A 53,844-nucleotide genomic window follows, 5' to 3' on the forward strand; every position below is an offset into this window, starting at 1 on the left:
CCGTCGCTTCGCGCACGGAAAATCGCAGATGATCTAACCCGAACAGGCATCAACTCCGGTGCAGAAAACGGTCCGTACAGCCATCTTGTGGGCGAAAAACGAGGTCAGATACGGCTTGGTCTAGTCGCTCAGCTCATTGAACGGTTCACCCCGAGCTGGGCTGAGACCCGCCATGTCATGCAGGGCCTGGCTCACGCAGCGACTTCCGGGTCCACTGGCTACATTGCTCTGGGCCTGGGAACTCGGCCGAAAAGCGCCGCAGCCTGGCTCACTGCTGTCCTCCAGGGCATCTGCTGGGGTCAGGCCTCAGAATGGCCAACGTGGTCCGTGACTGCCCGCGCCTTCGGTGTCGGCTGGTGCGGAGATCGACACAAATGGCGCACCACCCCCCTGTATCCGCCGACTGCCACGACTGAGGCTGTGGGACTACCGGCCACCAGTGCTCGGCGCCAAGGCCACCTCGCCTCGATTCGTGAAATCCTCAGCCGTGCCTAGCAGCTGGACGTTGCCTGGTATTCGAGGGGGAGGCAGTCAAGAACCCATCCATTAGCCGTACGTGCATACGGCAGTGCGTACGTACACCTTGCGGTACGCACGTACGTACGGTATGTTTCGAGTTATGTACACACTCATGATTTATAGCGAGGCTGGCGGCGTCACGAAGACGACCACGGCCGTTTCCCTAGCAATGACTGCGGCAGTGAAAGGGCTGGATGTTGTTCTCATCGACCTAGATCCTCGATCCGCAGCCACGCACTGGATCGGATCTGTGCCTGCGGAGGATTGGCAGACAATCGATGCAATCATCGCAGACAAATCCCCAGTCGGCTGGGTGGAAGATCTCGCTATCCCCACCGCATGGAACAGCAAGCTGCGCATTGTCCCCTCCAGCCGACAGCTGAGCTCCAGGGAGAAGAGCACCGAAGATCAGGCCGAAATTCGTTTATCAATGGCGCTGCAGGGGGTTGTCGCTGATCTTGTCATCATTGACTGCCCTAACCGTCAAGGTGGCATCCTCACGCAGAACGCGCTGGCGGCTTCTGACGGTGTGATCTATGCAGCCAGGGCAAACCAGGATGGGATTGACGGGGTCAGTGGAGCGCGAGAGTCGGTGGAGCGATTCCTGGCGTCACGCCGCTGGATCGGTGGCGATGACAACCTTACCGAGCTTGGCATCGTGGTCGGAGACATGCCGGATACCGTCGTCCCCCGCGTGGCCACCGCCGCCCTCACTCAGTTTGAAGAATCAACGGCTCCCTTGCTCGGAACGGTGCCCCGGCGCACAGTGGTTGACCAGTCCCGGATGACCGGCGAATGGTATGGCGGATTTGAAAAAGGACTTGTTGTCGCAGAGGCCTACCGTGCCATCTTCGATCAGGTGATGGTCGGGCTGGATAACGCACGTCCGTAGGTACGTACGCACGCACGCACGTATAATCCTCATTTCGTCGTTAATATAATCAAGGAGAAATCATGGAGAAGGAACCGGACCTGTCAAGGGCCCGTCAGCAACCGCGTGAAACGAAAGTGCGTGGCCCTCGACCGCCTGCCCCCACCCCAGACTCTGCCGAGGTTGCCCCTGCGTCCCCCAAAGAGTCTCAGCCTGTCCTTGCGACCTGGCAGCCACGGCAAGTAGTGAAGGTGACGACTCAGATGACACTTGAGCATCGCCAGCTCATGGACCACCTGGAAAAGACCACAGGCCAGCGCATGTGGGAGCTGATCCGTGATGCCATCGAGGAAAAATATGGCAATGAAAAGTAAGTCCAAAATGTACGGCCGTGCGTACGGACTTGCTTACGTAAGTAAGGGTGAGTGCATGTCTCGTAGGTGACCCGTCGTTATCCGACAAGGGCACCCGCGCCTGCATGATCTGCCGTTTCTGGTATCCGCCTACCTACGCTCGGATGAAGCCGAGACATCTAGTAGGAGGTCCATATGGCACGGCGGAAGCGGGTTAAAAGTAACCCGGACCAGCTTGATCTTTTTGACGTATTAGCCCAGATGGAAGAACAGGAGCCCGAGAATGATTCTCAAGACAACCGTGAGAGCCGCCCGGCAGGAGCTGGGACTGCCGACAGACGAGCAGAGCATGACCGAAGCATGGGAGGAGATCCAGGAGGTCGTAGCCACTCGGATCGACCAGCTACACCAGATGATGCAGCAGGAGTGGCAGAACCAGCACCCCGGGGAGCAGATTCCGTATCTAATGAACGTGGAGCTGGGGGAGAAGTCTCGGCTCCGGGGCGAGGAGGAAATCCTCGAAGAGTGGATCAACGCACCGGTCCGCGAAGAGATCTCACTCCGGGAGCAGGCAGACGAGGCGACCGCCTAACCTTCCAGCTGCCCGAGGAAGTCCTCCCTCCCAGCGCTGGGAGAGATCGAGCCCGCGCAAATATCGCCGCACTACGGGTATTGGCTGAGGTTACCGATGACAATCGCTGGCCCACCGCCGCCGAGCAACAGACGCTTGCTCGATATTCTTCATGGGGTGCCTGCTCTGAGATTTTCGACCGGTCCCGGACCGACTGGGCCGAACTTCGTGACGAGCTGCAATCGATGGTGGACGAGGAGACCTACGCTAGCCTGCGTCGTACGACGCTGACGGCCTACTACACAGCCCCGGACGTCACCCGGGCAGTCTGGGACTCGCTGAACACCGCCGGACTCACCGATGGTCCGGTCCTGGAACCAGGTGCCGGAATCGGCTCTTTTATCGGACGAGCCGAAGACACCTCCCGGATGGTCGGTGTCGAACTCGATCCGGTCTCTGCCGGCATCGCCGCGAACCTGTACCCGGAGGCCACGGTGCACGCCGTTGGTTTCGAGAATGTGACCATCCCGGATAACAGCTTTGTCGCCGCAGTCGGCAACGTGCCCTTTGGCAACTTCCGGCTGCATGATCCCGCGCACAATCCGAACCGGCACTCGATTCACAATCACTTCATCGCCAAGTCGTTGAACCTGGTGCAGCCCGGCGGTTACGTCGCGGTGATCACTAGTGCTCTGACCGCTGACAGTAAGGGTGCGGATGCCCGTCAGGAGATGGCTGGACGCGCGGATCTGATCAGTGGGGTGCGTCTTCCCAGTCAGGCGTTTCGGCGCGTTGCTGGCACTGAGGTCACCACCGATCTATTGGTCTTCCGTGTCCGGGAATCGGGCCGGGAACCCACCGAGCAGACGACGCGCTTCCTGGAGACCGACGAGCTGGAGCTGGAGACCGGAGAGATCGCAGTCAATGGCTACTTTGTGGATCACCCCGATCATGTGCTGGGTGAGCCCGAGATCACCACCGGCCAGTTTGGGCAGCCGCTGCTCCGTGTCCGTGGCAGCGCTGAGGGTCTCGGTGCTCAGATCACCATGGTCATCTCTGCGGACATTGCCCGAGCCAGGGGTACTGATCATGGTCTGACGGCCACCGCAGCATCAGTCGCTGAGGTGGATCTGACCGCAGTTACCGCGGAGACCACTCCGCTGCCGGGCACGGTCTCCTACACCCGCTCCGCTCAGGGCGTGCCGACCTTCCAAGTTTTTTCCTCCGAGACCGGCAGGTGGGAACCCCGCAGTCGCTCCAGAGGGGCTGATGCTGAGGAATGGGCCAACCTAATTGATCTGCGTGAGACGACGGTCAGTCTGCGCCAGGCCTACACCGAGGGAGACGCGGCAGAGATCCGTGGACTCCAACAGCGCTTGAGTGCCCAGTATGACGGCTATGTTGCCCGGTACGGCTACATCAACCGATATCAGGAGCAAACGCCCCAGGCTCCGTCTAAGAGCGCACAGATGGCGGCCTATTCCCGTCTCGTCGCGGACTGGCGCGAAGTTAACCGCGAGGCGAAAACCGCGCATCCCCCGGCCGAGGTGGCTGCCCAGTTTAGAGAGCAAGCTGCGACCCCGATTGTGCCGGATACCCGTGCCCGGCCGCACATCGGTACTCTGCGCCGTGATCCACAGATCGCCCAGGTCATGGCCCTGGAAGTCTTCGATACCGAGACGCAGACCGCGACCAAGGCCTCGATTTTCACTGGCAACCCAGCTCGTCCAGTCCAGCCTCTCCAGCGTGCGGATTCCGTCGCGGATGCAGCAGCGATCAGCCTTGACCGCTACGGCGTGATCGACCCAGAGCTGGTGGCGACCCTCACCGACCGTCCAACAGAGGAGGTCTCTGCCGAGCTGGTGGAGTCTGGTCTGGCCTACCGCGATCCAGCGAATCCTGAGCAGTTTGTCCGAGCAGAGCGTTATTTGTCCGGCGTGGTGTCCGAGAAGCTGGAAACCGCTCGACAGGCCGTCCTGGATGACCCCCGGTTCCAGGCCAACGTCGCGGCCCTGGAGCACGTCCTCCCGGACCGCATCGAGCACGGCATTGAGGTCCGCCCCGGAGCTACTTGGCTACCCGAGCAGTATTACCAACAATTCGCCGCCGCGAAATTCGGTCTCCATGAAAGCCACATCAAGATCGGACGTCATAACGACACCTGGACTGTAGACGTTGACAAGAACTTCTGGGATTATGCCGGAGATGCTGATCAGCGCTACGGGGTTGTGGCCGCACAGAATGTCATGGGGGGTCGCTACAATTTCTCCGCGAGTGGGCAAGCTGCGTCGTACCGGAACCAGGGGGTGGCCACCACCCGCAACGACGGTGTGGTCGTTACCGCCCCGCAGATGTTGGAATCGGTCCTGAACCTTTCGGCACCTCCGATGAACTGGTCAAAGTCGTGGCGGGAAGAGCACCCGGATTCCCCGCAGCAGCACGCGGCCGCGTCCACGTTCGCCGGCCGTAAGGCCCGCCAGATGCGGGATGAATTCTCGGCCTGGATCATGTCCGATCCGCAGCGTCGTACGGAGGTCATCGACCGGTACAACCAGATTTTCAACAGCTATGTGGCCGCGAAATGGGATGGCTCGCAGCGCAGTATGCCCGGGCTGGGCACGAATTTCACGCCGTACTCCTATCAGCGCAATGCGGTCGAGCGAATGGTCAATGAGCCGGCCACCCTGCTCAATCATGTCGTCGGAGCGGGCAAGACCGGGACGTTTTTCATGGGCGCCGCCGAGCTGAAACGATTGGGAAAAATTTCGCAGCCCTGGATTGTTGTGCCCAACCATTTGGCCGAGCAGATCACCGCCGAGGCGCAGGAATGGTATCCGCAGGCCAAGGTGCTCTCTGCCGCCGGGATCACTAACGCGGAGGGGCGGCGTACATTTGTCGCTCAGACCACCGCCCAGGATTGGGATTACGTCATCGTCCCGCAGTCCGTCTTCGAGCTGGTGCCGATGAGCACGGACACCCAGATCGAGTACATGGACACTCAAATCGCACAGCTGCGAGGGGAGCTGGAGGGATTGCAGGATGCCGGCAACCGGTTGTCGGTGAAAAAGGTCGAGTCCGCGATCGCCAGCCTGGAAACGAGGACCAAAACTCTCCTCGAGGCAGACCGCGATGTGGGGATGGAATTTGAGAGTACTGCCTGCGATTATCTCATCGTCGATGAAGCGCACATGTACAAAAATCTCTCGCGTGCTTCCAAGGTCGATGATGTCAGTCATCCTGGTTCCAAACGCGCCAGTGATCTGGATATGAAGTTGTCTTTCCTGCGGGGCCAGGCCCGTGAACAGGGATTGGATCCGGAGACCGTTCCGATCGCGACGTTTGCGACCGGGACGCCACTGGCGAACAACCTGGCCGAGATCTGGGTCATGCAGCACTATCTGCGTCCTGATCTGCTGGAGCGCACCCACACTGAGACGATCAACGGCTTCGCTGCGCAGTTCACCGACCAGATTGATGATGTGGAGGTCAACGCCTCCGGTACCGGGCTTCGCAAGGTGACCCGCACCGCGCAGTTCCTCAACGTTGGCGATCTGGCTGGATTGTGTGAGCCGTTCATGGATGTGGTCACCAGTGATCAGATCACCGCCGCACTACCCACCAGGGGCAGCGGAGAGGGCAACCGCATCATTGAGTTTGACGTCGAGGATGAGACCCGCGACTTCATCGCTGATCTGGCCAATCGTTCAGCCAAACGGTGGGATCAGGAATTTCCGCAGGCCGCACCCCGGATCGACAATCCGCTCAAGGTCGCCTCTGATGGACGCAAAGCTACCCTTCACCCGCAGTTGGCGGGATTGGAAATCTCTGGCCGAGGGGCACGCATTGATGCTGTGTCCGAGCAGGTGTTGGATCAGTGGCGTCAGCACCGGGATACCCCGTATCTGACGCGCGAGGGAGAGCAGTCTCCGTATCCTGGTGGGCTTCAGATTGTCTTCTGTGACCAGGGGACACCGAAAAATGATGGCCGCTTTTCCGTTTATCAGGCGATGAAGGATTCCTTTGTATCCGGGGGTATGGATCCGGAGCGGATCGCGTTTATCCATGACTGGAATGATGACCGGGCAGAGCTGTTTCGCCGCTGTCGGGAGGGCCAAATAGATGTCATCATTGGTTCCACGGAAAAGCTGGGCACGGGCGCAAATATCCAGACCCGGGCGACTGCGCTGCATCATGTGGACGTTCCGTGGCGGCCAGCTGACCTGGAACAGCGTGAGGGACGTGTCATCCGTCAGGGCAACCAGAATAAGAACGTCGAGGTGTTCAACTACGTCGCGCGGGGCACGTTTGACGCGGTGCAATGGCAGACGCTGTACCGCAAATCCCGATTCATTGCGCAGTTCCATACCGCTGATCGCTCGTTGCGCCAGATGGATGCAATCGAGGACAGCGCTGCTGACGCCGCCGCGCACAACAAGGCGGTGGCCACCGGTGACCACCGCTATGTCGAGCTGATGGACCTGGACAAACAGGTTACGGACCTGGAAAGTCAGCGCATGGAGTGGGCAGCATCCAAGGAATCGACCAAGTACGCTCGGCAGGTCGAGCAGTTGGCGATCCGCAATCTACGCGGGTTCATCGATAACTCCGAGGGGTTGCTGGCCCCTGCCGAGCAGTGGAGGAACACCCCTGCCGAGCAGCGCACCTGGCAGACACCCAATGGTGCCCAGATCCACGACCGAGCCCGCGCAGCCAGGGTCACCTCCTCCACGCTCAAAGCGGTGTTTGATTCTCGGAGCAGGGGAGAGGAACTGCCAGTGGTCTCTATTGGCGGGGTTGACTTCACCGCCCAGTATTCGGCGGTGAAATCCGCGGTGGTAGTCCAGCCGGCAAATGTACCGGGCGCACGCGGCACCACGTTTGACTTCGAGGACTTCGATCACCCTACGGAGATCCCGGCTGAGGCCGATAAAGCCACCGCGAAGCAGTACGGCGTGTTGACCCGGCTGGAGAACCGGGTCCGCGACTTGCCCAAGGATGTCGACATGGCGCGAAGCGACTTATCCAGCGCGGAGATCCGGTTGGCCCGGTTGAGTGAGAATACTGGTGAGACCTTTGAACACGATGGCCTCCTCGATTCCACGATTATCCGACGTGATGAGCTGCGAGCGACCTTGGCTAAAGTCGATCAAAGTGCCCAGGCGCTACAGCAACGTCGTGAGCGTCAGGAACGTATGGATCAACACGGTAGGGAGCCTTTATGGACGCTGCGACTGAATCCAACCGAGGCCTACGCGGAGCTAGTTGAGAGCAGGACCATCGAGGACACGGTTGCACAAGCACACCGTGACGACCTGGCTGCCCAGTTCCGGTCAGGGCTGATCGACGGTGAGGACTTTGCCACGCAGATGTCCCGGTGGACCCCTGCCGATAAATACCAAAAATCCCCGGAGACACAGATTGACAGGTCGTTGATCGAGGATTTCCAGACCCACGCGGCGGGAGCACGTAGCGCGGTGGCCACCGCGACTAGGGCTGAAGATCTCGCAGACCCCGCCGTATATCAGTGGGAGACTAGTAACGACCAGGGGGACAGCCTGGAATAACAACCGCGCACACAAGAACGACCCTGCTGGTTGGCAGGGTCTTCTTTTTGCCTCGGTGAGGTCAGGGGCTACGGGAATTTCGGCTGCCGCGCCACCGCTTCGCGCTGGCTTGCCTTCTAGTTTTTGTGAATTCGGTGGGGTTTCTTCCGGAGGACATGTCCAGTGCGGGGTGCGGTCTAGTGAGAACGTGACGGTGGAGTGTAATCCAGGCCTCATCGAGACCGGCCCGGAAAAGAACAATCCCCACACCCACCCACACCCACGGAACACCCCCGTATTGCATAATAATATGCAATACGTCTAGGGTGGTGAGTAGTTCGAGGGGCAAGCCCTTCGGGATTCTCCGGCCCGTGAGGGCGCTGGAGGCAGGCCACGATTTATAGACAAGGATCCTGACGATGCATATCTACCACGTTGTCGCCCAGAGACCATCCGGGCTGAGACGATCGCAATGGGTGGGAGGTGGAGCTCGATGATGATCTCCGGAAATATTGTTCACATCTCAGACCTCGGACGGATCGGGGGAGGGGCTGGCGTTCCGATTATCACGGTCACGGTGGTGCAGCAGAAAAAACGCGGTGCCACGTTCTACGACCTCAAATGCAGGGGGGATCTGGCGACCCATGTTGACCGCGACCTGGCGGTCGGGGACCTAGTGATGGCCGAGGTGGACTCACAGAGTCTGACTCCGCATGTCAATGCCTCCCGAGCTGGATCGCAGGTATCGATCGTGGCCCACGCCCGCATGATTGGGACCCCGCTGGGGGCTACTGAGCGAGAAAAGGAAGAATCATGAGCAGTGGCCAGGTAATAGAACCAGACTGGGTCACCGAGATGCCCCGACCGGTCCGCCGGATGGTGGAGCAGATCCCCAGCCGGGACCCCCTGACTGGTGCTGGTCTGCGGGCTGCGAGGGACAGTCTGGGATTGTCTGCCAAAGACCTTGCGCATGCATTAGGCGCATCCCTGCGCATGGTGCAGATCTGGGAAACACAGGACCATATTCCCTCCTGGGTACACGGCGAGGTCGTCTTCCTGGTCGAGACCACCGACCTGTGGATCAAGACATTGGCCGGAACGACCGGTCCGGTCAGTATTCACCGGGAGGGGTGGCGGCTCGTCGAGGATGACCGCATCATGCCCGAGAGCTGGTGGCGGACCGTCGTCGGACGCGCCCTTGACGGAAATATCGCCCTTGATGTGCGCTGGGGCATGCCAACCAAATAGCCAGGAACAACACGGAGCAGGAGTGGACAGGATGCATCGAGACACTGAAGTGAAGCAGGACGTCGAGCAGGCCGAGATTGAATCAGTGACCAGCGACATGCTCCTGGACGCCGAGGCGCTGTTGCTCTGTGGCCTGATGTGGGCGCCGGTCGGCAGTGTCGGCGCCGTGCAGATCGTGGAGGTTCTGACCGCTGACGACTTCTATAATCCGCCCTACGGCACGATCTACCGGATCATCGCTGACCGGGTGGTCATGAACCAGCCTGCGGATGCTGCCAGCCTGCGTTCCTGGGTGATTGAGCAGGGCAGCGACTCTCCGATCCAGCCACGGCAGGCCACCTCCCTGCTGCTGAGCCTGGCAACCCTCGGCACCGCTCCAGAGCGACTGATCAATTACGCCGATCAGGTCTTGGGAGCCTCCTATCGCCGCGGTTACTTTGCCATGACGCAGGCGCTGACTCAAGCTGCGGAGACCGCTCCTGAAAATAAGCTCTTCGAGATCATGGTGGAGCATGGAAGGGCACAGCGCAGCGCCTGGAGCCGTCGACATGCGCTTCGCGAGCTTCGTGCAGCCGCTGCGAGCGCATAACCCCAGCTACCGTGTGATGTCCGTGCTGCCCGCTATGCTGTCGACCAAATGACGGCGAGGAGAAAAAGATGACAGGCATGACTGATGTTTTGATCCTGGCAGACTCTGACAGCAGCGCTCTGGGGAGCCTGCAATTCTGGGACGGAGTGCTGCTGGTGGGCTGCGCCCTGGCGGTGGTGCTCGGCATGCGGGCTCGTGGCAGTTTTTTTGGCGGCGTGGCACGGTCTGCTGTCATTCTTGCGGTGTGGGTCTTTGTCCTATTCATCCCGCTGATGGCCATCGGATCCTTGATTGGCGCTGCGGCGGATAACTACGATGCCAGCACTGCCGTTGATGTCGATAGCTTGAATGAGCGTAAATAAAAAAAGAAGGCCTCACATAGTGGGGCCTTCTTCTTGAAAGGTCCTCATCATGGGGTCATCACGCCCACGCGAGTATCTGACTGCCTGATCCGGGGACCACGCCGACCGACAATGTTTAGCATAGCAGAGAGTATTATTTTTTCGATAGCTACAGGATGTAACCTGCAACGGTCGTTCCTACCTTGTGTTATGTGAAAATTCCCCCTTTCTCTTTGGTGGATAAATAGTTCTTCCAATGTTTTAAGGTAAACGTTGTGGAATAATATGAAATCCACCGTGGCGTAATCTTTGCCCCGTTAGCGATTTCCTGGCACCCCTTGCCAGCTAAAGGATGAGAAGGAACTCATGAGCGATACCGCAACGATTCTCTTGGCCGATAAGTTAATCGCCCTGCTTATCGGCACTAGTAACTGCCGGGGCTGCACGACGATTGCCCCCGGGCGCTACATTCTCAGCGAAGCTGCCGATGACGACGGGCAGACCATTACTGCCGCGAATGTGGTGTGTGCCGTGTTTACCTGGGCCACCGAGGCTCTGGAGAACATGGACTCTGGACGCTCTGAGGTGGAAGCTGCCAGTGCGATCCTCCACAGCCGTTTTGATGATGCTCTCGCACATATTGGATGCGCCAATGACCAGGTCAGTCGAGGAATCTGGGACCGTGTCATTCTCTTTGCCTCCAGATCGGGGTACGTATCGGCACTGCACCTTCCCGCAAATAGGTCAGTCGAGGAAGTCCGTGGGGAATATGCGAATCTGGCCCAGTAGGAAATGCCCATTTATCCGGGGCGGTCAGGCAATGTCATTTTAAGCACAGAAAGATGGGGGTGTAGTGGGCGCGGGCGGGCGTTTGGCGATCCACTCTTTTGGTAAGAACAATGAGGTAGCTAGTTCCCTACGAATAAAAAGGAATCATATGCAGAACCTCACCGTGCTCGGCACTGGTGTTTTGGGATCACAGATTGCCTTCCAGGCGGCGTATCACGGCAAGAATGTTGTCGCCTATGACGTCAGTGGCGATGTTCTTGATGCCCTGGAGGAGCGTTGGGAATACCTCAAACCCCTTTACCTGCGGGACATGCCCGATGCGACACCGGACAAGCTCGACGCCGCAGCTCTACGCATTCGTCGCTCCAGTGATCTGGCCGATGCCCTGCAGGATGCCGAGATTGTCATTGAAGCCGTTCCTGAAATCTTGGAAATTAAACGAGATACCTGGGCACGAGCAGGGGAACTTGCTCCCGAAAATGCCGTGTTTGCCACCAACTCGTCGACATTGCTCCCCAGCGCTCTCGCTGAGGCGACCGGCCGGCCAGAGAAGTTTCTGGCCTTCCATTTCGCCAATGAGGTCTGGAAACAGAACACCGGCGAAGTGATGGGGCATGCCGGCACCGATCCTCACCAGCTGGAAGCTGTAGCAACGTTCGCAGAGGAAATCGGCATGGTCCCCATCCGCCTGAGGAAGGAACAGCCTGGCTACATCCTAAATTCACTGCTGGTGCCGTTCATGGCGGCAGCCGCCAAGCTCTACGTCCGCGATGTTGCGGACATAGAGGACATTGACGACACCTGGCGCAGGGCTACAGGCGCGCCTTTCGGACCATTTCAGATCTACGATTTTGTCGGTATGCAGACCCCTTACTACATGAATGCTCGCAGTAAGGATCCGGAGATGCGGCAATTTGCCGAGATCCTCAAGCGCGATTTCATCGACAAGGGGCGGCTGGGTCGAGGATCTGGGCAGGGATTCTACACCTACGACTAAGCTTCTTCATTGAAATCCGGCGGACCTGATCGTGGCCGGATTTCGACATGATGGGGATGGTGAATTTTCCCGCAGGTGGCGCACCACCAGGTGCGATGCCCCATCCCGGTCAGGGAATCCCATCCCGGATACATTGCCTTCGGTGTGCGCCAGTCTGCTCCACAGGCAGGGCAGCGACTGGGGGACACCTCTACAACTTCACTCATGTGTTCGATTGTGGACGAGTGTGGCGCGGTGCGTTCCGACCGCCGAGGCCTTACATGCCGAGCATGGCGAGACGATCGGTGACGTGACGGCTTTTGAGCTGGTAGCCGACTGGGCGGGGGAAATTGAGTCCCGGGCGCAGAAACTCATCGGTGAGGGCATCGACATGACCGAGGAGGAAATTGCGCGGCTCCCGTTTATCACGGCCCTGATACATCCGCAGTGGGAAGAGTTTCACCGAAAAATCGCGGCAGCTGTGGACGCACAATTTCTTCGCCAGCCACTGTCTCGTACCCCGGAAGATTTTGATCTACGCCTGATCCAGCTGGGCGACCACACACGGCATCTGGAAAGAATGGCTACCGTTGCCCGAGTGCAGCGTGACACCGCAGTCCGAGAGGCCAGTGCGCACTATATTCCTCAAGCGCAAATCGCTCGGTGGGTACAGCTGAACCCCACTCGGATTCACCGCATCGTCCATTCAGAGGAGCGGTGAGCTAGATCGCGGCTCATACCTCAAAGAGAGGCTGCTGATCGGGATTGGTGATCGACTCCCATTCGGAGGTCAGTCGATCCTGGGCTTGGGCATTGTAACTATCCTCCACATCGACGCCGATGTAGCGACGGTCCAGACCGAGTGCTGCGAGACCGGTAGTAGCCAGGCCGGAAAAAGGGTCAAGCACAGTATCTCCACGGACCGTGGACGCAGAGATACAGCGCTCAGGAAGTTCCCGAGGGTACATCGCGAAGTGATCCGCTTTGGAGGGCCGGGTAGATAGCTTCCATACGTCTCCGGGCGAGGATCCCCGCTCATCTCGGATGGGGTCGAGGTCAAAGCGGTAGCTCTGGGACTGTGTGAACATCAGCAGATTCTCATGCCGGCGAGTCAAGCGATCCTTGACGGATTCCGGTGTGCCGTTGGGCTTGTGCCAGATGATGGAATTACGGATAATCCACCCATCTTCTTGCATGGCCAGGGCAAAGCGCCACGGGATGCCCAGGAGCGATTTCCGCGGTGCTGCCGAGGTCGTGTTGACGCGGCCGGGCAGAATGCCGGTGGCGTGGCCACGCCCACCGTGGGTGACGTTCCGATTGTCGGCATGCCCGGCATAGGTGTCAGCGAGGTTAACCCACAGCACCCCATCATCGCGCAGCGGGCGCTTGACTGCTCGAAATACGTGCACAAGCTCAGAGACATAGGCGTCGGGGGTTTCCTCGTTGCCCAACTGCTCGGGGTGACCATAGTCCCTTAAATTGTAGTAGGGCGGTGAGGTGACCACCGACTGGACCGAATCCGCGGGGATACGCCGCAGCACCGCGCGTGCGGTGCCCGTATGAAGTGCCCACCGCTCACCCTCCCTGACGATGGCCGCACGCTTCCGGTCACGGTAGGCCTTTTGTCGACACGACGCGGAGCAGAATGTAGCCGGCCTCCCGGTCTCACGCTTTGGCAGTTCCCTTCCACAGCTTTCACACTTACGTAACGGTGAAACGTGAGAAGCGAGTTTCATAACGATCCTATTGTTCGCCATTTTTCCCTCCTGTGCCACCGTCTGAGCTGCCAGGCAACGCTCCTTCGGAGCGGAACTTCTTGGCCATGCGGCTGATCGTTGAGGGGTGCACACTCATGAGTTCGGCAATTTCGGCCTGGGTGTAGTCGTCAGACCTCAGCCAAGCCAGGATCTCCTGCTGCTGGCGTTTCGTGAATTGGCTTTGCCGGCCCTTGAGTCGCCCGGCCGCCCGGGCGATTTCCATGCCCTCGATGGTGCGCTGGCTGATCAAATTGGCCTCAAACTCGGCCACCATCGCCAAAACGGTGAACAGCATTTTTCCGTAAGGGCTGTGGGGGTCAAAGGTCTCGGCCCCGATCCTGATGGTCACGTCGCCCTCGTGGAGTTCTCGGGAGATGGTGGTGGCGTCTTCGACGGAGCGGGCCAGGCGGTCAAGTTTGGTGACCACGAAGGTATCTCCCGGGCGGGTGGCGGACATTGCTTCGCGGAGTCCCGGCCGATTCCTGTTTCGACCGGTATAGCCGAAGTCGGTATAAATTCGCCGCTCTTCCACTCCCAGATCGAGCAGTTGATTTTTCTGCGCTCGCAGATCCTGCCGATTGGTGGAACATCGTGCATAGCCAATGAGCATGGGCATCGCCCTTCAGGTTGTGAACTGATAGTAAATATTGCCTATATGGTACCTATGTGCAATATATTTACGCAATGCCTCAATGCACGAAATATGGTGTCACCAACCTGGCTTTTTCACAGTCCGTCGCCACCACCGGGAAACGTGCGTTAGACGATCGTCAAACGCACGATGTGGGACGACTGCCCGAGGGGCTATTTCTATAGGTCAGTTGATGTCAAGATCCTCTAATCTCAGCACCGCGTAAGGAGTTCACTATCCAGCAATGCGGACAAGGAAGTGAAGATTCGCCCCTATGGAGATGCGGTGACACCGACAGTCAGGACGAGTAGGGGTCCCCGGGAATCCGCATCATTCAAGAATGGGTGAAGTTACCTGATAATCGGCTGGGGCCAAGGGGGGAATATAACGGTGCCGTGATCATTAATGCGGGGTTGTCCCAGGTCGCTATCTAAAAGAAACGAAAGGTGCCCCCTGAACAGGGGGCACCACTTTGGGGACATGGCCCACATCCTACATGCATGAAGATTATTGGCTATGTTCAGCTAGTCCACAGTTTTCTTATGGAAGAGTTCAGGTGAAAGTGCATCGGAAATCAATAACCGCAGCATCAGCGGTGTTCATAAGCGTGGGATTAGTGCCCCCGGTGGCCACCGCGCAGACGGAGCGGGTGGTGGCTCCGGAAGAACAGGATGACTGCTCATAGGCGACAGGATTGCCAAGAAAACAATTGATTTACAGGTTACAGTTAAGAATTTCCCATTTTTCGACTAAGGATTTACATTGCACTCCTCGCGCGTACATCAAAATAGAACTGGCTTGCAAAAGTTAATAAGAAGAACTCTTGCCCTAACTGCCTGCGCATTAACAACATTGTCAATCGCGGCAGTCCCAGCCTCAGCATCGGAGGTGACCAACTCAGAGCAAACGGTATGGGAAGCTGTACCTTTCACTGATGACCACCCCGTCAGCGATGCCATTAGTGAAGGCTATCAAGTCGAAGAGGTCGGCCTACCCCCTGTCCCAGAAGGGGATGCAGACTGGTCAGAAACAGTATCTCCTAAAGCTCAATTGATCCCTGGGGAAATGCGCTCTGACAGGGAAGAAATTCCCGCTGGATTCACCAAAGAAGAAGCAGATCGCGCTGAAATTTTGGAAGCCCAGACAGAAGGTGCTCAAAAGACGGGTGTGCGTTCCTTGGCACGGACAACTGCCATGACAGCAAACAGCTGCCAGATCTTTTGGCCGTCTCCTTACCAGGTGTGTGGCGCAATTCGCGATAAGTATCTCGCTATCGGCGGTCCAGGAAGCTTTCTTTCCTATCCCCGTTCCGGGGAGCTAGGAGTTCCCGATGGACAGGGACGTCGTACTGAATTCATTAATGGATATATTTATTGGCATCCTAGTACTGGTGCCCACAGCATCACCACGCATTTCTCATTTGAGTGGGGACGGTTGGGATGGGAAACAAGCCCCCTCGGGTACCCCATAAGTGAAGAGTTTGACGGGGAAGTTCCCCTGAGTCGAGTTCAACGTTTTGAAAATGGAGAACTCTACGGGTCACTTTCTGGACTTGCCGCCATTTATGGGTCCATCAGGGACAGGTGGCTTGAGCTTGGTGGGGCGACCGGAGAACTAGGATTGCCCGTGATCAGCGAACAGCTAGCTCCCGACGGGGTCGGACGATTCACTGTGTTTGAGCGAGGGCTAATCTACTGGTCACCCACTACAGGTGCTGTCGAGATCACTGGAAGCATGTTGGCACAGTGGGCAGACGATCCGGAATGGTGGTTTGGCGAGCTAGGTTTCCCCACATCTTCAATGCGTGAAGAAGATAAAGGATGGGTCCAGGATTTCCAACACGGAGCCATGTATGCTGCCACCGCTCGGCCGCCATGGAAATCGTGTGGACTGCTCACTGATCCAGGAAAAGTTGTACGAAGCTGGACTGCTCTTAGCGGAACGCATGAAGGCCAACGAATACAGCTAAGGTGTGGATCAGGAGACTCCCACGGTGTGAATCACATCAAGAAAAGTCATCTAAGAGAATGGCAAACAGCCGCAGCTCCTACATGGGGAAGTTGGATGGATGTAGCGGATCTAGCAATTACCAAGTCGCTTCTGGATGCCGACACTGTGGTCAATAATGTAGGTAAGACGTGCTACAGCGGAGAAATCTACCTTCATGAAAGGGTGAGAGACGTTTTGGTCCAGGTGATGAATCCGAGCATAATTGTAGGTAATGTCACTAACGATATTGTCACAGCCATTCCAGGCAACCAGTGTGAGAATCACCGAAAGCAATGAAGCACACCGACCAATCAGACAAGGAATGGTTCCGGGCTCTACTGGATCAGCACTTAGTCCCCATCGTGGTTGCCCGCTGTGCACGATACTCAATTTCTGGCGCGGATAATGCGCAGAATCCACTCCGTGCCGGAGAGTTCCTCCTCTTCGATGAGCTCCTCCAAAAGTCATGGAAAAAATACTATTGGAGGGGAAATGAATTTGATCATTTCCCGCTACGCCTCCTAATCCAGAAGAAAGCACTCATTGATGAGATCCTGGAACGCTTCACCCCGGGAGAGCCCACGTCAGCTACTGACTATGTCGGTACTGCATACCCGAGCTGGCGGGAAATGGGAGAACAGCAGAGCCTGGAATGGTTTGACCAGCAACTGAACTTTTGGCTCTACGAAGTGTTTGGAAGTACCTCATCACTAGCTGATGCGGAAATTGAGTTTAGGCACGTAGATCCAGCCCTGGTGGGGTACGACGTTGTCTTTACTGCGCTCACTGAAAATCAAGTCTATTCATGGAGCGAGGGGAAGAAAGGTGTGCTAGAAGAGCTGTGGGCTAAAGCAGCGCACTGAATCTCAGCCAAGAAAACCGGTGCTGTTGCCATTCCTGACCGCGAGGGTGCTGTTCATGGTGTGGTTCGTGTGCCACGAAACCCGCACTGAGCAACCGCCCGTCTCACTGCATCAAGCCATGACCCTATGCCCAGATGATGGCTCACCCTGGGGACTGTGGTGCCGTAACCCTCCTTCTCCTGGATACCGAGGGGGGCACCTCACCCCCGAGAATTTCTATTTAAGCGAAGGCCTTAAGAAACGGCTCGATTCTTGGCTTGTTTTGTGGCGAGAGAACTATGCCGATGCGGGTGAAGAGGAATCACAGACCTGGAAACGCGGCTTTGACAAGTACTTATGGGTGCAGGAAGGGGATGCTATTTCTACCTCCATAGAGGAAGAAGTGCCCGGATACGTGGTTGACCGACGCTATCGCACCTATTTGACAAGTCCGACTAGGTAATTCCCCCAGGGTGCCCGGCCGTACAAGATGATGTCAGCTAAGGTGCGCCTGGCGATAGCCTCGATGAGCCAGCTGAAAATCAGTGTCGCAGCGCTGCGATCACCTTGAAATAGCTCACCAGGACGCGTAAAGTAGACCGCGTAAGGACATAGACAGGATCTATGCGCCACTAGAGAGAAAACCCCACATCATGTGGGGTTTTCTCATTGGGTACCCTGGGACAGGTGCCCAAAGGTCTTATTGCTGCGCTTAACCCCACTCGCCTCTCCTCGTATGAGGAAGAGTGGAAACGCTTGTCTGCATCTCCGACATCGACAGTGAGCCCATCGGCAGTCGCCGCCCTCTATGTCTGGCAGGTCTCGCTACACTCTGCATGGTTTGAGACCCTCTCCTATACAGAAGCGATTATCCGTAACGCCATCGACTTGTCCCTGCGAGACTGGAACAGCACGCAGTGGAACAAAAAGGACCAGCGACACCATTCGGATGACTGGCTTGACGATCCTGCTCAGCCGTTGACGGGACTCGTGAAGTTTGCTGCCAGTCAAGCTCGTGACCGGGCAACAACCGCAGCGAAGAGACGGCCCGGTGACCATCCCCGCCACGGAGAGGAAGTCACCTTTGACGATCGAGTGTCCCAACTCGATTTCGGCAACATCGGGCATCTTCTTCCTATGACCCCTCCCGAGAAGCGTGGGTCAATCGGTACCGGTTTCAATAAGCGGGAAAATCTGTGGATCCACGGAATCCGGGCAGCGTTTCCGGAGCTATCACCGGAGTTGATGCAGCGGTGGCGTGGGCAGTACCCGGATAACCTGCCCGATGCGGTCGTCGACGCGTACGCAGTCGGTCATGCCCTGGATCGGTTACGGCGTCTGCGAAACCGCGTCAGCCATCACGAACAAACATTTATGGTCCAGCATTCGAGCAGGCTGGCAGATGTTGATCTTCTCGTGCGCAGCATTTCGCCGTCTGCAGCAGATGATCTCCAACAACTCGATAGGGTCCGCCGGACCCTTGCCATGAGACCCCACCCCTAGGAGTACCGCTTCATCGCCTCATGACGTGCCTACTATCCGGAGGTTCTATACAGCCGATGACCTCCCAGGAGAGTAGGACGTTACTACGCATAACGTCTAATGGTGTTCCCCGCGCCTGCGGGTGTGGTTCGTCCCAGCCTGGATCACGGGGCGTCCTCGGCCTGGAGGGCCGGCTGCCGGTGTCCAGAGTGCCGCGAATCCCACAACGCGTCCCGAAAAGAATCGCGACTGCCATGAGTAGACCCCTGGGCGGTGCCGTAGGCAGCATCCCAGGGGTGCCGGAGGTAAGCGATTAGCCCTGATGTCCACGCAGCTGGCGTCGTGCCAGCTGCGCCATCTGCTCCCACTGCTCGACGCATCCCTCCAGCTCCAGGTGCACAGTTTCGCGACGCATCGACGCCCGGGACAGATCCACGTCCAAGAGCTGGTCAAGCCCACGACTCACCGACTCCAGCACCTCACCCCACACCCGCCGATCCGCAGGATCCACAACCCCGAGCGGAGCATGCTTCGCCGCCAGACGACGGGTCACCCTGATCCAGCCAACCCAGTTCTCGAGCGCCTGGGGGGTCTCTGCCCAAATGTGGCGCTGCATGCGCTGATCGCCAGTGAGGAGGTCTTGGTTGGGATCGGCATCGACGTCACCATAGAGCGTGACCTGGTGCTTGAGCTGATCGTGGACCTGGTCGACGGTGATGCTGCCAGCGTCACTATCGGAAAGCTCCTGGTCGATGATCCGACGCAGCTCAACATGGAAAATCTTGGAGAGTCGGTTCAGGGAATATGACATGAAAAACCTTTCTTTGCGGGTGGAGAACTGCTTACACAAACATCGAATTACTCATCACGATCATCCACCGACATCATTGGGTGCTCTGACGGCACGCGATTGAATTTCGGCTCAAAAATCCTGATTCCCAAACGAGCGCCCACATCCGCTGCAGTCCACCCCGCAGCACGCACCGCCGGCAACACCTCACGCAACTCAAAACCCTCGGACACCGCCTGTTCGAGCGCCGCATCCTCCGCCAACTGACGAGACGTAAACAGCCCGTCCAGGCGGCGGAAACGCCGCTCATGAATATCCTCAAACTCCACCATCCACAGCGCGAGGCTTCCCTCCAGTGCCTGCCGAGTCCACTCCGACCGCGACACCCCACCCCGAGCAGCATCCACCTTCTCCATCAGATCCACAGGCACCAGCACCCGCAGCTCCTCCGTCTTTCCCAGCGACGGACGGCCCGGACGACGACGCTCCAGCTCATCAACAGGCCGAGACTCGACAGGTCGATCCTGAGGAACAATCAGCGCAGTCTCACTCTCCGAATATCCATGAGACCGCAGCCAACTCGCGGCGCCAGGTGGCGAGACCACCACGCCCTGCGGCGTCGCACAATCCTGGACCACCCACACTCCATCGCGCAGCAACCGGAGGACATAATCCTCACCCGGCCGCCGCGAGACCCACTCAGCCAGCACTCCAGCGAGATCATACTGACCGGAAATAACCTCCCGACCAGCATCATCGAACGAAATCAAATCAAACGTCATGGCAACTCCCATCATCTACGTCAGTGTGCTTCTCAGTATATGTGCTATGAAAATAATTTAAAAGGGGTAAAACTAAATAAACTCCGATAAAACAAAAAACAATGGAGTGTGTCAAGATAATTGGCGAGTGGGACGCTGCCTAAAAACTCAAGAAACACACACAGAACACCTGCCTGACCAGCATTAACTCAACCGTGCGTAGCTCCCGCGGAAACGGCCCCCCACGGTTCCCGGCCAGGCCGGCTTCCGCCGGCAAAGACCCGGCATCGCTGGCGCGATGCCGGGTCCCTCGATCTTTGGCCAATTAGCCTTTGGCAGCTTACGGTCCGCCGGCTTCCGCGCAAGCCCTTTCGCGGCATATCCTCACTCCCTCCGCTGCGCTCCGGTCCCTCCGGTATTCCACGGTGGCTTGCACTCCGGCCGGCAGACCTGACGCAGGCACTTCGTGCCTAATTGGCAAAAGAACGAGGGGTGGTGGGGTGTGCCCGGGCTGCGGTTTGGCGACCCCAAAAGGTAAGGCGGAAGCGGCCGGAAAACCCAAAAAGAAATGTCCACAAAACTGGACAACATGCAGGTAGTGGGCTATAATAATAAGTACAGGCAAGGCAGAGACCACGCCTGAACCCCAGTCAATAGGCCCGGGAACATTCCCGGCCAGCGAGGTCACGAAAGGGCCCCACATCATGATTGCAGCAACCACCATCGCCCTGGCAGACTCCCTGATCGCCGGAATCGTCGGCACCGATACCCGCCACTATGAAACCACCGCCCCCGGCCACTACGTCCTCGGAGACATCACCGTCGAAGACACCCAGGAAGCCACCGCCGTGGACATTCTCATGGCGTTTTCCACCTGGGCAGCCGAAACCCTCGATGACATGGGGGCAGCAGCGGAAGAGGTGGACATCGCCACGGCGATTTGCACCTGCCAATTCTCCGAAGCCATTGATCTGATCGGGCGACCCGGCACCCAGTCGGGCCTGCAGATCTGGGACACTATCGGCCTGCGGTCCTCCCGCTAAGCCAGTCCCCACACTAAGCCCGGGCCACTGGCCCGGGCTTTTCCATTCCACTAAAAAACCCAAAAAGAAATGTCCACAAAATTGGACACCATGCAGGTAGTGGGCTATAATAATAAGTACAGGCAAGGCAGAGACCACGCCTGCAACCCAGTCAATAGGCCCGGGACCACTCCCGGCCAGCGAGGTCACGAAAGGACCCCACACCATGACCATCATCCAGACCCCCGTAGCACTGTTCGCCAACATCCCCGGCATCCTCGGTTTCTACCCCACCGAGTCCATCATCCTCATGACCTTTGGGACTGTCGCGGAGACCGGGAGCTACGCCCTCGGCCCGGTCTGGCGTCTCGACGTGAGCGACCGCCCGGCACTGTCCGACCTGTGCGGCACCCTGAACGCAGAGAACATCGACCGCGTGGAGATCCTGATTGTCAGCACCAACGACCAAGACCGGGCGAGCGCCCTGCACACCCTACGTGCCCAGGACTGTCCCATCGCCAACTGCTGGCTCACCACTGAAATCAGCACCGGAGCGCCCTATGAGCTGGCCTTTTCCCGCATTCAGGGCGTGCCTGCACAGATCACCGGCCAGATCGCGCAGATCTCCCAGTCCATCACCATGCGGAAAATGGTCAGCGCGGGACACCGGCCCGAACCCACCCGGGCAGAAGCTTTCGCGGCATTTGACCGACAGGACACCTGGCTGCCCGAGGGAGCGTCCGAGGCCCTCGAAGCTCGCGCCCAGGAGCGCGCAGCCGCGCTCTGGCACGACGAAACCGCCGAAGCTGCCGATAAGGGCGCGGTCGCAGCGCTGCTTGCGGAGTTCGATCAGATGATCCGCACGGCCGAGGAGACCACCACCACCGCGGATAGCTACATGGTCGATCAGGAGTGCCTGACCCTAGCCGCCACCGTGCTGGCGCACTCCATGTCTCGCGACGCCATCATGGTCGAGGCAATCCACCGCCCCGCCCCGGTCATGTCGATCATGCTTGCCACCGCCCGGACCTGCACCGGCATTATCCGCGCAAACGCCCTGTCGGTCTATGCCGTGGCCGCCGCGACCACGGACCTTGCCATTCAGCCGCAGGCCGCACTGACCGCAGCCCAAGATGAAATTCCCGGACACACCCTCTCCAGCCTGATCATGGAGGGCTACAATGCCGGAGCTTTCCGGATGACAGCAGAAGCAATCAAGCGAGGGAGTGAGCTAACCCGAGCAAAATTCACCAACTAAACCGCAGGTCCGCCCCGAAAATGGGGCGGGCCCGCTGGCCCGCCCAGGGGCGTTCCAGCGGGCGACCGTGGCACCGGTTCCACGACAGAATTACCGCCGGAAATATAGGGATATAGGGCAAGACAGTGAGCCAGCTTGCCCTATATCCGTATATTCCCAGACGATCAGGAATGTACGAAACTCCCCATCCATCCATCCAAGAGAAAGAACCAGGCGATGACCAGTCAACTACCCAGCATGACCGGAGCTGAGCTGTATGCAGCTCGCTCCTCCTACGGCATGAGCCTCAAAGATTTTGCCCGACTCGTCCAAGTCAACGAACGCACCCTCCGCCGGTGGGAAATGGGGGCACCGATACCCGAAGAGAAGGCAGCAATGCTCTGGACGATTGACCAGAAGCTGGACGAGTGTGTCAAGGGGATCCTTGAGCACTCCCGCCTGCCGGATGGAACGCTGCCGCAGACGATGAAACTTCCTAGCGCAGTGCAGGAGATGCCGGCATGGTCCCGCCACATCCCGTTGACCTTTTATGTCGCCGCCTGCTGGCGCGTCGCACAGGGACACGGAATCCGACTCATCGGCCAGCACGACACCTGGGCACCCGATCCGCACACATAATCGAACCTAGCCCAATCCACGCTCCCACAAGCACCTATATCGAACGAGGGCCCACAGGTTACTCCCTTCTAGGGAAAATATGACAGCACGAGACCATGAAAATGCCCCACTACCATCAAGGTAGTGGGGCATTTCCCCTTGCTGTCATCTCCGTAGAGAAACGACCTAGAACAGTCCCAGGATCGGGTCCAGGAAGCCACCGACCCGATCAGTGACATCCATCGCCTTGTAGACCAGATCCAGAATGCCAGCAGCCTGAGATGAGCCGAGGGTATCGAGCACGCCAGCTGAAGAACCCACGACCTCCTTCGTTGAAGAGCCGACAAAAGAGGAGCCAGTCTCGACAACAGAGGAGCCTACAGACGAGATCAAAACAGAAGACATGAGCATTTTCCTTACGTGATATGGGTGGCTGTTGGCTACGGATGCGCTCGTAACTCAAATAAATTTATACCACAAAGTTTACTAAAACAAATACCAAAACTAATTTCACCTATCTAACCCCTGTCTGTTGGCGGCTGGAGAGGGGGCTTGAGCTGTTGAGGGTGAGGGTCCGTCAAGGCGTGAAAAAGTCAGGAAAGATGAAGGGAATTTTTTCCTTACCTCACAGTGGTTGCGCGTGCGTAGCTCCCGCGGAAACGGCCCCCGAGGAGAAAGTTGCCTGCCAGCGGGGGTCTCTGGAGTGGAGGGCTTGCGGTGGGATTCTTCCGCCCCTCACGTCCGAATTTTAGCGGCTGCGCCCTCCGCGCAAATCCTGCTCCCTCCGGTCGCCGGCCTCCCTCGAAAACTTTTTCCAAACGCTCCGCAGAAAAACTTTTCTCCTCCAGCCGGTCCCAGGATGTGCACTCCGAGCTTCCCCAGCCGCCGACATTCGTCTTGTGAGGGGCGGAAGAAAAAACGGTCGCCCCCGGGGAGTTGCCGTGCTTACGGTTCGATGATCGTGCCGGTATTTCCCCAACAAGGCCTACCCCCATTATTTACCCCTGAATTGCGCAAAACTACGTAATGCATTAAAATTAGCAGTAGATCGCAAGGGAGAGAGAAACCCGAGATCGCAGCCGAAACCCTGAAAGGGAAAACCATGACCACCACTGATCGCTACATCGAGACACTTGTCCAGAAGAGCATCCTGAGCCCCGCAGCGCGGAGCATGCACCCACAGGACGCCCTGGACCAATACAACGAGGCCCATGGCCTCACGGTCAACGATGAAGACTTCCTGATCCATCCCGACGTGGTTGAAACCACCATCGAGATAAACGGGGAGACCCGCAGAGGATGGGCCTACCGGAGCAACCGTCAAGTCAGCTCAGACACCCCAGACCTGAAGATGCTCCAGGGCTGTGACCGTCTCTCCCGCGAGCTCGGTGCCCGCATCCTTCGTTTCTAGCCCGACCACCGGGGGAGGGGCATCCCGACACCACACCCCACCCAGCACCCAGCCGAAACCCTGAAAGGGAAAACCATGACCACCAGTACCAGCGCACAGGACCTCATGATCGAGCGTCTGATCGCCACTGCAAGCACTACCGCCCGCGAGACAGGAACTGCCCTGACGCTGCGAGCGGAAGGCCAGGATGTATTCATCATCTCCAGCACCGAGAACCACCACTCGACCGATCTTTTTACCGCGACCAGTACCCAGCTCCTGGAGGCCATCGAGCAGTGGTCAGAAGAGACCATCAAGCACTGGGAAAACGATTTCCCAGTTGAGCACCTCAACTCGGCAAAAGCAGCACGAGATGAGCGCTGGGAGCAGGTAAACTACGACAGCCAGACAGCAGAGGTTGTCCTTGACTTCACCGGAGAGCTCATCGCCATTGCCCCCTCACCACTCGGGGACACCATCGACCAGTATCTCCACACAGTTCGAGTAACCACTGACGTCGCCACCCTCATCAGCCTGACCCGAAGCATGTTCAAGGACAGTCAGCCAGACAATCCACAGCATGCCTTCTTTCCAGGCAGTGGCGGAGATGAGCAGCTGATCGAAGCACTCAGCGATGCCAAATGGACAGTCACTCACATCGACGGCGACCTCCATTACATAGCTACGGCCCCAAATGGTACCCAGCTGGCCTACATCGAGGGTGACATCGAAGCGAATCCTGTTGAAAACCGCCCTACATCCATCACCTTACCCACCAACTTAGACCTCTGGCGCATGATGGATGCCTTCATTGCAAACCGAGACGCATTGAGTGAAGCTGATGCCACCGGCAGCGACACCGAGCCGCTCTCGGAAGCCATGGATGATATGGCTATTGGAATCGCCACCGCAGTAATCAACGCAGCAGTCCCTGCCGAGTAGTCAAGACGCCAGAGAAAACACCCACGCCACAAAACTCAACACAAACATGACGAGGGGCACCCCGACCATTAAGGTCGGGGTGCCCCTCGTCTCAAAAGCCACCACTACTCAAACTCAACACAAGCTACCAGATCCGCAACTGATCCTCATCCAGCACGACTAGATCACGCGCTGCATGCAAGGATTCCTCATCCCACCCAGAGGACACCGCGTCTCGAACCAACTGCGAGCGAAGAGCACGCTGGGCACTCCCTGCACCAGGAGAACTCCCTACATGTCGCCCCTGATGCACAGCCCAGCTAATGTTCTCGGACTGTGTGGCCTCACGAAGATGGTGAGCATCCACACGCACACATAATGGCTCACAGCAGTAATGCTCACCAATAACCCCTTCAGGAATCTCACCATCTAGCGCGAGCATGAGCGCGAACCGGTGCGCGGATACCGTGCGCCGCTTTCCCTCTCTCTGCCAGGTAAATCGGCCATATCCATCTGGGGTAGAAATCGGGCCAACCCAGATCCAACACCTCTCCCCACTACCGCGAACCACGCGCCGCCAAAACCGATCGATAGCACTGGCAGTAGGGGAGAGCAGGGGATCGCTGATCACCGACCTAGAACGCCCCACAGGCCCATTATCTGTACGAACAGAGTCCGCAAGCCCTAGGGGGAGATCTAGCGAGTCAGTCACGGACTAACAAGCCCTGCACGGGCATCGTCTGTTGTGCTCAATGATTGATCAGTCTTAGACGAATCACTGATGGTATCTTCCTGGTCAACCTTGGACTCAGAATCAGCAGAGTCGCTGACCGCAACTTCTAAGGCTTCCCCATCTTCGTTCTCTTCATTACGACCCCGTGCCTGGCGAGTGAAGGCACTCAGCCGATAGGAAGAAATTCCAGTCGCCTCCTCCACCTCTGAAAGAGTCATGCCAAGCGCCTTGAGCTCTTCAATTTCTTGTGCTGCATCCGAGGTCGCCATCGCAATCTTCTCAACATTGTTGACGAGTCCAGCTAAGTGGCTCGCCTGTTGATCCAATTTTCCAAGGAGGCGGTCGCGCATTTCTTTTTGAGTGATCCGCTTATTGCGTGTTCCGGTAGCCATGACGGTCATCCTACAGAGCTGCCTCAAATAGCGCCATCCTCTCCCACTTGACCACAGAACATTCTCTCCCTTAAGACCTCACCATGTCCCACCCTAATGACCGCCTCACCGCCGACACCAAACCTCACATGAACCTAGCAACCTCGATGACACTCACCTCACACACAGAACCACACACCTATTGCAGATAATCTGACTTTCGGTTTTCGCTGGTCACAGACCCGCGTTCGGGGCACGCTTTCCCGCACAGACTTTCCCCCCTAGACTGGTGGCCATGATGTCGATCAGGGCGGTGCACGCGGGAGATGGCTACGCCTATCTCCTGAACTCCGTGGCCTCCCACGACGACACCACAAGGCCAAATACCCGGCTCGGTGACTACTATGACGCCACCGGAACCCCGCCCGGGCGATGGTTCGGACAAGGCATCCAGGGACTCGGGGAAACCACCGTTTCGGTGGATGGAATCGTCGAGGAAGACCAGATGGCTGCGCTCTACGGTGAAGGCTTTCACCCGGATGCCGACGCCAAAATTGATGCCGGTGCCAGCCTGAAAGACGTGCAGCTTGGCCGCGCCTACCCCAGCTATTCCAAGGGAAATGCGGTCTTGGAAGCGGTCAAGGACGCTGAGAAGTCCTTCCGCGAGGAGCACGGTCGACGCCCCAATCAGAGCGAGCGAAACCTTATCGGTCTGGAGGTCGCCCGCCCCTTCTACGAGGCCGAACAAGGCGTGTCGGCCAGTTCCCCACGGGAGGTTCTCGCGTGGCTGAACGAGGAAAAGAACAACGTAAAGCAGGCCGTTTCTGCCGCCGACCTGACCTTTTCACCGACCAAATCAGTCTCCGTTCTCTGGGCCCTCGGAGATGATGACACCCGCAAAGCGATCGAGAGAATTCACCAGGACAGTGTCCAGGAGTCCCTGACCTGGATTGAAGATAATCTTCTCTACACCCGCACGGGATCTCGCGGCGAACGGCAGATCAAAGCCAAGGGAATGATCGCAGCAACCTTCGTTCATTACGACACCAGGGCTGGTGATCCTGATCTTCACACTCACTGTTTGATCTCGAATAAGGTCCAAGCGGACCCAGAAACCAGCGGTCTGACACCCGAGGACGCCGCTAAGTGGCGCTCCCTGGATGCCTCCGTGTTGTTCAAGAATTCCGCCCGCATCGGCCAGCGTTACCAGCGGATGATGGTCCAACGCCTGGGCGAAGAACTGGGCCTAGACTTCTATGATCGCAGCACTCAGGCGGACAAGCAGCCGGTCTGGGAGATCGCCGGAATCGATGAAAGCCTCATCGAAAAGTTCTCCCACCGGCGCACCACTGCGCGTCCGGTCTACGAGCAGTACGCCGCCGAGTACGCGAAAACGCACGGTCATGCTCCCTCTGATCGAGCACAGTATGCACTGTGGCAGCAGGCGATTTTGGATACCCGAGATGCCAAGAAACCCGCCCAATCCCTGGCCGATCACCGGGTTCAGTGGGCGCAGATGCATGATGGTCAGCCCCTGTCGGTAGAGGCGCTACAGGGGTTTGCTCAGCGTGAGTTCTTCCCCGACAAGGACGCCACGACCTACCGGCAAGCAGTCATGTCCCTGGCGGTGCAGGCCGTCGAGGACACCCGCAGCAGGCGGGCCGAGTTCCAGGTCCGCCACCTTGACACCTCCCTATCTACCCGGCTCAACCAGTGGCGTTTTACCTCCGAGCAGGACGCTGAACATGCCCGCACCGCGGCGTTTGACCACGCCATGACTCACCTCATTGTCGGCCTGGGGGCTACCCATAACGAGACTCTTCCGGAGGCATTACTGCACGAGGATGGGCGCGTGATCGACCAGGATGCCGAGTCGAAGACACTCACCGCACACGCCACCTTGAGAGAAGAAAACACCGTCCTTGATGCGCTCAATGAGCCCACCGCGTGGACTGTCAGCCATGCTTCTGTGGTCACAGTAATTACGAACAACGCCACGGATAAGGGCTTTGCGCTTAACACCGGACAGCAGCTTCTTGCTTCTCACTTAACCGAGTCCGGGGCGCAGGTCACCGCTGGAGTCGGTCCTGCTGGTACCGGAAAAACGGCGTCGATGGCCGTGGTGGCCGACATCTGGCGCGCCCATGACCGCAACGTTGTGGCCCTGGCCCCCTCGGCCACCGCCGCCCAGCAATTGGGTGAAGACATCAACGCCGAGGGCGCGACCCTGGCGTCGTTGACCTACCGCTGGCGTGGCATCGTGGGGAAGAATCCGCGCAGTGTCGAGCACCTGGGTGTAGACATTAAGCCCGGCGATATGTTGCTGTTGGATGAGGCCGGCATGGCCACCACGGCAGACCTCGCTTCCCTTGTCGAGATCGCTGACGCAACCGGTGCGGTGGTGCGTATGGTCGGTGATCCACACCAGTTGGATGCGGTGGAAACCGGCGGACTCTTCCGCACCATCGTCAAACGCGACCAGTCTGTTGAACTCGATCAGGTCATGCGCATGGGTGCTGACACCGCGCAGGCTGACGCCGGTCTGGCACTTCGTCACGGTGACGTAAGAGGTCTGGATCTCTACCACGAGCGCGGCTGGGTTCACCACGGTTCTCGGGCCGAAATGGTCGCCAAGGCCGCTGGGCAGCACCTCGACGATGAGGCGGCTGGACGCTCTGCGATCCTGATTGCCTCGACCCGAGACGATGTGAATACGGCCAACCACATCATCCGTGACACCCGAATCCAGAGCGGTCTGGTTGAGACAGACGGCCCCCAGGTCACCCTGGGAACCGGGCATCAGGCAAGTGTCGGGGACGTGATTCTGACACGAAAGAACCAGACCATTAACGGCCACCGGGTACTTAACGGCCACCGTTTTACCGTCACCGGCGTGCGTGAGGATGGCGGTCTGGTGGTCGTGGATGAGCAGCGTCAGCGTCCACACATCCTGCCTGGTTCTTATGTCTCCGAACATGTTCAGCTCGGTTACGCCGCGACTGTGCACCGCGCCCAGGGTGTCACCGTGGACGTCACCCGAGCGGTCGTGGGCGCAGAGACTGATCGCCGTGGACTCTACGTGGCCATGACTCGTGGCAAGAAACAAAACCATGTTTATGTGGCCGAAGATACCCGGATTGATCTGGATTCCGAGGACGCTCACTGGCACATGTCCGGCGAACATCAGGCCCCGGACTATCGCCAGATTCTGTCTGCGATCGTGGAAAAAGATGACGGTCAGCGTAGCGCGACCGACCTGCACCGAGCGCTGATCGCCCAGGAGACGAGCGACCAACGCAAGGGCGAACTCCTGATGACCGCCACCGACATGCTGACCACTAAGTGGCGTCGCAGTGTGGTGGAACCGGACGTGCGCACCCGACTGGATCGTCTCCCGGTCGCAGACCTAGAGGCCCTTGATGAGGACCAGGCGGTGGAGCGCATCAGCACGGCAATCGTGCGCCTGTCCCAGCACGGCATCGACTACCGCGAGCTGATGGAGGAGGCCACTGCGAACCTGGAGGGCTCGCGTGATGTCGGTGCGGTTATCGCTGCGCGGCTGGTCCAGGAGATCCCTGATGAGTCACCGGTGATCAACCACCTTCCGCTGGTTCACGCCGGTACGGACACTGAGCTGCACGACTGGGCCGAGAGTATCCGGGAAGAGCTGGATCAGGTCAGTGGGCGTGAGCTCCGTTCGCTGGAGTACCCGCTGCCGGCCAAGGGAGAGGTCACCGGCCGGGACTTCACGAATGCCGACTTGCGCGGCATGGAGCTGACCGGGTTGCAGTTCATCGACTGTGATTTTGACGGTGCCGCGTTCGATGACGCCCAGATCCACCGTGTGACGTTCAAGGACTGCTCCATGACGAACACGACGTTTACCGGCACCGATTTCGGGTCCGGCGACAGTGCGTTCACACTCAGCCCGCTGATCCGATGCAACCTGGATGGGGCGGACTTTACCGGCGCCAAGCTGGTCCGCAGTCGCTTCACGGGCTGTTCCATGCAGGAGACAAACTTCACCAGAGCCGAGATCAGCGGACGGTTCCAGCATGTCGACCTCACAGGCGCAGAGTTTGCTCAGTCTGAGATCACTAACGCCGTGTCCGTGGCGGATTCCACGCTGGACGATGATGCACCGGAGTCGCTGCACCGGGCCCAGGGAACGACCGTCGATGATCGTGAACAGCGCCGGCAGGAGCGTATGGCACAAAAAGATGCCGCTCAAGATAATTCCTACACGGCTGTATCTGGCCAGCAAGTAGCCGGTCACCAAATTAAGACCAGTGGACTCGATCTCTAGATTTAGTTCCTTCCGAGGAAGTACATCTAATGGCCACGAATATTTGACATGAAATTCACAGCAAAGGGGAAATGACTGCGATACAGTAGGCGAGTACACAGTTTCAAATCAGGAGTTTCTATGCGTATTCGCAATATTATCGTGGCCCTACTTGCAACGATGCTCATATTTCCGGCTTCTGCCCACGCCTCTGAAAGTTTCGACCCCCTTACTCTGCCGGATACAGAGGTTACTACGGTATCCCTGTCTGATTTGAGCCAGGGAACAGAAGGGGAATGGTCAGCGACCGCTGGGATTAATGGGAGCGGTCTTCCTAAAAGTGGTGGTCCGGAGATATCCCCAATGGGCGGTGTCGCTGATACCTGGGCACCTGGAGGGGCGGGCGCTCGTGTATCTATGACTGTTCAAGGAACAGGCAATATTGTAAACGGTGTCAACTTGGGATATTGGGCAGGATTTGTCACTCAAGGTTCGAATGCTTGCGTAAGTGATTTTGAAGTCTCGTTCTATGGAGCTTTCAACGATCGCCAGGTGCAGAATAAGAGTCACTACGCTTGTGTGGCCCCCTGGTCAGCAACTAATCAATGGTTCACAATTAATCAGTACCTTTATTCCAACACCCCGATCTGTGGGCGTGTCAAGGTAAATAACCAATGGTCGCCTCACGCCTGCCTTCAAATCATCCCGTAAAATAAAAAGATGATCTCCTATCTTTTTGCACTTCTCCCCTTCTTGGTACTTCTTTGGATCGGCTCTAGGCTCCATGCAATTCTGCACGAGATTAGAGAGATGAGAAGGTTACTCGAAGAGAAATCATAGAGGGAAGAAGCCCCTGCCGGTGGCATACGGCTGAGCACCTTACATGAGTGGACTTGTATCACTTCGCGCCCCGTACATAGTGCGGGGCGCGTTCTGCATTCTCCGCATTTAGTCACACTGACTGATGAGCTCCTAGAGAATTACTTCTTGAGCTGATATCCAAGAAGGTTCCCCAGCTAAAAGGTAAATAGCCCATAAGGTGTCTCAATCTTCCGCGATGTCGTGAAGGGATGGCACATTGTCTGACAATAGGAAATTCGACGTTTCAGGTGTACTCCCTATGCCGTCGGGGATTCCAGATTGGATGACGCGGCACCGGGCCCAGGGAACGACCGTCGATGATCGTGAGCAGCGCCGTCACTAGCGTATGGCACAAAAAGATGCCGCTCAAGATAATCCCTAAGCGGCACCAATCAGCCATCACACAGACGATCGTATTTACTCTGGTCCAGAGTTATAGTTCGGCAGACTCTGAGGACTCCTTTTCTACCTGGATTGGAGGAAATTCCAGCGTCTCAGGGTGAGAATCCACCCCAGCCTGAATGCCCGACTGGGGGTCATTTCCGACGACCTGGCTGGCGAAGTCGTGGGCAAAGAGAGCGTCTTCCGAGGCACCGACTTCTGTGAGATCTGCTGCCACTTCCTCACCTGTCAGCGCTGTGGTCTCGCGCTCACTTTCTATGGGCAACTCCTGGAGGTCCTGGCCTGCCAGCTCCTCGATCCGATCATCCACGGCCATTTCAAGGTGCTCCCCCTCTCGGTCTTCGGTCATGCGCCCATCGTCTGTGGACGCCATCGCCGCAGACGCAGCCGTGCCCATCGCTGTCGTGGCCACGACAGGACCAACTGCACTGTCCGGACCCCGACGCACCTGCTCCGCAGACTCTGTGAGTCCGCGGCGTTCCAGTTCTGCGGACAGTGCTTCCGAGGACTCATACTCGAGTCCACGATCCCGCCGGTCGGTGACATCCCGGCGGTGCTCGCGCACCAGTCGACCGGTCCGCATCCGCCGCAGGTGATGGCTGCCCGGGCGCATCGATCGCCCCATCCCTCGACGGGCACCTCGGGGGAGATTCTGGGCAAGTCGCAGCACGTCAGCGACCTCTCGATCAATATCCTGCATTGGCTCACTCATGATGATTTCTCACTTTCTATTGTGTTTAGGCTGCGCGTTCGATCACGGGCAGTGGGACTGAGGGGGTGTCGGTGGAACTGCAACGCGAGAACACGGATGCATCGGCCATGAGATAGCGCATGTGATAATCAGCGTGGACTCGTAGGAACCCTTCCAGGAAGTTCTCTGGGTCGCGGCCGCGCTGGACTTCATAGATCCGCCACAGTGCTGAGAGTCGCGCCACAGCTTCCGGATGGGTGTACCATTGCCTCGACCAATTTGCGGTGTCTTGATCGCTCAGCGTGGTCGCCCACATCTGTCGGACAAACCCGTCGACAAACTCGATCACCGACTTGTATTTTGGCTCGATTTCTTCCGCAGGGGTCACCGCCTGCTCGAACTTTTCGTTCGTGATCCTCTCGATCTTTTCGGTGAAGGCCTCATCCCCGAGCAGTTCACTCATCCGAGATGCGACTTCCTCCGCAACCGCATCCTTTAGTGCTTCCCGGACGGCATCGTTGGCCAGTTGCTCAATAATCTTGTCCATTACGCTTTTTCCTCCTGCTTGTTTTCGAGCATCAGCATCGTTTCCTTGTCCCAGTCGCGCTCCCAGAACGGTTCGGTGGCAGCGAGCATCGTCCGCCGTCCCACCGAGCGCACAATCCAGCGGCCCTTGGGCAACTCCGAGATCTCCGATGCCGTCAGCGTCGTTTTCTCACGCACAGAGCGCGAGACCGATGTCGGGCTCCCTGCCGCAGATGAGGCCGATCGTTGGTACTCCTCGTGCTGTCCGATCTGTTCAGACAGCTTGTGCAGGAGCTCAGCATCTCGAATACCACCACCGACGCATAAGATCGTGGCCGCTGACCACAGCGCTTCCATCTTTTCCTTGCCCCAGACGCCGATTCCCTGGCTGTACGACTGGAGATAGGTCATCAGGATGATCCCGCGCGATCCGTAGTGCGAATACATGGACGGCAGATCTTTCCAAAGGACGGTGTTGGCCGCTTCATCCAGGGGGCAGACCATCGGAACGGGTAGTCGGCCACCGCATTCGATGCCATAGTCCTCTGCGGCTTCCATGACCGCCACCGTCAGAATCGTCGTCAACATTCCCACGGAACGCGGACCCTCCTTGCTCAGCAGGTACAGTGTCGGCCGCCCCTGGCGCACGAAATCATGGGGGTTGAACTCCACTGCGCCTGGCCGGGGGTCCACCCAGCGGCGTACCTCCGAGCGGGAGAGCATGGCGACCATGTTCTGCGCCTGCCCAAACACCCCTGAGCGTGTCTTTTCCGTCAGTTGGTACTGGGACTGCAAGGTTTTGCGCCAGAAGTCCCACTGGGGATAGTTCGCCAGGATATTTTGCGGGGCCGGATCTTTTTCGTTGTTGGCCCACAGCAGCACGTCGGAAATTGGGCGCCGCTCCAGAGCAGCAGCAAGAAGCATCCCGGTCAGGAGATTTTTGGCCGCGTTGGGAAAGTAGTTATCGCCACTTTCGTCACGCAGGTACGGGGAGGCAAATAGTGAGGCTAGAGCTCCGGCAGCCGCATCCATATTCTCGACATCGGCCCGGATATATGACAGCGGATCATAAAACCACGGGTCTTGATCCACGTTCGCCGCAATACCCTGGGGGTCAAAAATGTAGACACTGCCACGCCTGTGGGTGAGCTCGTAGGTGTCATAGACAATATCGGACTTATTGGAGGTGGTGACCACGGCACCCGGTGCCTCCACAATCGCGGGGATGACTGAGGCTGTGGTTTTACCAATCCTCGGACCAGCCAGAATGAGGTGGAGGTCTTCCCACCCGGCATACAAGCCCTGCTTTGTGGACACCTCATGTCCTATCCTCAGGCCTGGATATTCCTTCGCCATCTCTGGTCCGACCAGGCGCTCTGCTGCCTTGGTGACGGTTTTCCGCCCCAGGGTGTCGATGTCCTTTTTGCTGGCTAGGTGCTTGGTCACGAAATCGCCGCGCTTTGCATCCTTTGTCTTCCGGCTCCGGCCTCTGAGCACCAGGCAGACCACCAGCACTACAACAGCAAGGAGAGCCGCGGCGATACCGCTTTCCAGAAGTCCCCAGGACATCTTCCCGGTGGCGAGATTCAGAAGAATCAGGATCGGGTTGATTGAGGTTTCCACCTCTCGCCCGTCAACCGCGCCCGCGATTAGCGCGGAGACCTGGACAATGACCGCAGCGCCGACACCAGTGCCAAATAGTGCGGCCAGCGCGTAAATACCACGATCACCACCAGGTTGGTGCAGTTCCCGGGCTTGATCTTTGCCGGCCATTTAGTTTTCCTCCTCAGTCTCGATCAGCTGGGACAGGTCGTATTCCTGCCACTTCTGAAATCCCGGGGTCTGGGCCATATCGACCGCCGCGTTGTCCTCGTCAAAGCGCACGGTCACGTCAACGCTGTGGCGCACACCTGCTCTGACCAGTGCGTCAGTATCCAACTCGGGGTGGGTCACCGACAGCACCAGTCGGCCAGCTGACGCACCGTGTTCCTTCAGCGCCTTCCCAGCAATCCAGATCGCCTTATCCGCAGCGGACTGCTCGGCGGAGACGGGGTCTCCCGAGGTCCAGATCCGATCATCTTCGAAGAAACGCCCGTACCAGACTGCCTGCTTTTCGCCGTCCACGACTGCGAAGCTGGCCTGCCCTTCGTGCTCTACTGCGGCACTGGACAGGACCATCTGCGGTCCCTGAGCGGCGTCGTCTGAAAGGGTCTCAGCGCGGTCATCGAGTTCCTGCTCGCGCTGCTGGGACGCCTGCTCACGCAGTTCCTCGTAGTTGATGCCCTTCGTCTTCAAGACGGTTTTCAGCTTCGGAAAGCTGCTCTTGGTCATCAGTCCGTGCTCGGTAGCGAAATCTTTGATCTGGATGTGGTCCATCCCCTTGAGGTCGGACAGGTGTTCTGCCACGAGGTTCTTGACTTCTTGCCACTGTTCCTGCTGCGTTGCCATGATTTCTGTGTCCTTTTCTGTTCGTGTTCGGTGGTTTAGTAATCGATTGAGAGATACGTGTACTCGCTGGTTTTCCAGTCGCCGTCGATCAGCTCGACCGAGACGTCGACAACGCCCCGCGTCAGTGGCGTCATCCCTCCGGACGGGTGCTGCACTCGCTGCTCCACGTCGACGGTGATCGTGGCGACCTCGGCAGTATCCGGGATCTCCCGAGAATCGGGAGAGACCGTAGCCAGTCCACGGACTCGGTCACCGCCGGTAGCCCAGACCTCCCACTTCTCCGGGAGCGGTTCGCCACCTCCGTCTGATGCCGCGTACTCGGCCAGTGAGCCGGTCAGCCGGTCCGAGATGGCTGCTGCCGCATCCCACGGGCCGTCTTGGGTGGCGGGATCCCAGGTCAGCAGTCCAGTCATCGTGCCGGTAGCGGCAGTCGTCGGGTCCGCGGTGCGTGGGTCATCAAGGTGGACGTGTGAGTCGGTCGCTTGCTCCTCAGTGGTGGTGGTCCGCCAGAGGGTCACCCCCACCGCAGCGATCACCACCACCACCGCCACCGCCAGGGCCACAATCATTGTGTTGCGTGTCATTATGAACTCCTCGTGTATCCGTGTTTTTCCGCGGTCTGCGGCACAATCTGGACGTATTTCTGGGTTTCGGCATAGGGTGGGACGCCGCCGTACTGCTGGACTGCCCCGGGGCCGGCGTTGTAGCCAGCCAGCATCAGTTCTGTCGGATCACCGCTGATCACTCCAGAGTCGATCAGCGGTCGTTGATCCGCCGCGATCGAGCACAGATAACGGGCGGCAGCCATCGAGGCATCAGCAGGGTCACTCGGTGATCCCGACCCCGGTGGACCAGAAATCTCACCGTTTTCATCCACCTTGGCTCCCACTCCCGCCCAGGTATCGGGCATAAACTGGCCGTATCCTTGGGCTCCGGCCGAGCTCACGGCCTGTGCCTGGAAGCCCGCGGATTCGTGCTCGATCAGCCCGGCCAGCAGCGGCGAGCTCACCTCACGGCAGACCTGTCCGCCGCGTTCAATCCACGGCACTAGCTCGTCTGGGATCGACCCGGATTCAAGCTGGTCATCGACCCCCAGATCCGGCAGGCAGTCATCATTGACGCTGTTCCCGGCCGATCCCGGCACCGAGGACCCGCCGGACGGAGCTGACCCAAAGTTCTGACCTGGTTCCGGGAAGCCGCTCTCAAAGGTGGTCACATGAACGTGGTCATAGTGGTTTGCTGTCGGAGATCCTCGATCCTCCATCGTGTTCGACGGACCATCTGCGGGGATGTACTCCTGCCGCCAGATGAAATATTCAATGCCGAACGACGCGGCATTGCCGTAAAGGTAGGCCAGAATGTCATCACCCAACTGCTTGCCGGCGTCGGTGTCATAGTCCGGGATCATGATGTCCACCGCCCGACCACTCGGGTGATCCGGGAAATCATCGACTGGTCGCCACCCGCCGATGGTCTCGACCTGCGGGAAGTTCGCGGCCACCGCCCGGGCCACCCGAATCGAGTCAATCTGGAGCTTGTCCTCGCTGGCGATCTTGTCCGAAGGTGGTAGGTCGCCACCCTCCGGCTGCGGCTGGTCCTTAGGAACCGGCGTTGCCGACGTATCCTGCACAGCGCCGTCACCTGTTCCTGGCGCAACCGCCCTTTCCAACCAGGGGCGGGGGTCCACATCGGTACCACCTGTGAAGTAGCCACCCTCGTGCACCTCGAAGTGAAGGTGCGAACCACCAGGTCCGGGAGGGGACACGGCTCCGTTATACCCCTCGTCCGCGATGTGCTGACCGGCTTTGACCTGATCACCGACAGCGACGTGCACGCCCTCCGGGAACATGTGACCGTAGAGGGTGGAGAAGATCTGACCGTTTTCCTCATGGTCGACGATGATCCACTGCCCGAAACCACTGGCGTCGCCAGCGGCAGAGACCACGCCATCGGCAAACGCGAAGATCGGGGTGCCCTCACCCTGGGCGATGTCAAGGCCCTTGTGATCTGGTCGGCCCGGACCCCGCCACTCCGAGGTGATGTGGTCCATCGCATTTTCCTCCGGGAGGGAGAACTCGCCGGCAGGGACTCCCCCTCGGGTTGATCCACCGCTGGAGCGACCGCCGGATGGGGTGCACAGCTCCTCGTCCTCGCTCGGGCTCATCACGACGACCAGGAGGACGACCATCAGGAGCACAGCGAGGATCAGCGCGAGGATCTTTTTCATGGTTGTCCACCGAGTTCCCGGACCATGTCACGAAGCCGCATGACCTCCCTCTGGAGGGAGGCAGCCCGCTGAGTGGGCCACCGGTCAGCGGCCCGGAGCCAGTCCACGAGGGTGGTTTTTCCCACGTCAAACCGTCGCGCGACATCGACGGCTGCGGCAGTCGGTGAGGTGTAGTCCAACCAGGTGTCCTCAAATTCCTTCATAGCCCGCTCTTTGACAGACTCATTGACCTGGTATGGACCAAAATCCGGCCGGCTCATTCCTGCTCACCCTCTAGGAAGAAATCTTCGAAACGATGGTTCGTGTCATGCAGTTTTTCCCTGATCTCGGTGGGAAAAAGCATAGTTTGCACTGGAATGCCGGGCGATCCGTCTTTCGCCGGTTTGATCATGAATCGGCCACGCCCCGGCGGTGTCGCCTTAGAACCTCGCGTGCGAGAGCGCTTTGGAGGTGCGCCCGCAGACCAGGAGGTGATCATCTCCGCCTCTGCCGACGAGAACGCGAGGATGCCGGTGAGCCGGTCCAGCTCATCGACGGGGAGGCCACCGGTGATTACCATCCCGGCTCGCTCGATAAAGCCCATCGCTGTTTTTCTATCCTCCTCGGTGGGTAGTGCCTCCAAGTCCTTGCACGTATGGGTGATCAGGTACTGACACAGGCCTGAGCTGCGGTTCAACCGAGAAAGTCCGTCAATCTGCTCCACAAGTCCAGGAGCCGCCGAGAGAATCTGCCACAGCTCATCGAGCGCCGCCGCGAAATATTTCTGCTCTCCCAGACCAGCGTCGGCCAAAAGGTGACAAGCTTCGATGCTGCCGAATGAGGCTGACCAGCATGCCATCATCACTGCCGCCTTCACGGCTTTGTCTCCACGATCAATGGCTGAGACGTCGATGCATACTGCCGTGGCATTGACGTCAATCGGTGTGGTGGTCGGACCAGAGAAAATGCGTCCGACCGCCCCGTCCATCAAGGCGTTCAGTGACAATGCCAGGTTGTCAATCCGTTGATTCCACTGCTCATGGTCGCGAGCGCGGCCCTTGCGCTTGAGCTCCTCCGACCCGGTTTCCAGCTGGTCAATGAGATCTTGAAGCACTGGTGGGTTTCCCCACCCAAATTTTTCGCTCGCATAGAGCTCACGCAATGCCACCGAGATCAGCATCGACTCCCAGTCCTCCACCGATGACTGCCGGCCCAGGGCGACAAGGGCAGTGACCATTGTGACCTGGCGGCCATGGACCTGCTCCTCGGTGCGTGCGATCAGCTCATCCAGCTTGTCGAGATCTGAGATCACCGCCGTCCCCCGGGTTGCCTCTTCTGGTTGATCCACGACGTTCTTCTCCGCCGAGACGGGCGGGTTCATGGCCGCCTCTTCGAGCTTTTTGCGGTGGGCCTCCAGGGTCGGGATCACTGATCCCAGCGCCCCGGCATCCAACGGGTTCATCGTGCCGTGTCCGTGCCCCAGAGTGATCACCTGACCACCGACCTGGCGGGTAAAGCCGACGTATTCGGCCTTGATGTCGCCAGCAATGATTGGGACATGGCCCTGAGCTACATGCCCCATGAGCATTTTTCGGATCAGCGTGCTTTTACCCAAGCCTGGGAGGGACAAAATGAATGCGCTCGGGTTGGAGATAATCCCCTCGCGCCACCAGGACAGTGCATCGCAGGCAACATCCGTGCCGGTCAGCAGGTGACGACCCAGTGGCGTCCCGATCACCGGTGAGGGTGCCCCGACGACGTTCGGGTTGAACCCACAACTCAAGTTGGTCGTGGTCTGCCACTCCTGAGGTCCGCTGACGACACGGGAATGGCCGGACGCTAGTCCGGTGAACCCGCGATCTCGGGGTGCTCCATACGGGTTTTCATAGACCACGGGAGCCTCACCACCAGCCTGTCGACGCATCCGAGCAATGCGCTGCGCCTGCCGGTCATGGTCTTTTTTCCACCTGCGGTAGCGTCGCCCTAACCGGGAGAACGCCGGTGGGGCTTCTCGTTCCCCGCCGATGATCTGACCGTGCAGCTCCTCAAGGTCGCGGGTCTCGCTACCGCGCTTCATACCGTTGTTTTTCGTCATCGTTGTCATCGCTGAATCTCCAAGTTCTGCCACCCGAGGACACCCAGTCCCAGTCCGGCGGTAGTCATAATTTGCTGTCGTCCAATGGCCCTGCGAACCCGCAACCGAGTGCGGGCCGACAGGACATTGAGTACCCGACGAGCCAGTGCCTCTGTGATCTGGTCCGCAGATTCCGCGGTGAGCTCTTGATCAGTGTCATCGACCACCAACGTCAGGATTCCGGAGTGCCGCCCCTCTCCGGTGGCGGCTGATCCTTCTGCCTCCGCCACGGCGACTGGGCGAAAAACGCGAGCCCACCGCAGGATGGTGGGTCCCATCTGAATTGCGTGCAGGGCTTCGCTGATCTCTGCTGAGGTCGCGGGGTCCGACAGCTCCACCTCCCAGGTGATGCTGTGTCGTCCCGCGACCTCCAGGAGGGAGGTGGTTTCCATGACCAGTCCGGAACCCAGGGCCGGCCACTGGTCAACGCGGGGCACCGGGTCTGGGGTCCAGGCTGTCGCCGTGATCGTGGCAATATCTTCTGCCGACAGCAGGGTGGCGTCGATACCGCTGACGGAAGCTGCGGTGTGCAGATCACTGGCCCGCTGTGCCAGTGAGGTCATCATCTCGCTGACGTCCTTGCGCTGCGCTTTGTCCGTGGCCCGTAGCGTGACCCCTGCCCGAGACCGTTGCCGGCCACCGCAGGACTCATCCACGGTGACAGTGCATAGCAAGCCGGCCATATGGACGATCTCGTCCTCGAACGTCTGCCACTGTGTCTCTGGAATCAGCTCCTCGGTTTCCACACCGATACCGATGGTGGCCTGGTTACGGTGGGTATTGACGACCGCTCCCACAGGGAAGCCATTTGCTTCCGTGGTCTCTTGCAGCACGGTGTTTTGCAATCCGCGTGGGATTAATCCCAAGGTGTCCTGCTTCCGGGAAAACATCTCGAGCAGTCTCATTACGCTCCAATCAACGGTGAGGTGGAGGTCTTTGCCCAGGGGGTCTGCCCCAATCCGGCGGTGACCATAAATCCGGTGTCCGGCTGGTGCTTCATGGATCGCAAGCGAAGGTTGCACTGCGCAGCCTGCTGCCGAACGTCTTCACGAAGACGGCGAAGTTCGCCGGGCTCAGCAATCGTGGCTGTCACAAACAGCGAGGTTTTACCCAACTGGGCACCACCTCCCTGCGCACGACGGGCAGCATCGGTGTGCTCCAGACGCATTTCGGCCTTCGCTGAGGTGATCTTTTTGGAACTGTTGACACCGACCAACGCGTCTTGGTGTTCGGCTTCCACGCGAGAGGACCCGCTCCCAGAATCAAAAGGCCTATAAATAATCGCGACGCGTTTTCTGGGTATCCGTTCATGCGGCATCAGGAGAGGGGCCAGCAGCGTGTCTTGGAACGTCGATCGAGGAGCGTCCGCCATTTCCCAGGTCACTGAGGACACACCATCGTGGTGCCACACATCCTTATCCACCCAGCTGACTGCCGGACCAGAGTCCTCCCAGGCCAGACCGTGTGCAGTGCCCTCCACCATGAGTTCTTCAAATTCTGGTTCCGCGGCTGGATTGACCATGCCATGCACTCGGGCCACCAGCTCGTCCTCAGTCATCGGGGCCGACTGAATACCACACCAAGACAGTGATTCATACAGTGCCGGCAGACGAGTGCTAATCGCATCTAGAAATCCAAGGTCATCGGCACCAGAGGAATGGATTTTGAAGGTAATCGCCAGGTGAGCGTCGATCTCGGATAGTCCACCCCGGAGCACCTGGGCAGCCTCCTGCTGAATGATCCGAGCGACGAGAGGGGCATCCTCGTGCACGGTCGAGGCGACCTCCTTGGCCAGCAGCTCACCACTCGATGGGCGGGTTGCGACCACGAATGCCGTGTGATCGATGTCCCCGGTCATGGACAGCTGGCGCATCCAGTGATCCCAGCTGGAGGTCAAGCGGTTGCGATCGTCTTGTGTCATCGCGGTCTGCCCCGACAGCTGGCAGTCCAGCAACACTGTGGCCTTTCGTGACGGACGGTCCACAATCGTGACGAACTCGTGTCCGGTGGCGTCATAGGAGGTGTGCGCTTCAGTGCGAGCGAGAATGCCGGGCCATCGCCCACGACCACCTGGAATTCGAGACGACGGACCAGACAGGTAGTAGTCCTCGCCCCGTTGTCGGCGTCGTCTGGTATCCCACCCCATCTGAAGGTTCTGTGCCAGTGAGCGCCCATTAATTGTCAGAGTCACCAGCACCGCCAGTGCGGCGGTGATGGGTAAAACCACCAGGAACGCCAGGAGCATCTGTCCGGCGAGCATGAGCATGAGCATGAGGAAGAAGCCGGCTCCGATCACCGCGGTGGTCTTCATCGACAGACCACCCAAGCCCGTCCTCATGGAGGGCTGGCCCAAACTGTAGGTCGGGACTATATAGTCGTTGCTGCTCATCGTCTACCTCCGAATGTGGGAGGGACCGGGCTGATGTTCCTGCACGGACCCCATATTGTCGTTGAGAATCTGACTGCTCTGCGTCGCCACTGTGGCAGCCTTCCCGCCTGCGGATCTGGCACCGCTTAGCCCGGTGGCCTGCGCACGTTGGGTGACGCTTGCTCCTCGCGTCCTGGTCGCCACCTGGCTTCCCCCGGCCGCGCCTTGGCTGGGCTGGGACCCTTGCGGAGTGGCTCCCGCGGACGGTGCACTGCTTCCTCCGCTTCCGCCTGCTCCGCTTCCGCCTGCTCCACCGGAGGGGCGGCTTCCACCGCCGCCACTACCGCCGCTGGGAGTCGAGCCACCGTCTCCGGAGGGGCGGCTTCCGCCACCACCGCTTGTACCGCCCCCGGTCGATCCGGTTCCGGCGGAGATACTGGAGGGAGCTGGTGCGCCACCCTGTCCCGCCCCGGCCGAACCGCTGCCTGACTTGCTCATCGCAGCGCCAGCGCCGCGACCGACCATCGATCCCATCATTCCCATCGCGGCCCCAGCTACTGCGGCGCCGGAGGCAATCACCGGAGCCGCACCACCGCCACCAGCCGCAGAGACCATCGGGGCGATTACCCGCATCAGTGCGGGGGCAGAAAACCCAGCCAGTGCCATCAGCAGTGCACACATAATCGCCGCAAAGACGTTATTTTCGCCCAGGCCACTGACACTGCCGGCCTGAATATCTGAAATCACCCAGAACGCCACGACATAGAGCAACGATGCCACCGGCTTAAAGACAATTGCCGCAATCAGCCAGCCAACCATTGACTGGACTGCACCTCTGCCCATCTCGCTGAAACTGGCAGAGGCGAACATGGGAGCGAGACCGGCGACCAGGGGCAAGATCAGTACCCGGACCGCCAGAGCCACGATCTGCATAACGGAACCGGCCAGCGCCACCCCCGCCAGGACCAGCATCAGGATCGGGCCGGCCATGCTTTCATCCAAAGTGGCAGCTTCAAAGATTCGACTTTCGTCGCTGGCACCGAAGCTCGTCATGATCCATTCCGACAGCACGTCGGAGGCCAACACTGCGCCCGGGATCGCTGCCGGGACCGCAAGCGAGAAGATCAGGTAGCGGCCCACCACGCTGCCGGAGTCCGTGAGTTCGTCGGTCATCCCTTTTCGCCGCGATGCTGCCATGCGGCCACCGCTGATAATGAAGGACAGCACCAGCAAGATCGCGCTCAGCCCCCAGGTGATGTTTTTGACGCCCTGAATCTGGGAGTCAACGGTGCCCCCGTCGATCCGAAAATCCATCCAGAGAGTCATGACGGCCTGCAAAGCCTGGCCATTTCCTTCCAGCACTGCTTTGGTGAAGTCACCGACCGGGTCACCCCAGAATGCTGAGCTGGCGTTGCTGACACCAGCAGCCAATGCGTCACTGGGATGCTCCGTCAATGCAGTATCGAAGCACATGAACCGCCGATCGCCATTGGCTAGCGAGTCTCCCAGTCCACCAAGATTGCCTTCGAGGAAGCTGCGAGCACCCTCTCCGAGATATCCTTCATCGCCATCCATGCATTCAGCAAACATCTGCTGAAAGTCGTTACCCTCATTGAGTGTGTCCTGCGCTATCGCTCCAGGGGTCGCCAGCAGCACGGCGAACAGCGTCGCCAGCGAGACGGCGATGCGCTTTAGAAATCCCACTGTGACCACTCCGACCCCAGCTCATTGATGGTCTCGCGGGCAGCGCTGTTCTCGTCCCGACCGTTGATTTCCCAGTGCCCGTCCTGCCAGACCATCGGGATGCGCAGGACCTGCCAGTAGGTGTCGGTGGGACCGCTGGCATCTGCGCCCAGCGGCTTGGCCAGCTCTACGATGACTAGATCATCGGCGCAGCTAAGAATGCGGTGTCCATCCGGCACCATGAGGTCTTCGCTGCCCAGGCGCTGTTCAATCGCCTGGCTGCCGCCTTCTTCTTCCACGATGCGCCGGAACTCGTCGCCGTCCTGGTCACTCATGCCCATGTAGTCCGCGAGGACATCGGTGGACACGTCGCCGCCGGCGTTTGCCAAGGTCGAGAGGTTCCAGGCGGCCAGCGCTGCACCGGCCGGAGTACGCGAGTACCCCTCAGGAATAGCTTCTGCGTTGTCGGAGGGGCCGTCCGAGGTAGACCAGACGGTCATGACGTTGTGGGTGCGCTGGATCTCCAGGCCCTCCAGCGTGCGTGCTTGCTCCTGGTCTGAGCACAGATCGTCGGTACGGTGGAGCTGATCGGTCAGCGGGTTTCCACGCTCATTGCCTGGGGTGACTACACGGCGACCAAAGGCGTCAGCGCTTACGCTGCTCTCGGTATCGGCTTCGTCCTCAGTGCTTTCTGGTGCGCTGGTGCTCGGTTCCGGGGCCGTTATCGGCTCGGGGTCAGACTGTCCCCCACTCCGCAGTAGTGCGGTGGCCACGAGAGCGATCACCACGATTACGGCCACGATGCCGGCAATCCACCAGCGGGCGGAGTTGTTCTTCGGCGCGTCCACCTTCATTAGTTCTCCTCCGCACTGAATCGGGTGAACCCGTCGAGGTTCTCGATGATTTCCATGTCGACGCCGTTGTCCTGGGTGGGCAGGACCAGCCTCCAGGTCTCACTCATCCGAGTCAGCTGCACCGGATAGGCGGTCAGCTCACCGCCCGGCCACTCGGTAGCCAGCACCACCGTGGTCTCGGAGTCGGAGAAGTCTGCGACCTTGAAGCCGACGAATTCAGCCGGGTTCTCGACCTCTCCTTCCACGCTCATCAGGGACCGGGCCTGTGCCCATTGATCACGGCCCTCACCTGGTGCCAGAAGGTACTGGCTCACCTGCGGCCAGCTCGTATCATTCGCCGTGGCCATCTGAATCTGTCCGTTAATCGCCGCCAGCACGGCCCCCTGCGGAGAGGGGGAATATCCGTGAGGAACCGGAGAGGCATTTGCTGGTCCGTCGTTATCCGACATGGGTGCGGCGATCCCCGCCACCGGGGTCCAGGTTGCCACCGGAGCTGCACTCACGTCCCATTCCTGTGTGCCCGCGTTCTCGTTGACAGCTGCAGGCTCTGACGAGCAGCTGGCTAAGGTCAGGGCAGCGATCAGGGTAAGGGCGGTGGCTTTCATCGTCGTCTTTGTCGTCTTTTTTGTCATTTTTTCTCTCCTTTTAGATGAACCAGAGGGCGATCTCGGTCGCAGAGGCTGCGATCATCACCCCGACGGCGAGGCGCAGCGCCCTAATGTGGTCGGATTCCGGCATTCCTGACTCGCCGCGTTTTTTGTCGAGGACGATGGATGCTCCGAAAATGATCGTGGCGAGCATGGCGACCGCGATCACGACATACAGCGTCCAACTCAGGACCAGGGTGAACCAGGAGGTCGCCTCGACCGGGAGGGTCTGAGGAGACGTCGGGGGCCCCGCCGCCAGGACGGTGATGACTGTGTCAGTGATCATGGTCGCCTACCGCCTACAGGAACGCCGGGATAATGGCTGCGGCAGCGCCGACCAGCGTCGATCCCATACCGATCCGCAGGGCCATGGAGGTCGCTTCCTCGGAGGTTCCCTCTCGACGCGACATCGCCATGGCAGCACCAGCGACAATCACGCCGATGATGCAGATGAAAATTCCGATGTAAGTGGCAAAATTCAGTCCACGGTCGAATTTTTCGGCCAATCCGGCGGGAGCCTGTGGGGTCACACCGTTAGAGCCTGGGACCTGTGCGAGGTACTGGATGGTGGTGTCGATGATCGTGGGGTCAGAGGCAAGAATTTCTACGAACATGATTGTCCTTTCGATTCGGTTAGGGGGTCAGACTGTGGGTGTCACGCGCGGCGTTGAAAATTCCTTCGCCGGCATAGGCGAGGTGCTGGTTGACCACAGTCATCGGGGCGAGGCGGTGTTTGCGCTTTGGCTGGCGGGTTTGCTGCTCAACCGGGCCATCGGCCGGGTTCCAGTCCGGCAAGTCAGCCAGCTCGATTTCCCTGAGTCCGGGGATCCAGGGGATCTGCCAGAGATGGCTGACCGTTGAGCGCACCACGTCGATTTTTTGACGGAGTTTCTTGGGGAGCTTCCCGGGAGCATCGGCTACCACCACCACTCCGAGAAGCCGACAGTTCCCTGCCAGTCCTGCTTTCGCCTGGAGCGCGAGCTCATGGGCACTCTCCAGACCAGTGAGATGAGAGCGGCAGACCAGTGCCACATAGGGAAATTTTTCTGCGGAAGGCCAGGTCATCATGGCTTCTGCGGCCGGAGCCCATGAGGTGGCCAGGGTGGTCGTGCCAGCACCGCCATGCGCGCCCACAAGCCACATCGCGGGCGGGCGTGGGCCTTCCCAGGTCGGCTCTTCAGAGACTGGCAGAAGCCGATCCGATGCGAGATTGACGCGCGGAGCTGGAGGGACTGACACGGACTCAGGAGAGGTGCTAGCAACGACGATCATGACTGCTGTGCCACCTCCAGGATTTCGGCCATCGCATTGCTGGCCGCTTGCTGATTGAAGCTGGCCTCTCGGGCCGTGCCCTGCGTGGTCGACACCCGCTCACGAGGCATTGACTGGTCGGTTCCAGACACGGCATCTGCGGCCAGTGCGACCGCATAGTCAGTGGTCGCTTCCATCGCCGTTCGACCATCGGGGGTTACTGGAGCCGAGCCGTAGCTCGCGTGCGCGTTCCACTGTGCCGTGTCGGTCGCAATGCCGGCTAGTGCCTGCTCATCGAGTCCAGCGGCCTGGACCTCGTCCAGGACTCGGCGGGTTGCCCCACCCGCAAGATCGGGTGTGATCAGCTCAAAGCTGGTTTCTGCGAGCTTTCCGACCGCCACAGCCGCCGCAGCCTGGGGGCCGGCCACCCCGGCAGCAGCGATCAGTGCAAGGTTTTCCGGGGTCAGAGTCTTGCGTGCGATCGTGATGCCTGCACCCAGCGCCATCCCGCCGATCTCTGCGGCGCTGGACAGCAGACGCTGCTCCATCTCCCCTGGCTCACGCTCAGCCTGAGCCTCTGTCGCAATGCGCCCCAGCAGCGTGTCATTGGTGTTCGAGGCCCGGCTAATTTCAAAACCGTCCTCGCCAAAGCTGAGGTCGTCTGCGACTGTCTCCACTCCGCCAAGCACGACAGCTGGGCCGAGGCTCTCAGCGACTGCTCGCAGTGACCCGATCGGATCGGTGAGATTGATCTCCTCTGCCACCGAGGTAACCAGCTTCGGAAGCGGAGACTGGCCTGGCATCGCACACACGAGATCTCCGGTCAGGCAGTAGGAGGCGACTCGGCCATTGAGCGCACCAAATCCGGTGGCTTCTGCGACCGACTCATCGAAGGCGATACCGCCCCCCTCCACAATCTCCTTCGTTCCTAGCGCACCCAGTGCGCGAACAGCCGTCCCCCGGGTGCCCGGTGCTGGTTCAGGGCTGACTCCACCAGCCGCAATCAGTGGCGCGTTGGTCGCACGGGTGGGATCCGAGAGCAGGACGCCGCCGGCAATTTTGCTGGGAGCGATCGGGCCGCTGCCAGCTCCGATGTCCCGCAGTACGGTGGAGACCACCTGCGCCCCCTGGGAGTAGCCGCTGAGAAACGGCTTGGTCGTCGGGCACTCCGCTGCAATCTGTGACAGCACCTGCTTCGTGCTTTCCACACCGGTAGCCATCGAGTCGGCGTAGGAGGTGCTATCCGCGTTCGGCGGCTTATGCACGCCCGGGATATATGCCCCACCGGCAGACGCTGGGTAGGAAATGTAGGTGCGGGCCAAACGCTGGATAGAGTCCTCCGACTTTTCGGCTTGGTCCTTTTCCTCACCCGGCCATTGAGAGCTAACACTCGTGGTCGGCGCAGCCATGGTCGTTCCTTCCACGACATCTGGCGCAGTGGTCGAGACTGGCCAGGCGGCGTCCCCCATCCCGGACTCCGCGGCGCTCGGGGCTGACGGTGTCGGCACCGGACCCCACGCATCGTTGCTCTCGGTAGGGGCTGATTCCCACAGGGACTCTGAGTCAATCCCGCCAGTCGCTGGGCCCTCAGAGTCCAGCAGCTCAGGCTCCAGCCCCTCTACCTCGGGGGCCTGGATTCCGGCGGATTTGTCCCTGATGGTTCCTTCGTTGGCACGCTGGAGCGCGGGCACTGCCACTCCGGCATAAAAGCCACTGTCAGCGGACTGATCGAGGCCCGGGGCACTATCAAACGTTCCGTTCACCAGCACCAGGTGCACAGCCGCGCACTGATGTTCCTCGGTTTTCTGGGTGGTCGTCGCCACCGCGCTAGGTGCGGTGGCCAGCCCTAGTGCGGTGATCGCACTGAGCGTCGACAGCATTACTGTCCGTTTCATCGCGCTTAATCCTCTCGTGAAGTGATGTCATCGATGAGCCAATGCTCACCGTCATAAACTCCGTATACGGTCTGGGGGTATGTTTCTGAGGCTCCATCGGGGAACGTCACCATGACATCGACGTCCACGGACTCTCCGGTCGTCGGTGACATCACTGCGCACCAGGTGGTGCCCTCCGGGGCGGCTTCGTCCAGGACGCTCGCCCAGTCACTCTCCAGCAGCCACGAATCAGGGGCGATCGCCCCTTCCAGGGTCTCGACGTCGCGGGCATAGTACGCCTCCTGCCACTGCGCCACGGCCCCTCGGACTGTGGCATCATCTGCCGCAATCTCGACTTCGCCGTCTTCAGGCTCACACTCTCCGGCGACCCCAATCACCGAGTTGTGGTCGACAACTTCGGGTGCAGTGTCTAGAGTCTCGGTTTCCACCGCCGCATTGGTGTCATTGACCAGGTAGGCCACCGCCCCGGCTCCAACGATGACCAGGCCTAGTGCTCCTGCCACGGTCATCCAGGCTGGTGTCCGTCCCTTTTTCTCTTCAGTGGCACCTCCGCCGTTATCCGGCGCCTCCGGCTCCCTGGACGCATCCACGCGCTCAGGGGCTGGAGGCTGGCTCACTGCATCGAACCAGTCCTCAGCCATGACAAACTCCTTACTGGGCCTGGTACCAGGCCGCTGCGGTCAGGCCGGCCGGGAGCTGGGCTTCAATATCCCCGGCGTCGGGGATTGACGCCGCGAACTCATTTGCAGACGCAGCGAACTGATCGGCCGCAACAGTCACATCAGCAGCCGCCTGATCCACGGACGCGATCACCTCTGTCGGCACGTCGACCTGCGGAATATCGACGGTCAGGGGGGCAGAGTCGTTGACCGTGACAGATGCGGACTGATCCGTCACTGTCGTCTGGATCGAGATCGGAGCAAAATCGTTGACGGCGATCTCGACGGTCTGATCATCGATGGCGGTGGTCTCAATCTGCCCACTGCCTTCCTGTCCAAACCCCACGACCTCAGCACTCACAGTCGTGGAGTACGCCGTGGTATCGAGTCCCACTCCCACACCAGAGTTGTCACCCTGGAGCTCTGCACCGCCAGAGAAGGCCGTCGGCGCGGGGCCCTGAGAGGCCGGAGCGGTCTCTGTGATGATCGGTGCCGGGGCAACCGGTGCAGGGTCCGACACAGGAGCAGGAGCCTCCGCGGAGTCGTCCTCGTCGTCCTCGTCGTTATCCGACAGATCCTCCTCATCCTCATCCTCATCCTCCGGACGGACCGCATCATCGAGTGCCGGGGAGGGAAGCTCTTCCGCATCATCCAGGTCAGATTCCTGTGCCACTGGGTGGAGGGCTGGCTCCAGTACGGTCGAGTCCTCCTGACGTTCACGGACTGAGGTGACCTCAGCAGTGTCGGCTTCGCTACGCACCGGTGTAAAACTCGGTGCCTCTACCGGGGCACGGACAGGCTCGACAGGGATGGAAACTGCCGGTGCGGAGACCTCTTCATAGACCGGTGCTGGAGCTGCCTCTCGTACAGACACCGGTGCAGATTCTTCAACGACCGGTGCAGGGGTGGTGTCCGTGGCTGCCGGTACTTCTACTACTTTTTCAACGACTGGCTCAGGCGCGGGCTTTTCATTCTTCGGTTCAGGGGTGGTGTCCGTGACCTTCACCGTGCCTGGCTGCGCGGCAGGCTTCTCCGCGGATTCCTTCACTGTGCCTGGCTGCGCGGGGGCGGCCCACGCTTGGCCGGTCGCGGCAGAGACCACTGCTGCTGCCATGACAGCTGGGATCACCCCACGCACCAGGTTGCTTGTCGGTTTCACATGCGCTCCTCATTGTCACTGGAATTGAAAACAGGCCAAATGTTGACCACATGGTTTACTATAAACCAGAATACAAGCAAGCGCACCCATGATTACAAACTCACCGACTTTGTGCGATCGGTCTTGCTATGGAGAAAAGGAATTAAGGTAAATGGCGACAATGATCCTCACTTCGCACCCACAAAGGACACGCATGGCCCTCGGCAGAATGGAGAGCTTCGATCGCGGCATCTTCCTCGACCTTTTAAAGCGGTCAGGAAAGACCCAGTCCGAGATCGCAGTCCACTGCATGGTCACGAAAAGTGTGGTCTCCCATTGGGTGTCAGGCCGCAGCAAACCCGCCCCACAACACGTTCCATCCTTGGCTGAGGCCTTAGACGTCGCGGTTCTGGACCTTGCTGGAAAGACATACGCGACCGCAGATCTCGTGGACCTGCGAATCATCCAGGGCCTGCACGGTGCCCAGGCCGCTGAACTAGCGGGAATAAAAACCAGTCAGATCCAAACGCTAGAAGCCGCCATCTCGATGCCTAAGCCCGAGCATCTAGAAGCACTCGCCGCGCCCTATAAGACTGACGTCAACCAGTTACGCCGATCGTGGGTCAATCGTCGGATTCACCTTTTTGGACACACCTCCCTAAATCGCATCAACGATGAGACCCGGCAGTATCTTTCCCCCTGGGCAGATCTATGAGCGCAATTGGTACTTACACCGAGGTTATTTAAGATGCCTCCTATGTCCCGCAGATCTACCGAATGGCTCCTGATCGAATTTTTTGGCCATGAAAATCAGCCGACTGTTATCGGACGTGCTGGCACAGCAAAAGGATTCGTTCCCCTAGATGCAGTAATCAAGTCCGCGACCCATAGAGCGGTGGTCGCCAGCGCCATTGAATCAATCAAGGATGGCGCAACCTCGCGAAAAGATTTCACCCAAGGCGAGACGCGCTATATCTTCATCCCACTCAGTGACTGGGCTGGACACACGCAGGGCGTCCTGGTCCACTACAGTGACTCCTCAACTCCTGTCAAAGCCCATCCCGCTTGCGGCGCGTGGCATTTCAATGCGAGCACCGGCGAAGCCAGTGGCTCACCAGAGCTGAGCGACATCTACCGCACGCCAGAGCAGGAAAGGGGACCGGGTAAGTCTCGCCCCATCCATGAAGCATTCGAGCGCCTTGTCGGCAACGATCCGGTGGCAATCCGCAAGCTGATAGACAAGCGGCCAGGAGTTACTCACCAAGCCTCCGAAACGGTGCTCTGCGATGATGGAACGTGGCGAGTCATTCACTACTCCTGCCGTTTTGTTGAACAGGAAAACGGTGAAATTATCCTTCGAGGGATCACTCGACAGGTTGGCTCCTACGAACCCGGAAGCGGACAATCTCCCAATCCATTCGACTTAGCAAATCAGGTCGCAGCAGCCGAGCATCAGCCAAACATCTACCGAGCGATCATTGATCCCACCACGGGAAATCTCCTCCACAGCTACGACCCGTACCCGTCACACCTCGTCGACATTCGCAATATTCGGGATGCCACTAATGATCAAGATCAGATCGACATGATCATGTCGCTACTCCATCTGTGTGCTCAGGATCGGGTCCCTGTACACAATCTGTTTGCGAGCGGCACAGAAGGACAACGCATCGACTTTGAGCTACTGCCTATCGAAGTTGATGGCTCGACCGCCGTGTTCGGCCGCTTCAAGCTATCACCCGAATAGATTAGGGCGAGTCATACCCATGGCTCAGAGCGCAGTGATAAAGTGACCTCTGAACGGCCGCTCCGTACTGTCCGGCGCTCTGCGAGTATCAGTACGGGTACGACACACCCCCCTCGGAAGGCCGGGGAAATTCGGGTGGATTCGGGAAGCTGCTACCCCCCGTAGTCGACCCCCCTGGAATCATGACACTTGCAGCAGCAACTTTCTCGACGCTCCCGATTGAGCAGCTCGAAAGCATTCAACCACAGTTTTGTGCGGACTTCTCCCAACTTATGGTTTACCCTGAGGTAAACCTTGCTTTCCTGGACGGCGAGCCAATGAGCCTCCACGACCTAGAAGAGGTCTACCTCTCCCTCATCGCCGCATGTACGGCGGTACACACCCAAACCCCACAAAAGCGCAGCTGGGACACTCCAATAGGCGTAATAGAGGTAGAGCCCCGAAGCTTCAATGTTCTCATTAACGGCGTCGAGCACACGCCCGATACCGTAGACGGGTATGCACAGGGGCTCCGAAGTGCCGTAACCATGGGTCCGAATGCCCGCATAGACGCTTTGGGCTCTTTGCAATAATTTAATGTAAACTTTTTAAGTGCGAGCCGATCACCCGGACCGCCTGCGGCGTTTTGAGGTCACATATGGAAGAATCAGGGGTTGGAATGCCATTTATCTAGGAGGTCTAGGACCAAAGCTTCACACCACATACACACTGCAAACTTCATATAGGGATTCTTTTTGTGACCCACCCCGCTGCTGGGTGGGTGTCAGTACCTCCGCCCTTGGCCGGACGTCAGGTATTTAAGACAAAAAAGGCCCCGGATGGCGAGTCCGGGGCTGTGAGGCGAAGAAGTTACCAGCTTCTTCTAAAAGGATTCCCCCCAATTAAAGGGAGCGTCTTTGCTAAGCGACGTCTCCCAGGTTAGTCGCACCCATCTACTGTCCGCAAGTGATGAGGGCCCTAGCCTGGGTTTTTCAATTAAACATGCTGGTCACAACACTGTAAAGAGGCGGCCACTACGACGCTTTAAGGTCGGAGAGCGCCTGGGCATGTCGATTCTCGACATGCTCTCAGAGGTGCCGAACCGACCGCCGGTTCCAGAGGAACCTCAGGTCGGAGTGAGCGAAGCGAATCAGATCGCATACAGCCTGCTGGCTGCTCGCAACGCCGCTCGCACCGCGCTATCGGCGTACTCCGCGCGTGGGCAGCTCGCGGCCTGGAGGAGCGCCATCCCAGAGCTGCCCACCGACTATGTCGCCGCAGTCGATGAGCTGGCGCTATTCACACCGCAGCTGATCGATGAGCTACGTGAGGGCCTGGCATCAACCCTTCCCCATATCTCCCGGCTCAACCGCGCACAGCCCTCCAAGACCGCCTGGTCTAGGCCTGTTGATCCAGAAGCACAACGAGGGATCTGGAGCGGGAAGCGCCCCTGGCTAAAACATGCCCACGACTATCTCAACCAAGAGCTCTCCGGGCCGGGGCACGCCATCAGCGACTCAAACCTCCACGCCTTGCTGGAGACAATGCTGACCCTGGTCAACGCCTTCGGGCACAACCTCACCGCCTCCCATGAGACCATCGCCCAACTCGCCATCGCCGAGCACGGCTGCACCCTGGCGCCCACCACTGCCAAGCAGCGTGTCCGCACCATCCGCCGGCTTCTAGAAGAAGGCGGGCTCCTCATTACTCATCGCGTAGGAGGGCAC

49 protein-coding genes are annotated in these 53,844 nt (G+C 59.1%); 23 read left to right on the forward strand and 26 right to left on the reverse strand.

The features are described 5' to 3' along the window. The first annotated feature begins 619 nt into the window (after window positions 1-619). The 9 genes from ACTU46_RS15105 to ACTU46_RS15145 all read left to right on the forward strand — a co-directional run bounded on the left by ACTU46_RS15105 (window position 620) and on the right by ACTU46_RS15145 (window position 11,821). Window positions 620-1,411, forward strand: coding sequence for a ParA family protein (locus ACTU46_RS15105; RefSeq protein WP_443383372.1), 792 nt, complete (start codon window positions 620-622; stop codon window positions 1,409-1,411). A gap of 615 nt (window positions 1,412-2,026) precedes the next feature. After that, window positions 2,027-2,335, forward strand: a complete 309-nt coding sequence (locus ACTU46_RS15110) for a hypothetical protein (RefSeq protein ID WP_443383375.1) — start codon at window positions 2,027-2,029, stop codon at window positions 2,333-2,335. An 80-nt stretch (window positions 2,336-2,415) separates the two neighbouring features. Continuing rightward, entirely contained in the window at window positions 2,416-7,878 is a 5,463-nt protein-coding gene (locus tag ACTU46_RS15115) for a DEAD/DEAH box helicase family protein (protein WP_443383378.1), read from the forward strand. A 472-nt stretch (window positions 7,879-8,350) separates the two neighbouring features. Further along, complete coding sequence (locus ACTU46_RS15120; RefSeq protein WP_443383380.1) at window positions 8,351-8,674, forward strand: hypothetical protein; 324 nt, start codon at window positions 8,351-8,353, stop codon at window positions 8,672-8,674. Next, complete coding sequence (locus ACTU46_RS15125; RefSeq protein ID WP_443383383.1) at window positions 8,671-9,105, forward strand: helix-turn-helix domain-containing protein; 435 nt, start codon at window positions 8,671-8,673, stop codon at window positions 9,103-9,105. The genes ACTU46_RS15120 and ACTU46_RS15125 overlap by 4 nt, the downstream gene beginning before the upstream one ends. A gap of 31 nt (window positions 9,106-9,136) precedes the next feature. Then, the gene (locus tag ACTU46_RS15130; protein ID WP_443383386.1) at window positions 9,137-9,694 is read left to right on the forward strand and encodes a DnaB-like helicase N-terminal domain-containing protein; all 558 of its coding nucleotides are present in this window, start codon (window positions 9,137-9,139) and stop codon (window positions 9,692-9,694) included. 68 nt (window positions 9,695-9,762) lie between these two features. Further along, window positions 9,763-10,056 (forward strand): hypothetical protein, encoded by a 294-nt coding sequence (locus tag ACTU46_RS15135; protein ID WP_443383388.1) that lies wholly within the window; start codon window positions 9,763-9,765, stop codon window positions 10,054-10,056. A gap of 345 nt (window positions 10,057-10,401) precedes the next feature. Beyond that, window positions 10,402-10,824, forward strand: a complete 423-nt coding sequence (locus ACTU46_RS15140; RefSeq protein ID WP_443383391.1) for a hypothetical protein — start codon at window positions 10,402-10,404, stop codon at window positions 10,822-10,824. A gap of 148 nt (window positions 10,825-10,972) precedes the next feature. Continuing rightward, window positions 10,973-11,821 carry a 3-hydroxyacyl-CoA dehydrogenase gene (locus tag ACTU46_RS15145; RefSeq protein ID WP_443383394.1) on the forward strand — a complete coding sequence of 283 codons (849 nt, stop codon included), beginning with the start codon at window positions 10,973-10,975 and terminating at the stop codon, window positions 11,819-11,821. Between the two features lie 256 nt (window positions 11,822-12,077). Here ACTU46_RS15145 and ACTU46_RS15150 read toward each other — a convergent pair whose 3' ends face one another. The 3 genes from ACTU46_RS15150 to ACTU46_RS15160 form a co-directional block, all read right to left on the reverse strand. Further along, a complete protein-coding gene (locus ACTU46_RS15150) occupies window positions 12,078-12,263 on the reverse strand; it encodes a hypothetical protein (RefSeq protein WP_443383397.1) in 186 nt (61 codons plus the stop codon). 271 nt (window positions 12,264-12,534) lie between these two features. Then, window positions 12,535-13,341 carry a DNA-methyltransferase gene (locus ACTU46_RS15155; RefSeq protein ID WP_443383399.1) on the reverse strand — a complete coding sequence of 269 codons (807 nt, stop codon included), beginning with the start codon at window positions 13,339-13,341 and terminating at the stop codon, window positions 12,535-12,537. Between the two features lie 202 nt (window positions 13,342-13,543). Continuing rightward, window positions 13,544-14,173 carry a recombinase family protein gene (locus tag ACTU46_RS15160; protein ID WP_443383402.1) on the reverse strand — a complete coding sequence of 210 codons (630 nt, stop codon included), beginning with the start codon at window positions 14,171-14,173 and terminating at the stop codon, window positions 13,544-13,546. Between the two features lie 903 nt (window positions 14,174-15,076). On the opposite strand from ACTU46_RS15160, the gene ACTU46_RS15165 reads away from it, so the two are divergent. The 3 genes from ACTU46_RS15165 to ACTU46_RS15175 all read left to right on the forward strand — a co-directional run bounded on the left by ACTU46_RS15165 (window position 15,077) and on the right by ACTU46_RS15175 (window position 18,522). Then, window positions 15,077-16,474 carry an LGFP repeat-containing protein gene (locus ACTU46_RS15165; protein ID WP_443383405.1) on the forward strand — a complete coding sequence of 466 codons (1,398 nt, stop codon included), beginning with the start codon at window positions 15,077-15,079 and terminating at the stop codon, window positions 16,472-16,474. After that, on the forward strand, window positions 16,471-17,040 hold the full coding sequence (locus tag ACTU46_RS15170; RefSeq protein ID WP_443383408.1) for a hypothetical protein: 570 nt from the start codon (window positions 16,471-16,473) through the stop codon (window positions 17,038-17,040). Before ACTU46_RS15165 ends, ACTU46_RS15170 begins: the two co-directional genes overlap by 4 nt. A 666-nt stretch (window positions 17,041-17,706) precedes the next feature. Beyond that, window positions 17,707-18,522, forward strand: a complete 816-nt coding sequence (locus ACTU46_RS15175; protein WP_443383411.1) for a hypothetical protein — start codon at window positions 17,707-17,709, stop codon at window positions 18,520-18,522. Between the two features lie 292 nt (window positions 18,523-18,814). Here ACTU46_RS15175 and ACTU46_RS15180 read toward each other — a convergent pair whose 3' ends face one another. Both ACTU46_RS15180 and ACTU46_RS15185 read right to left on the reverse strand, forming a co-directional pair. After that, window positions 18,815-19,312, reverse strand: coding sequence for a hypothetical protein (locus tag ACTU46_RS15180; protein WP_443383413.1), 498 nt, complete (start codon window positions 19,310-19,312; stop codon window positions 18,815-18,817). 47 nt (window positions 19,313-19,359) lie between these two features. Then, window positions 19,360-20,073 carry a hypothetical protein gene (locus tag ACTU46_RS15185; RefSeq protein WP_443383416.1) on the reverse strand — a complete coding sequence of 238 codons (714 nt, stop codon included), beginning with the start codon at window positions 20,071-20,073 and terminating at the stop codon, window positions 19,360-19,362. 683 nt (window positions 20,074-20,756) lie between these two features. Between ACTU46_RS15185 and ACTU46_RS15190 the strand changes: the two genes are divergently transcribed. The 3 genes from ACTU46_RS15190 (at window position 20,757) to ACTU46_RS15200 (ending at window position 22,950) form a co-directional block, all read left to right on the forward strand. Then, window positions 20,757-21,095: a hypothetical protein gene (locus tag ACTU46_RS15190; RefSeq protein WP_443383418.1), complete on the forward strand. Its 339-nt coding sequence runs from the start codon at window positions 20,757-20,759 to the stop codon at window positions 21,093-21,095. 205 nt (window positions 21,096-21,300) lie between these two features. After that, a complete protein-coding gene (locus ACTU46_RS15195) occupies window positions 21,301-22,332 on the forward strand; it encodes a DUF4192 domain-containing protein (RefSeq protein WP_443383421.1) in 1,032 nt (343 codons plus the stop codon). 237 nt (window positions 22,333-22,569) lie between these two features. Continuing rightward, entirely contained in the window at window positions 22,570-22,950 is a 381-nt protein-coding gene (locus ACTU46_RS15200; RefSeq protein WP_443383424.1) for a helix-turn-helix domain-containing protein, read from the forward strand. A 165-nt stretch (window positions 22,951-23,115) separates the two neighbouring features. On the opposite strand, the gene ACTU46_RS15205 is transcribed toward ACTU46_RS15200, so the two are convergent. Next, window positions 23,116-23,334, reverse strand: a complete 219-nt coding sequence (locus ACTU46_RS15205) for a hypothetical protein (protein WP_443383427.1) — start codon at window positions 23,332-23,334, stop codon at window positions 23,116-23,118. A gap of 697 nt (window positions 23,335-24,031) precedes the next feature. Between ACTU46_RS15205 and ACTU46_RS15210 the strand changes: the two genes are divergently transcribed. Together ACTU46_RS15210 and ACTU46_RS15215 are read left to right on the forward strand one after the other, a co-directional pair. After that, a complete protein-coding gene (locus ACTU46_RS15210) occupies window positions 24,032-24,340 on the forward strand; it encodes a hypothetical protein (RefSeq protein WP_443383429.1) in 309 nt (102 codons plus the stop codon). A gap of 75 nt (window positions 24,341-24,415) precedes the next feature. After that, window positions 24,416-25,261 carry a hypothetical protein gene (locus tag ACTU46_RS15215; protein WP_443383432.1) on the forward strand — a complete coding sequence of 282 codons (846 nt, stop codon included), beginning with the start codon at window positions 24,416-24,418 and terminating at the stop codon, window positions 25,259-25,261. Between the two features lie 687 nt (window positions 25,262-25,948). Here the strand turns inward: ACTU46_RS15215 and ACTU46_RS15220 are convergent. Continuing rightward, a complete protein-coding gene (locus ACTU46_RS15220; RefSeq protein ID WP_443383435.1) occupies window positions 25,949-26,365 on the reverse strand; it encodes a hypothetical protein in 417 nt (138 codons plus the stop codon). Window positions 26,366-26,639: 274 nt separating this feature from the next. Between ACTU46_RS15220 and mobF the strand changes: the two genes are divergently transcribed. Beyond that, the gene (mobF, locus tag ACTU46_RS15225; RefSeq protein WP_443383437.1) at window positions 26,640-30,650 is read left to right on the forward strand and encodes a MobF family relaxase; all 4,011 of its coding nucleotides are present in this window, start codon (window positions 26,640-26,642) and stop codon (window positions 30,648-30,650) included. Between the two features lie 120 nt (window positions 30,651-30,770). Then, complete coding sequence (locus tag ACTU46_RS15230; RefSeq protein ID WP_443383440.1) at window positions 30,771-31,340, forward strand: hypothetical protein; 570 nt, start codon at window positions 30,771-30,773, stop codon at window positions 31,338-31,340. A gap of 583 nt (window positions 31,341-31,923) precedes the next feature. On the opposite strand, the gene ACTU46_RS15235 is transcribed toward ACTU46_RS15230, so the two are convergent. The 19 genes from ACTU46_RS15235 to ACTU46_RS15325 form a co-directional block, all read right to left on the reverse strand. Beyond that, entirely contained in the window at window positions 31,924-32,604 is a 681-nt protein-coding gene (locus tag ACTU46_RS15235) for a hypothetical protein (protein WP_443383442.1), read from the reverse strand. Between the two features lie 25 nt (window positions 32,605-32,629). Next, entirely contained in the window at window positions 32,630-33,130 is a 501-nt protein-coding gene (locus ACTU46_RS15240; protein WP_443383445.1) for a DUF4913 domain-containing protein, read from the reverse strand. Further along, window positions 33,130-34,881, reverse strand: a complete 1,752-nt coding sequence (locus ACTU46_RS15245) for a type IV secretory system conjugative DNA transfer family protein (protein WP_443383448.1) — start codon at window positions 34,879-34,881, stop codon at window positions 33,130-33,132. The genes ACTU46_RS15240 and ACTU46_RS15245 overlap by 1 nt, the downstream gene beginning before the upstream one ends. After that, on the reverse strand, window positions 34,882-35,556 hold the full coding sequence (locus tag ACTU46_RS15250; RefSeq protein ID WP_443383450.1) for a hypothetical protein: 675 nt from the start codon (window positions 35,554-35,556) through the stop codon (window positions 34,882-34,884). Window positions 35,557-35,591: 35 nt separating this feature from the next. After that, the gene (locus ACTU46_RS15255) at window positions 35,592-36,140 is read right to left on the reverse strand and encodes a hypothetical protein (RefSeq protein WP_443383453.1); all 549 of its coding nucleotides are present in this window, start codon (window positions 36,138-36,140) and stop codon (window positions 35,592-35,594) included. Then, on the reverse strand, window positions 36,140-37,783 hold the full coding sequence (locus ACTU46_RS15260) for a peptidoglycan DD-metalloendopeptidase family protein (RefSeq protein WP_443383455.1): 1,644 nt from the start codon (window positions 37,781-37,783) through the stop codon (window positions 36,140-36,142). Before ACTU46_RS15260 ends, ACTU46_RS15255 begins: the two co-directional genes overlap by 1 nt. Next, entirely contained in the window at window positions 37,780-37,986 is a 207-nt protein-coding gene (locus tag ACTU46_RS15265; RefSeq protein WP_443383458.1) for a hypothetical protein, read from the reverse strand. Before ACTU46_RS15265 ends, ACTU46_RS15260 begins: the two co-directional genes overlap by 4 nt. Before the next feature lie 53 nt (window positions 37,987-38,039). Further along, the gene (locus ACTU46_RS15270; RefSeq protein WP_443383461.1) at window positions 38,040-39,866 is read right to left on the reverse strand and encodes an ATP/GTP-binding protein; all 1,827 of its coding nucleotides are present in this window, start codon (window positions 39,864-39,866) and stop codon (window positions 38,040-38,042) included. Continuing rightward, complete coding sequence (locus ACTU46_RS15275) at window positions 39,863-40,801, reverse strand: hypothetical protein (protein ID WP_443383464.1); 939 nt, start codon at window positions 40,799-40,801, stop codon at window positions 39,863-39,865. Before ACTU46_RS15275 ends, ACTU46_RS15270 begins: the two co-directional genes overlap by 4 nt. Then, window positions 40,801-42,285, reverse strand: coding sequence for an SCO6880 family protein (locus ACTU46_RS15280; RefSeq protein WP_443383466.1), 1,485 nt, complete (start codon window positions 42,283-42,285; stop codon window positions 40,801-40,803). The genes ACTU46_RS15275 and ACTU46_RS15280 overlap by 1 nt, the downstream gene beginning before the upstream one ends. 3 nt (window positions 42,286-42,288) lie before the next feature. Then, complete coding sequence (locus ACTU46_RS15285) at window positions 42,289-43,977, reverse strand: hypothetical protein (RefSeq protein WP_443383469.1); 1,689 nt, start codon at window positions 43,975-43,977, stop codon at window positions 42,289-42,291. Beyond that, on the reverse strand, window positions 43,956-44,801 hold the full coding sequence (locus ACTU46_RS15290; protein WP_443383472.1) for a hypothetical protein: 846 nt from the start codon (window positions 44,799-44,801) through the stop codon (window positions 43,956-43,958). The genes ACTU46_RS15285 and ACTU46_RS15290 overlap by 22 nt, the downstream gene beginning before the upstream one ends. Then, complete coding sequence (locus ACTU46_RS15295) at window positions 44,801-45,433, reverse strand: hypothetical protein (RefSeq protein ID WP_443383475.1); 633 nt, start codon at window positions 45,431-45,433, stop codon at window positions 44,801-44,803. The genes ACTU46_RS15290 and ACTU46_RS15295 overlap by 1 nt, the downstream gene beginning before the upstream one ends. Before the next feature lie 13 nt (window positions 45,434-45,446). Continuing rightward, window positions 45,447-45,734, reverse strand: a complete 288-nt coding sequence (locus tag ACTU46_RS15300; protein WP_443383477.1) for a hypothetical protein — start codon at window positions 45,732-45,734, stop codon at window positions 45,447-45,449. Window positions 45,735-45,747: 13 nt separating this feature from the next. Then, window positions 45,748-46,062: a hypothetical protein gene (locus ACTU46_RS15305; protein WP_443383479.1), complete on the reverse strand. Its 315-nt coding sequence runs from the start codon at window positions 46,060-46,062 to the stop codon at window positions 45,748-45,750. Window positions 46,063-46,081: 19 nt separating this feature from the next. Then, window positions 46,082-46,591 (reverse strand): DUF6668 family protein, encoded by a 510-nt coding sequence (locus tag ACTU46_RS15310; RefSeq protein WP_443383481.1) that lies wholly within the window; start codon window positions 46,589-46,591, stop codon window positions 46,082-46,084. Between the two features lie 125 nt (window positions 46,592-46,716). Next, window positions 46,717-48,594, reverse strand: a complete 1,878-nt coding sequence (locus ACTU46_RS15315) for a cutinase family protein (RefSeq protein ID WP_443383484.1) — start codon at window positions 48,592-48,594, stop codon at window positions 46,717-46,719. A 5-nt stretch (window positions 48,595-48,599) separates the two neighbouring features. Beyond that, window positions 48,600-49,235 (reverse strand): hypothetical protein, encoded by a 636-nt coding sequence (locus ACTU46_RS15320; RefSeq protein WP_443383487.1) that lies wholly within the window; start codon window positions 49,233-49,235, stop codon window positions 48,600-48,602. Window positions 49,236-49,245: 10 nt separating this feature from the next. After that, complete coding sequence (locus tag ACTU46_RS15325; RefSeq protein WP_443383490.1) at window positions 49,246-50,412, reverse strand: hypothetical protein; 1,167 nt, start codon at window positions 50,410-50,412, stop codon at window positions 49,246-49,248. 151 nt (window positions 50,413-50,563) lie between these two features. On the opposite strand from ACTU46_RS15325, the gene ACTU46_RS15330 reads away from it, so the two are divergent. The 4 genes from ACTU46_RS15330 to ACTU46_RS15345 form a co-directional block, all read left to right on the forward strand. After that, the gene (locus ACTU46_RS15330; RefSeq protein WP_443383493.1) at window positions 50,564-51,106 is read left to right on the forward strand and encodes a helix-turn-helix domain-containing protein; all 543 of its coding nucleotides are present in this window, start codon (window positions 50,564-50,566) and stop codon (window positions 51,104-51,106) included. 42 nt (window positions 51,107-51,148) lie between these two features. Beyond that, entirely contained in the window at window positions 51,149-52,138 is a 990-nt protein-coding gene (locus ACTU46_RS15335) for a hypothetical protein (protein WP_443383496.1), read from the forward strand. A 182-nt stretch (window positions 52,139-52,320) separates the two neighbouring features. Next, entirely contained in the window at window positions 52,321-52,710 is a 390-nt protein-coding gene (locus ACTU46_RS15340; protein ID WP_443383499.1) for a hypothetical protein, read from the forward strand. A 474-nt stretch (window positions 52,711-53,184) separates the two neighbouring features. Beyond that, window positions 53,185-53,844, forward strand: a 660-nt coding sequence (locus ACTU46_RS15345) for a hypothetical protein (RefSeq protein ID WP_443383502.1), incomplete at its 3' end; no start/stop codon positions are given.

The organism is Corynebacterium sp. A21, assembly GCF_052266655.1.
In the GTDB taxonomy this organism is placed as follows: domain Bacteria; phylum Actinomycetota; class Actinomycetes; order Mycobacteriales; family Mycobacteriaceae; genus Corynebacterium.

Bases quoted from the DNA above. Each gene is read 5' to 3' on its own strand.
- ACTU46_RS15105 (WP_443383372.1), top strand. From the start codon at position 620: ATGTACACACTCATGATTTATAGCGAGGCTGGCGGCGTCACGAAGACG.
- ACTU46_RS15110 (WP_443383375.1), top strand. From the start codon at position 2,027: ATGATTCTCAAGACAACCGTGAGAGCCGCCCGGCAGGAGCTGGGACTG.
- ACTU46_RS15120 (WP_443383380.1), top strand. From the start codon at position 8,351: ATGATGATCTCCGGAAATATTGTTCACATCTCAGACCTCGGACGGATC.
- ACTU46_RS15125 (WP_443383383.1), top strand. From the start codon at position 8,671: ATGAGCAGTGGCCAGGTAATAGAACCAGACTGGGTCACCGAGATGCCC.
- ACTU46_RS15130 (WP_443383386.1), top strand. From the start codon at position 9,137: ATGCATCGAGACACTGAAGTGAAGCAGGACGTCGAGCAGGCCGAGATT.
- ACTU46_RS15135 (WP_443383388.1), top strand. From the start codon at position 9,763: ATGACAGGCATGACTGATGTTTTGATCCTGGCAGACTCTGACAGCAGC.
- ACTU46_RS15140 (WP_443383391.1), top strand. From the start codon at position 10,402: ATGAGCGATACCGCAACGATTCTCTTGGCCGATAAGTTAATCGCCCTG.
- ACTU46_RS15145 (WP_443383394.1), top strand. From the start codon at position 10,973: ATGCAGAACCTCACCGTGCTCGGCACTGGTGTTTTGGGATCACAGATT.
- ACTU46_RS15160 (WP_443383402.1), bottom strand. From the start codon at position 14,173: ATGCCCATGCTCATTGGCTATGCACGATGTTCCACCAATCGGCAGGAT.
- ACTU46_RS15170 (WP_443383408.1), top strand. From the start codon at position 16,471: ATGAAGCACACCGACCAATCAGACAAGGAATGGTTCCGGGCTCTACTG.
- ACTU46_RS15180 (WP_443383413.1), bottom strand. From the start codon at position 19,312: ATGTCATATTCCCTGAACCGACTCTCCAAGATTTTCCATGTTGAGCTG.
- ACTU46_RS15185 (WP_443383416.1), bottom strand. From the start codon at position 20,073: ATGACGTTTGATTTGATTTCGTTCGATGATGCTGGTCGGGAGGTTATT.
- ACTU46_RS15190 (WP_443383418.1), top strand. From the start codon at position 20,757: ATGATTGCAGCAACCACCATCGCCCTGGCAGACTCCCTGATCGCCGGA.
- ACTU46_RS15195 (WP_443383421.1), top strand. From the start codon at position 21,301: ATGACCATCATCCAGACCCCCGTAGCACTGTTCGCCAACATCCCCGGC.
- ACTU46_RS15200 (WP_443383424.1), top strand. From the start codon at position 22,570: ATGACCGGAGCTGAGCTGTATGCAGCTCGCTCCTCCTACGGCATGAGC.
- ACTU46_RS15205 (WP_443383427.1), bottom strand. From the start codon at position 23,334: ATGTCTTCTGTTTTGATCTCGTCTGTAGGCTCCTCTGTTGTCGAGACT.
- ACTU46_RS15210 (WP_443383429.1), top strand. From the start codon at position 24,032: ATGACCACCACTGATCGCTACATCGAGACACTTGTCCAGAAGAGCATC.
- ACTU46_RS15215 (WP_443383432.1), top strand. From the start codon at position 24,416: ATGACCACCAGTACCAGCGCACAGGACCTCATGATCGAGCGTCTGATC.
- ACTU46_RS15220 (WP_443383435.1), bottom strand. From the start codon at position 26,365: ATGGCTACCGGAACACGCAATAAGCGGATCACTCAAAAAGAAATGCGC.
- mobF (WP_443383437.1), top strand. From the start codon at position 26,640: ATGATGTCGATCAGGGCGGTGCACGCGGGAGATGGCTACGCCTATCTC.
- ACTU46_RS15230 (WP_443383440.1), top strand. From the start codon at position 30,771: ATGCGTATTCGCAATATTATCGTGGCCCTACTTGCAACGATGCTCATA.
- ACTU46_RS15235 (WP_443383442.1), bottom strand. From the start codon at position 32,604: ATGAGTGAGCCAATGCAGGATATTGATCGAGAGGTCGCTGACGTGCTG.
- ACTU46_RS15240 (WP_443383445.1), bottom strand. From the start codon at position 33,130: ATGGACAAGATTATTGAGCAACTGGCCAACGATGCCGTCCGGGAAGCA.
- ACTU46_RS15245 (WP_443383448.1), bottom strand. From the start codon at position 34,881: ATGGCCGGCAAAGATCAAGCCCGGGAACTGCACCAACCTGGTGGTGAT.
- ACTU46_RS15250 (WP_443383450.1), bottom strand. From the start codon at position 35,556: ATGGCAACGCAGCAGGAACAGTGGCAAGAAGTCAAGAACCTCGTGGCA.
- ACTU46_RS15255 (WP_443383453.1), bottom strand. From the start codon at position 36,140: ATGACACGCAACACAATGATTGTGGCCCTGGCGGTGGCGGTGGTGGTG.
- ACTU46_RS15260 (WP_443383455.1), bottom strand. From the start codon at position 37,783: ATGAAAAAGATCCTCGCGCTGATCCTCGCTGTGCTCCTGATGGTCGTC.
- ACTU46_RS15265 (WP_443383458.1), bottom strand. From the start codon at position 37,986: ATGAAGGAATTTGAGGACACCTGGTTGGACTACACCTCACCGACTGCC.
- ACTU46_RS15270 (WP_443383461.1), bottom strand. From the start codon at position 39,866: ATGACAACGATGACGAAAAACAACGGTATGAAGCGCGGTAGCGAGACC.
- ACTU46_RS15275 (WP_443383464.1), bottom strand. From the start codon at position 40,801: ATGAGACTGCTCGAGATGTTTTCCCGGAAGCAGGACACCTTGGGATTA.
- ACTU46_RS15280 (WP_443383466.1), bottom strand. From the start codon at position 42,285: ATGAGCAGCAACGACTATATAGTCCCGACCTACAGTTTGGGCCAGCCC.
- ACTU46_RS15290 (WP_443383472.1), bottom strand. From the start codon at position 44,801: ATGAAGGTGGACGCGCCGAAGAACAACTCCGCCCGCTGGTGGATTGCC.
- ACTU46_RS15295 (WP_443383475.1), bottom strand. From the start codon at position 45,433: ATGACAAAAAAGACGACAAAGACGACGATGAAAGCCACCGCCCTTACC.
- ACTU46_RS15300 (WP_443383477.1), bottom strand. From the start codon at position 45,734: ATGATCACTGACACAGTCATCACCGTCCTGGCGGCGGGGCCCCCGACG.
- ACTU46_RS15305 (WP_443383479.1), bottom strand. From the start codon at position 46,062: ATGTTCGTAGAAATTCTTGCCTCTGACCCCACGATCATCGACACCACC.
- ACTU46_RS15310 (WP_443383481.1), bottom strand. From the start codon at position 46,591: ATGTGGCTTGTGGGCGCGCATGGCGGTGCTGGCACGACCACCCTGGCC.
- ACTU46_RS15315 (WP_443383484.1), bottom strand. From the start codon at position 48,594: ATGAAACGGACAGTAATGCTGTCGACGCTCAGTGCGATCACCGCACTA.
- ACTU46_RS15320 (WP_443383487.1), bottom strand. From the start codon at position 49,235: ATGGCTGAGGACTGGTTCGATGCAGTGAGCCAGCCTCCAGCCCCTGAG.
- ACTU46_RS15330 (WP_443383493.1), top strand. From the start codon at position 50,564: ATGGCGACAATGATCCTCACTTCGCACCCACAAAGGACACGCATGGCC.
- ACTU46_RS15335 (WP_443383496.1), top strand. From the start codon at position 51,149: ATGTCCCGCAGATCTACCGAATGGCTCCTGATCGAATTTTTTGGCCAT.
- ACTU46_RS15340 (WP_443383499.1), top strand. From the start codon at position 52,321: ATGACACTTGCAGCAGCAACTTTCTCGACGCTCCCGATTGAGCAGCTC.